Genomic DNA, 56,384 nt, shown 5'->3' with positions numbered 1-56,384 from the left:
TCCAGTCATATTCCGTGGGTTCGGGCTTCGCCTCTTTCCTGGCGAGCTCGGCAACCAAAAGCTCGAAGCGACGGTCGCTTTCCTCAGCCGTGAACCGTTGCGAACCGATGAGCTTGGCAAGCCGCGCGGCTGTCATTCCGTTCCAGTCCTGGGCAAGCGCCATCCATTTACGACGCCCGATACCGGGTGCGGCTCCGACCGACCTGACGATGTCGGCCGGGATCGCTTTGGCGACGGAGATCAGCTTCGACAGCTCGGTCTTGTCGGTCGACAGTGCCTTCATGATGACGGGACGCTCGAACCCCTTGAGTTCGAGATTGAGGGCAAAGACAGCCCGCTCGATATAGGAAAGGTTCCGGCGCGCTGAATTCTCGATGCCTTGGGCGATGACGACATCGGTATCGTCGAGCTTACGGACGATCGCCTGCACCTTGCGCCCCAGCAGCTTGACGGCCTGCAGGCGGCGGTGACCGTAAGCGATCTGATAGCGCTCGTCGTCATCGGGATGGCGGCGCACAAGAACCGGCACTTCCTGACCGTTCTCGGCAATCGACTGCACCAGCTCGTCCTCGATATCGAGTGGATGATCGGCGAGGCGATCGCGGACGAAGGAGGAATCGATCAGATCTGGATCGAGCTCGACGATGCGTTCGCCGGAGAGCAAAGCCTCCTGCATCGCCCTGCTCTCTTCCTCCATGCGTCCAAGCGTCAAGGCCATCGTCCGAACCGGCCCGGCCGATCCGCGCAAAGACGTCTCTTCGTAGTTGGCCGCGGCCAACTCCTGCGCCGTATCGTCGAAAAGACCTTTCAGGCGATCGCGTCTGCTCATGTGCGGCCCCAGGCTTTGTGAATACCGGCGAGAACTTCGCCGTTGGCGGCATTGACCGATTCCAGCGCCCGATCATAGGTCGAGCGGCGCACCTGCCCCTTCTCGATCTCGAAGAGCGTCTGCTTGGTCAGGCCGGCATCGGCGATCGCCGTCGATTTGAGAATTGTCGCCGTCAACACGTCATCGCTGAACAGGCTGCGCAGCAGCGCGACGATCTGCGACTGCGGGGCATCGAAGGGTTCGTGACGGGTCACGACATATTTGATGAAATCGTGTTGCAGATCGCCGCCCGCCTTGCGCACCACGGAGAGCAGATCCGAGGTCATCAGCAGGAATTGCGACATGGAGGCGACGTCAACCATCTGCGGATGGATGGTGATAAGCAGCGACGTGGCGGCACAGACGGCGCCGAGCGTCAGGTAACCGAGCTGCGGCGGGCAGTCGATCACCACGACATCGTAATCGGCCTCGACCTCGGCAATCGCTATGCCGACGCGGCGGAAGAACAGTTCGCCCGGCCGCTGGCGATCACTGAGCGCCCGCGGCGTCTCATGCTCGAATTCCATCAATTCAAGATTGCCCGGCACCAGATCGAGACCATCGAAATACGTCTTGCGGACAATGTCCTTCAGCGGCTTGCGATCGGCATCGTAGCGAATTGCGCCATAAAGCGTATCACCATCGGAAAGATCGAATTCGGGCTGGACGCCGAGCATCGAAGAGAGTGAGGCCTGCGGATCAAGATCGATGGCCAGCACCCGATAACCCGCCAGCGCCAGATACTGGGCCAGATAAAGCGTGGTCGTGGTCTTGGCCGAGCCGCCCTTGAAATTGGTGACGGCAACCGTCTGCAGCTTCTCGCCGGGGCGCCGCCAGGGAAGGTAGGACAGCGCATCCTTCGGCTTCAGCTTTGCCATATAATGGCGCAATTCATTGATCTGGCCAAGCGTATAGGAACGCCGGCCATTCTGGGAAAGTTCCGGCTGCGGCCCCTTGCCATCCAGCGAAAGCTGGCGAAGATAGCCGTCGGAGACGCCGATCATCTGAGCGGCCTCGCCGGAAGAAAATGTGCGCAGCGTCTTTTGCGACAGCGGCGGAAACAGCTTTTCGCGCAACAGCTTCAGTTGCCGCGAAAGCTGGTTCGCATGCCGCTCGATCCGCACATCTGTCGTCGATACGCTAATGTTGTCCAAAACACTCAATCCTTTTCGATGCGCTTTTTCGTCAACATAGCGTCAAAAAGCGTATTGAAGGTGACACGATTCGCAATTTGCGGCAACAATAGGGGCGGAGAAGCCGTTTCGGCCCGGTTGGCCGCGGCCAACTCTCTGCCATCGCCCTTGCGGAGCACCGGCTTTTTCGGCAAGACCGCCGGGACTCATGGGGACTATCGGCTTGAAGCACATCCATATCATCGGCATCGGCACAGGCAATCCGGAGCACGTCACCATACAGGCGATCAACGCGATGAACGCCGCCGATGTGGTCTTCTTGCCGGTCAAAGGGACTGGCAAGGAAGAGCTTGCCGAGATCCGCCGCGAGATCTGCGAACGATATATCACGCGGCCAGACACCAGGATTTGCGAATTCGCGGTGCCGCAGAGGCAGACGGCAGACAGAACCTATCCGCAAAGCGTCGATGCCTGGCACGGTGAGATCGCCCGCATCTATAGGGAGCTGATCTCCGGCCTGCCGGAAGACGGCGGCGGCGCTTTTCTCGTCTGGGGTGATCCCAGCCTCTACGACAGCACGATCCGCATCATCGAACGCGTGCGGCAGGAAACCGGTCTGGATTTCGATTACGGCGTTATTCCCGGCATCACCAGCATTCAGGCCTTGGCGGCCAGCCACAAAATTCCGGTCAACCTTGTCGGCAAGCCGATCGAGATCACCACTGGGCGCAGGCTGGCGCATGACGGGCTTTTGACCGACAGCACGATCGTCATGCTCGACGGCGAACAGGCTTTTGCAAAGATCGACGAAGCCGACGCCGAAATCTTCTGGGGCGCCTATCTCGGCACCAAGGACGAGATCGTCAGATCGGGACGGCTTGGGGATATCGCCACGGAGATTCTGGCGCTCCGCGCCGAGGCCAGGCAAAGGCACGGCTGGATCATGGATATCTATCTGCTGCGCAAAGGACGGGATTTCGAGGAATAGCTGGCCGGACCTTTTCCACATGTTTTGCCGGGCCGGCTGCGATCATGTAAGAAATGGTCAGAGGATCAGGAATGAGCATTGAGGCCGAAACGGCGATCGACAGAACAGGTAAAGCGGATCTGCACGGCCGCCCGGCGGTGGCGATGCGCAGGCGCGGCGCCTGCCCCGCCCTGGCAGCGCCTATGCCGACCGGCGACGGCCTGCTGGTGCGGCTGCGGCCGGCCGGCGGCGCGCTGACGTTGGCGCAATTCGCCGGACTTGCTCGCTCGGCCGCGGCACATGGAAACGGCATCCTCGAGATCACCGCGCGCGGCAATCTGCAGATCCGCGGACTGCTGGCCGAGACCGTCGGACAGCTTGCTGCCGATATCGATGCCGCCGGGATCACCGTGCCGGACGGGCCGGCGATCGAGATCTCGCCGCTGCATGGTATCGACCCGGAAGAGAAAAACGACCCGGCAGCAATGGAAATGGCCTTGCGCAGCACGCTCCACGATCTCATCACCTCGCCGCGGCTCGCGCCGAAGCTGTCGATCGTCGTCGACGGCGGCGGAGCCTTCGGGCTGTCGGCACTTTCCGCCGATATCCGCATCGTCGCGCAATCCGACGCAGATTGGCTTGTCGCGATCAATGGCGATGGTGAGACAGCAATGCCGGTGGCAATCGGTCCAGCCGAGACGGCGGTATCAGCCGTCGGCGAGGTTCTGAGCGTGCTGGCAGCCCTCGGGCAGGGCAGGCGGGCAAGGGATATCGACCCGGCGCTTCTGCGGGCGCGTTTTCCGGCTATGGATAACATCCGCTTCATTCCGTCGCGGGCGGCAAGCATACCGTTTCCGGGCCCGCATCGGCTTGCGGACGGCAAAATCGTGCTCGGCGTCCGGCCGGAATTCGGACAGATGCGAGCGTCGGATCTGATCGCTCTGCTCGATCTCGCCGACGCCCATGGTGCAACGGCCATCCGGCTGACGCCCGGTCGCGGTTTCTTTTTCATCGGCCTGCCGGCAGATACAGTGCCGGCTATGCAGATCGCCGCAGCCGGCCGTGGTTTCAGCGCGCAGCCCGGCGACAACAGCGAGCACATCGCCGCCTGCGCCGGGGCCGGCGCCTGCGGCTCCGCCTTCTACGAGACCAGAAGTCTGGCGCGCCGCATCCTTGCCGCAGCACCGGGCCTTTTCGACGGTTCGCTGATGCTGCATCTGTCCGGCTGTGCCAAGGGTTGCGCTCATGCGCGGCCGGCGCTGACCCTGACGGGTTCGGCGGCAGGTTACGACCTGATCCTCAACGGGTTGGCGGCGGATCGGCCGGACGAACGGATCGCTGGCGGTCGGATCGATTTCGCTATAGAGAGGCTCGCCCGGTCCATCGAAGACAACAGAGGCGCTGGCGAATCGGCTGCTGCCTGCCTTACACGGCTTGGCGCAACCGGTGTTTCGAAGGCGCTGCGACAGGAATAGGAATGCCAGACTACGATTATATCCGCAGCGGCGACGCGATCTACGAGCGTTCCTTTGCGATCATCCGCGCCGAAGCCGATCTTTCGCGCTTCACCGAAGATCAGGCCGAAATTGCCGTGCGCATGATCCATGCCTGCGGGCTGGTCGAGGCGGCCGAACATTTCCTGTTCTCCGCCGATCTCGTCAGTGCCGCGCGCGACGCGCTGAAGGGCGGGGCGCCGATCTTCTGCGACGCGGAAATGGTATCCCAGGGCGTGACCCGGGCGCGGTTGCCGGCGCTGAACGAGGTGATCTGCACGCTGCGCGATCCCGCCACCCCGGAACTTGCGCGCGAGACCGGCAATACGCGATCGGCCGCCGCCATGCATCTCTGGCTCGATCGGCTCGGCGGAAGCGTCGTGGCGATCGGCAATGCCCCGACCGCGCTGTTTCATCTGCTCGAACTCCTGCGCGACGGCGCTCCGAAACCCGCAGCAATTCTCGGCATGCCTGTCGGCTTTGTCGGCGCGGCGGAATCGAAGGATGCGCTGGCGGAGAATTCCTACGGCGTACCCTTTGCCATCGTGCGCGGCCGGCTCGGTGGCAGCGCCATGACGGCAGCCGCCATCAATGCATTGGCGAGGCCGGGCCTATGACCACAAGCGGCCGTCTTATCGGCGTCGGCACGGGTCCCGGCGACCCCGAGCTTCTGACCCTCAAGGCCGTACGCGCCATCGAAAGCGCTGACGTGATTGCCTATTTCGCCAAGCAGGGCAGGGGGGGCAACGGCAAGGCGATCGTCGAACCACTGCTGAAATCCGGCGTGACGCTGCTACCGCTTTACTATCCCGTCACCACCGAGATCGACAAGAACGACGAACGCTACCAGAGCCTGATCACCGAATTCTACGACCGGTCCGCCGAAGCCGTCGCCGGCCATCTCGATGCCGGGCTGACCGTCGCCGTGCTCAGCGAGGGCGATCCGCTGTTTTACGGCTCCTATATGCATCTGCATATCCGGCTTTCCCAGCGCTACCCGACCGAGGTCATCCCCGGCATCAGCGCCATGTCGGGTTGCTGGTCCCTGGCGGGCATGCCCATCGTCCAAGGTGACGATGTGCTTTCCGTACTGCCCGGTACGATGGCGGAGACCGAGCTGACGCGCCGTCTCGCCGATACGCAAGCCGCCGTCATCATGAAGGTCGGCCGCAATCTGCCGAAGATCCGCCGGGCCTTGGCGGCGGCCGGCCGGCTTGCCGAAGCCGTCTATGTCGAGCGCGGCACCATGGCGAATGCGGCGATGGAAAAGCTTGCCGACCGGACCGACGGCGACGCGCCGTATTTTTCGCTGGTGCTGGTGCCGGGCTGGGAGAACAGCCGATGAGCGGCAGGCTTTTCGTGATCGGCACCGGCCCCGGCAATCCCGAGCAGATGACGCCGGAAGCGCTGGCCGCCGTCGACGCGGCGACGGATTTCTTCGGTTACGGACCCTATCTCGACAGGCTGCAGCTCCGCGACGATCAGCTGCGGCATGCCTCGGACAATCGCGAGGAGCTGGGCAGGGCAGGGGCCGCACTTTCGATGGCGGCAGACGGCGCCATGGTCTGCGTCGTCTCCGGCGGCGACCCCGGCGTCTTTGCCATGGCTGCTGCCGTCTGCGAGGCGATCGAGAACGGCCCGGGAGCATGGCGGGCGGTCGATCTCACCATCCTACCCGGCATCACGGCGATGCTGGCCGTGGCGGCAAGAGCCGGGGCGCCGCTTGGCCACGACTTCTGCGCCATATCGCTGTCTGACAATCTAAAGCCTTGGAATATAATAGAAAACCGCCTTGAATTGGCAGCCAAGGCCGGTTTCGTCATCGCCCTCTATAATCCGATCAGCCGGGCGCGGCCTTGGCAGCTCGCAGAAGCCTTCAAGCTGTTGCGCGACCATCTGCCCGCAACGACGCCGGTTATTTTCGGGCGGGCGGCCGGGCGGCCGGACGAGCACATTGCCGTACAGCAGCTGTCGCAGGCCGATGCGTCGATGGCCGATATGGCGACCTGCATCATCATCGGCTCCGCCGAGACGCGGATCGTCTCGCGGCCCGGCAGGCTGGACCTTGTCTATACGCCGCGTTTCATGGCGGGGGGAACGAGGTGATCGATCGTCGCCAGCGCCGCCTCGACAGTGTCGACCGTCTTGACTGTGGACGCCGAGGCGCGTGCCACCATCATTACCTCGATGCCGAGCAGGCGGGCTGCCTCGATCTTCGCATAGGTCGCGGCCCCGCCGCTGTTCTTGGCAATGATGGCGTCGATGTGGTGCTGCTTCAGCAAAGCGCTTTCGCCTTCCAGCGTGAACGGGCCACGATCGAGGAGATAGTCGACATTCGCGAGCGCCAGCGGCCGTTCGACAGGATCAACGCTGCGGATGAGATAGAAATGCTGCGCCGCCGCCTCCGCGTGATGCGCAGCCTGCCGGCCGGTCGCCAGAAAGACATGGCGGGGGGAGGGGCCGAGCGCTTCGATGGCAGCCGGGATGCTCTGCACCTCGCGCCAGCGATCGCCCGGCAGGCGCTGCCATTCGGGACGGCGCAGCGCGATTGCGGTTATGCCAGTGGTCCCGGCGGCAAAGGCGGCATTGGCGGAAATGCGCTCGGCGAAAGGATGTGTGGCGTCGATCAGCAGATCATATCCGCCGGCCTTCAGAAAATCCGCCAGCGCCGCAGCCCCGCCGAAACCGCCAATGCGAACCGGAACCGGCTGCGCGGCCGGTTTTTCGGTGCGGCCGGCGAGCGACAGAAGAACATCGCAATTTCCCCGTGCCGCCAGGCTTCCGGCGAGCAGACGCGCCTCGCTGGTGCCGCCGAGGATCAGAATGCGAGGTCTTCCCATGTCTGATGTCTCTCCTCGTTGCGGCCCGCGCTGGCTGACTATTATCGGCATCGGCGAAGATGGTCCAGCAGGGCTCGGCGAAGAGGCGAGAAGCCTGATCGCGACCGCCCCTGCCGTCTTCGGTGGCGCGCGCCACCTTGCGCTTGCTGCATCGCTGATATCGAGCGAAAAGTTTTCCTGGCAGAGCCCGTTCGAGCGCTCAATCGATGCCGTCCTTCAAAGGCGTGGAACGCCGGTCGTCGTGCTTGCCTCCGGCGACCCGTTTCTCTACGGCGTCGGCGCAACGCTCTCCCGCCATGTCGCGACGGAAGAGATGCGCACCATCCCGGCGCCGTCGGCCTTCAGCCTAGCCGCGTCGCGTCTCGGCTGGCCGCTGCAGGACGTCGTGACGATTTCGCTGCATGGTAGGCCGATCGACCTGATCCGGTCGCATCTGCACCCCGGGCGGCGCATCATCGCGCTGACCTCGGACGAGGACGGGCCGGGCGATCTGGCTGCCCTGCTTGCCGCCGTGGGTTTCGGTCAGTCGCAGCTTACCGTGCTCGAGGCGCTTGGCGGTGATCGGGAACGGCAGAGAAGCACCATGGCAGCCGATTTCGATCTCACCGACGTCGACCCACTGAACGTCTGCGCACTCGAAATCGCGGCAGGAGAGGGGGCGCGCATTCTGCCTTGTGCCGCAGGAATCGAGGACGCGCTGTTCGAGCATGACGGGCAGATCACCAAACGCGAAATCCGGGCGGTGACGCTGTCGGCGCTGGCGCCGCGTCACGGCGAACTGCTCTGGGATATCGGCGCCGGCTCGGGATCGATCGGCATCGAGTGGATGCTGGCCGATCCGTCGCTGAAGGCAATCGCCATCGAACAATCGCCGGAGCGGGCCGCACGGATTGCCCGCAACGCCTCCACCTTCGGCGTACCGCATCTCGCCGTCGTCGAAGGCACGGCGCCCGATGTACTGACGGGCCTGCCGGAACCGGATGTAATCTTCCTCGGCGGCGGCGGCAGCGAGCCGGGTGTTGTCGATGCCGCGATTGCCGTGCTGAAGCCGGGAGGCCGGCTCGTTGCCAATGCGGTGACGCTGGAGATGGAAGCCGTGCTGCTTACCGAATATGCCAACCGCGGCGGCTCGCTCACACGGATCGAAATATCGCGCGCCGAGGCCATCGGCAGCATGAGCGGCTGGCGGCCGGCGATGCCGGTGACGCAGTGGCGCTGGACGAAAGGATAACGGGATGACGGTGCATTTCATCGGCGCAGGGCCGGGTGCTGCGGATCTGATCACGGTGCGTGGCCGCGACCTCATCGCTCGATGCCCGGTCTGTCTCTATGCCGGTTCGATCGTCTCGCCGGAACTGCTGCAATATTGCCCGCCGGATGCGCGTATCGTCGATACCGCGCCGATGTCGCTCGACGAGATCGAGGCGGAATATCTGCGCGCCGCTGCGGCCGGCCAGGACGTCGCCCGGCTGCATTCCGGTGATCTCTCGGTTTGGAGTGCGGTGGCCGAGCAGGTACGCCGGCTGCAAAAACACGGCATCGCCTATACGATGACGCCTGGTGTTCCGGCCTTTGCGGCGGCCGCCTCGGCGCTCGGGCGCGAGCTGACAATCCCATCAGTGGCTCAAAGCCTGGTGCTCACCCGCGTTTCCGGTCGCGCCTCGCCGATGCCGAACAACGAAACACTGGCGAAATTCGGCGCAACCGGAGCGACGCTGGCGATCCATCTGGCAATCCACGCGCTGAAGCAGGTGGTGGAGGAATTGACGCCGCTTTACGGTGTCGACTGCCCGGTGGCGATCGTCGTCAAAGCCTCCTGGCCGGACGAGCGCGTCCTGCGCGGCAGGCTTTCCGATATCGAGGCAAAGGTTGCGGCCGAACCGATCGAGCGCACGGCGATCATCTTCGTCGGCCCTTCGCTCGCCGCGGAGGATTTTCGCGAGAGTTCGCTCTACGATCCGGCCTATCAGCGCCGGTTCAGAGGCCGGGAATAGCGACAATCTTCAGCGCACGGTCCTGACGCCGTTGGCGGCATCAGGACGCTTTGCTCCGGTCTCAAACCCGCGCGGTCAGGTGATCCATGCTGGCGCGAAGCGCGCCGGCCGGGTCCTTGACCGCATGCACTTCGGCTGCGAAGGGCTCGAAGGAGAACGGACCCTCATAACCCGCCTGCAGCAGCGCCTTGATCTGCCCGGCATTGTCGAGCCGGTCGTCGCCGTCGACGAGCACGCGATGGGAATCGCGCATATCGGCAACGGAAACGGCAGGGTCACTAACGCCGGAGATGTGCACGAGGCCGGAAAGCTCCGGGAAGGTCGCTGCTTCGCCGGCAAGGTGATGGTGGAAGGTGTCGTGGACGAGCTTGAAGGTCGATTGCGCGCCGAGTTCCTTGATCGCCTCGGCCGCCTCGCTCTTCGAGCGCAGCGAGCAGATCTCAAAGCCGAGCGGCTCAACGAGACCGATAATGCCGGCCTTCTCAAGCATCGGCTTCAGCGCCGACAGAGACTGGCGCAGATTGGCCTGCCGTTCACCGTCGGCACAGCCGGTGCCGTCGTTCTTCGGAACCAGCACGAGCGCCTTGGCGCCGCAGGCGCTGGCATAATCGATCAGTTCCTGCGCTTCCCCAGCGCGGGTTGCATTCCACTCGTTGAAACGCTGCAGGGCGTTGATCGAGATGATCGTCAGCCCATGGCGGGCGGCCGCTTGCCTGATCGCTTCGGGCCTGGTGCCGTCAAGGATGGCATTGCCGGAAAGGTCGTTGCGGATTTCGACCGAGTCGATGCCGAGCGATTTGGCCAGCGCGAAAAATTCGTCGATCGCAAGCGACGGCGCGGCCATATGGTTGAGCGCAAAGCGGATCGAAGTCATGACGGATATATCCTCCTCGTCTCCGCAGCATGAGCGGAGCAGTCCTGTGATTGGGTCGGCGAATCTCTATCGGAATTCGCGTGGCAATCCATCGGTCTTCGCCGCCGTCGGCTTTCATTTCTGAAAGAATTTCAGCCGAGATGATAGAATTCCATCATTTCTCAAATGTTCTCTGAGATATGAATATCGAAGGGCAGGAAGAACTGTCCGGGAACAGCCGTTTCGCTGTTTTCGATCGCGCTCGTCATCAGCACCATCAGCTCTTTGCAAAGCGCGGGCAGGGGCGTGCCGATCGCCATGGCGACGATATCGTCGGCAAGCCCCGCTTTGCTGTCTGGCGTCAGCTCATTGACGACGAGGACGATCTTGCCGCCGAGACTTTCTTCACGGATCGCCGAGATCGCGCCCTCCATGCCGCCGCCACAGACATAAAGGCCGACGAGATTGGGATGTTTCTGCAGCAGCGTCAGCGTCGCCTCATGCGTGATCTCGGGCGTGTCGAGGTTGATCAGCGTATCGATGACGTCGAATTCCGGTGCGTTTTCACGAAAATAGGAGCGAAAACCGATTTCCCGCAGCTCATGGCCGTGAAAGCGGTGGCTGCCGACGAAACAAGCGACCTTGCCGGGCGCTCCGGCTGTTTTGGCAATCACCCAGGCAGCGGTGCGGCCGACCTTGCGGTTGTTGACCCCGACATAGGCATTGCGCACGCCTGAGGCGAGGTCGGAGAGCAGCGAGAAGACCGGGACGCCTTTGTCCTTCAACTCCTCGATGGCGGTCGTCACCGCCGGGTAGTCGGGCGCGACGAGCGCAACGGCCTGGTTGCGGGCGCCGAGTGCCTTCAGCTTCTCGACGATCGCCGCCGGTGTCGCAGCCGAGGGAAAGTCGATCTGCGTTTGGATGCGGGCGCTGGTCACCATACGCGCTGCGGTTTCGATCTCGCGCACGAAGCTCTGGTAGAAGGACTGCGTTGGTTTCTGCAGCAGGAAAGCGAGCTTGTATTGCGGCAGATCTTCGAAGACGCGCTGCCGGATCAGGCCGACGGCGTGATAGCCGATCGACTGCGCCGCGTCATAGACCCGCCGCGCCGTTTCCTCCCGCACGCGGTGACGGGCGTTGAGAACCCGGTCGACGGTGGCGACGCTGACGCCGGAGGCGCGGGCAAGATCGGATATTGTCGGGCGGCGCATCGGCGGTCCTGATGGATTCAATCATTTATGCAAGCCACTCTTGATGGCTTTTGATAGATTGCATCAAGCCTGCATTGAGTGCCTCCCAAAGTCAACCTATCCTCGCCGGCAACAGCATAACGGGAGGCGGATGATGGCGACCCAGACAAGGAAACGTGACTACGACCTGCTCGGCGAAAGCGGCCGCACCGCCGTCGAGACCGGGCTGGCAGCAGCGCAATGGTACCACACCGACGTTGCGCGCAAGGAGATGAAGGCGCTGATGCAGCGCTCCGATGCGCCGGCGATCCGTGACACGGTCATCTGGCTCGGCAGCATGGCGGTTCTTGCCGGGCTCGGCGTCTATTTCTGGGGGTCATGGGTCGCGCTGCCCTTCTTCCTCGCCTATGGCGTGCTCTACGGCTCGGCTTCCGACAGCCGCTGGCACGAATGCGGTCACGGCACCGCCTTCAAGACGCGCTGGATGAACGATGCGGTCTACCAGATCGCCTGCTTCATGATCATGCGCAATCCGGTGACCTGGCGCTGGAGCCATGCGCGCCATCACACCGATACGGTCATCGTCGGCCGCGATCCCGAAATCGCCGTCATGCGGCCGCCCGATCTCTTCCGCGTCACCCTCAACTACTTCGGCATCCTCGACGTCTGGCATGCGCTGGTCGACATGCTGCGCAACGCCTGCGGCGTCGTCAGCGCCGCGGAAAAGACCTTCATTCCCGAGATGGAACAGCCGAAGGCGATCCGCATCGCCCGCATCTGGCTGGCGATCTATCTCGCCACGATCGCGGCTGCCATCGCCATGGGTTCGATCCTGCCGTTGATATTGGTCGGCTTGCCGCGCCTTTACGGCGCCTGGCACCATGTGCTGACCGGCCTGCTGCAGCATGGCGGCCTTGCGGACAACGTCATCGACCATCGGCTGAACAGCCGCACGGTCTATATGAACCCGATAAGCCGCTTCATCTACTGGAACATGAACTACCATGTCGAACATCACATGTTTCCGATGGTGCCCTATCACGCGCTGCCCCAACTGCACGCGATGATCAAGCATGACCTGCCGGCGCCGAACCCGTCGATCTGGTCCGGCTACCGCGAGATGATCCCGGCCTTCCTGCGCCAGCTGCGCAACGAGGATTATTTCCTGAAGCGCGAACTGCCGACGACCGCACGGCCCTATCGCGAGGAATTCCACAACGAGCTGGCCCCGGCCGCGCAATAATCACGATTAAGGGAGGACATAATGAGCGGAAATTGGATCGAGGTCTGCGGCAAGGACGAGATCGACGAAGAGGATGTCATCCGATTCGATCATGGCGGGCGCACCTTTGCGGTCTATCGCAGCCCGGACGACGAATTCTTCGCGACCGACGGGCTTTGCACGCATGAACATATTCACCTCGCCGACGGCTTGGTGATGGACGAGATCATCGAATGTCCGAAACATAATGGCCGCTTCAACTACAAGACGGGCGAAGCCAAGGGCGCACCGGTCTGCGTCAATCTCAAGACCTATCCGGTCAAGATCGAAGACGGTGCCGTCTTCATCTCGCTCTGAGGGAGGCCGGCGTGGCTCATTTCGTCATCCTGGGAGCCGGCGAATGCGGTGCGCGCGCTGCCTTTGCCTTGCGGGAAAAAGATTTTGACGGCGAGATAACGCTGGTCGGCGCCGAACCCCTCCATCCCTATGAACGGCCGCCGCTTTCGAAGGCGGGTTCTGCCGATGCCACCGATCCGAAATTCATCGCCGCGGTGGAAAAATACTCGGAGAACGGCATCGGGCTGCTAACCGGCCTGGAGGCGAGGGATCTCGACACGGCATCCAAGAGCGTGACGCTTTCGGACGGGATGACGCTCTCCTACGACAAGCTTCTGCTGGCGACCGGCGCAGCCGCGCGTTCGTTCCCCGGCGCGCCGGAGGGTAGCCCGCATATTCGCTCGCTGCGAACCCATCATGATGCGGCGGCGCTGCGTGATGTCATGAAGCCTGGACGGCATATCGCCATCATCGGCGGCGGCTTCATCGGGCTGGAACTTGCGGCGACGGCGCGGCTGCTCGGTGCCGACGTCACCGTCATCGAGGGGCTGGAACGTGTGCTGAAGCGCGGCGTGCCGGAGGAGATCGCCCATCTCATCACCGAGCGCCACCGCGCCAAGGGCGTCGATATCCGCTGCGGCGTCTCGATCGCGGCGCTGACCGACGAAGGCGGAAAAGCCGTGATCAGATTGTCGAGCGGCGACGTGATCGAAGCCGACCTCGCCCTTGTCGGCATCGGCGCGCGGCCGAATGTGGAGATCGCCGAAAAGGCAGGGCTCACGATCGAAAACGGCATTGCCGTCGACACCTACCTCCAGACATCGGCCCCTGACGTCTTTGCGGCCGGTGACTGCTGCTCCTTTCCGCTGTCGATCTATGGCGGCCGGCGGGTGCGGCTTGAATCCTGGCGCAATGCCCAGGAGCAGGGCACATTGGCAGCGGCCAACATGCTCGGGCTCAATGAAGCCGTTTCATCGGTGCCGTGGTTCTGGTCGGACCAATATGACATGACGCTGCAGATATCAGGCCTTGCCGAAGGCGCTGCCACGCAGCAGCGCCGCGAGCTCGGGGCAGGCGCCTTCATTCTCTTCCATCTCGACGCCGACGGACGATTGATCGCCGCAAGCGGCATCGGGCCCGGCAATGCGGTGGCCCGCGACATCCGCCTCGCCGAAATGCTGATCGCGGCGCGCGCTCATCCGGACCCGGCGGCACTTGCAGCCAGCGACATCAAACTGAAATCCCTCTTGGCCGCCTGAGCCTCCCAATATTTTCAAAGGAATTGACAATGAAGAAACATAAGCGCGCGACGGTCGCCGATCTGCTTGCCGAAAAGGGCAAGCGCCAGCTCACCATGCTGCGCGTGACGTCGCTGGAGGAGGCGGAAGCTGCCGAAAAGGCGGGGATCGACATCGTCTCCGTACCGCCTTCGCTGCTCGGCCCGGTCTTTCGCGAAATCGCTCCCACCCCCTTTGCCATTCCGGGGCTCGAATATGGCGATCTTGTCTCGGCTGAAGATTATCTGCGCGCCGCCTTTACGGCGCTGAAGGCCGGCGGCGATGCGGTCTATTGCGCTGCAAGTCTGCAGACGATCCGGCGCATGCGCGACGAGGGCATTCCCGTCTGCGGCCATCTCGGGCTGATCCCGTCGAAGGCGACCTGGACCGGCGGTTTCCGCGCCGTCGGCAAGACGGCGGCAAGTGCGGCCGAGATCTGGCGGCAGACCAAGGCGCTGGAAGAGGCCGGCGCCTTCGCCGCCGAAATCGAAGTGGTGCCCGGCGATGTCGCTGCCACCATCAGCAGCAACACCTCGATGCTGATGATCTCCATGGGCGCCGGCGGCGGCTGCGACGCGCAATATCTCTTCGCCGACGACGTGCTCGGCGCCAATCGCGACCACTATCCGCGCCATGCCAAGATCTATCGCGACTTCGCCGCCGAACACGACCGGCTGCAGCGCGAACGCATCGCCGCCTTCACGGAATTCGCCGGGGATGTTCGGACCGGCGCCTATCCGGAGAAACGCCATCTCGTCGGTATCGATGAAGCGGAACTGAAGATTTTCCTGGATGGGCTGGCCGTCGAGACGGGAAATAGCTGAGGGCAATGCCGGTCTGATCGTTGCCTTCGCTTCCGCTCCATTGGCTTCCGTCCCGGCCTGTGTCAGGAATGACCCATTCGGAACGGAGTATTCGGTCCCCTGTGACGATCGGCTTTGCGCATGCGGAATTGATTGCGGTGCTCGTCGCGGTGACGGGGGACGAGCCGCGCGTGATGACCATCCGCTCCGGCAATGCGCTGCCATCAGGCCCTTTCGAAATGGGCCATCGCACCTTGCAATCGGGCCTGCGCGAATGGGTGCAGGAGCAGACCGAGCATCCCGTCGGCTATCTCGAACAGCTCTATACCTTCGCCGACCGCGACCGCAACAACGACATCCCGGGCGGGCGGACGATCTCGATCAGCTATCTCGGCCTCGTCAACGAACAGTCGGGTGCCGGCCGGCCGGGATGGCATGGCTGGTACGAATACTTCCCCTGGGAAGACCATCGGCAGGGCCGCCCAGTCGTGCTTGACGAGATCATGGCGCGTCTAAAGATCTGGGCCGATGCCGATCCGGCCCGGCGCGACCATCGCCATCGCCGGGCCGATTTCACCTTCGGCCTCGACGGCGGCGGCTGGAATGAGGATCTCGCCTTGCAGCGCTACGAATTGCTCTATGAAGCCGGGCTCGTTTCCGAAGCCGGATGTGCTGGCGAAGCCAATCTCGGCCGGGCGATGTTTGCCGATCACCGCCGCATTCTAGCGACCGGGATCGCCAGGCTGCGCGCCAAGATCAAATACCGCCCCGTTGTCTTCGAACTGATGCCGGACAGCTTTACCCTCTTGCAGCTGCAGCGCACCATCGAGGCCTTGGCGGGTCTGACGCTGCACAAGCAGAATTTCCGCCGCCTGATCGAACAGCAGGAACTGGTCGAGGAAACCGGCGGCACGGAAAGCGAAACCGGCGGCCGGCCGGCCAAGCTCTTCCGCTTCCACCACACGGTGCTCGAAGAACGCGCGCTGGCCGGAACGAAATTACCGCTCTCCCGCAATTGACATATGCTCATCGTGAGAATATCTATTTGCCTATGATATGCTCAGCTAGAGCATAATTAGGAGCCGGTCATGAACCACCCTGTTTCCGCATCCTCGCTCTACCAGCGCGTCAGCCGCGTCATTCCCAAAGCCGAATGGATGACCTTCGAAAACGACGTCGACGCCATCCTCGAGCTGAAGCGCCGCCGCAACGCCGTCATTCTGGCGCACAATTATCAGACCCCGGAGATCTTCCACGGTGTGGCGGATATCGTCGGCGACAGCCTGGCGCTCGCCCGCAAGGCGATCGAGGTCGATGCCGACGTGATCGTGCTGGCCGGCGTGCATTTCATGGCCGAGACCGCCAAGCTGCTGAACCCCGAGAAAACCGTGCTGATCCCGGATCTCGGCGCCGGCTGCTCGCTGGCGGATTCGATCACGCCAGAGGATATCGCCCTCTTGCGCCAGGCCCATCCCGGCGTGCCCATCATCACCTATGTCAACACCTCGGCCGCGGTGAAGGCCGCCTCCGACATCTGCTGCACCTCGGGCAATGCCAAACAGGTGGTGGAATCGCTCGGCGTGCCGAAGGTGCTGATGATCCCGGACGAATATCTGGCGCGCAACGTCGCCCGCGAGACTGACGTCGAGATCATCGCCTGGCACGGCCATTGCGAGGTGCATGAACTCTTCACTGCAGAAGACGTGCGCCAGCTGCGCGAAAACCATCCCGGCGTGACGGTGCTCGCCCATCCCGAATGCCCGCCCGAGGTCGTGGCCGAAGCGGATTTCGCCGGCTCGACCGCGGTGATGTCGGACTATGTCGGCAGCCGAAAGCCGGCCCGCGTCGTGCTGCTCACCGAATGCTCGATGAGCGACAATGTCGCCGTGCATCATCCCGACGTCGAGTTCATTCGCCCCTGCAATCTCTGCCCGCATATGAAGCGGATCACGCTTGGCAATATCCGCGCCGCCCTTGAGGAAAACCGCCACGAGGTGACGGTCGATCCGGCGATTGCGGTGGCCGCGCGCCGCGCCGTCGAGAGGATGCTGGCGATATGACCGAGGTTTTCGACCATCTTGCCGGACGCACGGTGATCGTCGGCAGTGGCCTTGCCGGGCTGATGACCGCATTGACGCTGGCGCCTGAACCTTCCGTCATCGTCACCCGTGCCGCCCTTGGCGCGGAAACGTCGAGCGCCTGGGCACAGGGCGGCATCGCCGCCAGCATGGGCGCCGACGACAGCGCGGCGCTGCACCTTGCCGACACGCTTGTCGCCGGCGACGGGCTCTGCGATCCGGCCGTGGCCGCCGGCATTATTGTCGAGGCGCCGGCAGCGATCGCCGCGCTGGAACAAGCCGGGGTGCGTTTCGACAGGAATGCCGCCGGCGAACTCTCGCTAGGGCTGGAGGCCGCCCATAGCCGCCGCCGCATCGTCCATGTCGAAGGCGACGGCTCGGGTGCGGCGATCGTCGCCGCGCTGGTGCGGGCGGTGATGCAGACGCCTGCCATCACCGTGCTCGAAGGCTTCGAGGCGCGGCGGATATTGATGGACGGCGAGCAGGTGGCCGGCCTGCTCTGCGCGACCGCGAGGGGGGCGGTCATCCTGCCGACGTCGAAGGTGGTGCTCGCCACTGGTGGCATCGGTGGGCTTTACGACGCGACCACCAATCCGATGGGCAATTTCGGCCAGGGCATCGCGCTGGCGGCCAGGGCAGGTGCTGAACTCGCCGATATGGAATTCGTCCAGTTCCATCCGACGGCGCTCAATTCCAGCCGCAGGCCCTTGGCGCTCGTCAGCGAGGCGGTGCGCGGCGAGGGGGCCGTGCTCGTCAACGAACGCGGAGATCGGTTCATGGTCCGCATATCAGGCGCCGAGCTTGCGCCGCGCGACGTGGTGGCGCGCGCCATCAGCGCCGAAATCGCCCGCGGCGGCAAAGTCTTCCTCGACGCCCGCGATGCGCTCGGCAGCCGGTTTGCCGCACGCTTTCCCGTCATCTCGACCCTTTGCGGCGAGGCCGGCATCGATCCGGCGAAAGACCTCATTCCGGTGCGCCCGGCCGTTCACTATCACATGGGCGGCGTTGCCACCGACGCCAATGGCCGCAGTTCGGTGTCCGGTCTCTGGGTCGCCGGAGAGGCGGCCTCGACCGGCCTGCACGGCGCCAACCGGCTCGCCAGCAATTCGCTGCTGGAGGCGGCGGTGATGGGCATGCGGGCAGCGCGCGACATATCGGGATTGCCGGCACGGGGGACCAGCACCGTCCTCGCCGAGGAGCTGCCGGTGCCGGCCGATGCATCGCTCGTCCGGCCGATCGTCTCGCGCCATCTCGGCGTGCTGCGCAATGCCGGCGCCGTTGAGGGCGCGATCGCCGCCTTGCTGCCGCTTGCCGAAGGCGACGGCCCTGCCGCCGATCCTGGAATCGTCGCGCTGCTGATCGCCGTCTTTGCCAGCCTGCGGATGGAATCGCGCGGCGCCCATGCCCGCACCGATTTTCCGCTGAAGCTCGGCGCTGCCGACCGGTGCCGCATGCGCCTTTCCCAAGCGCTGGGGATCGCCCGTGCGACCCCGCCCTATGCCCTTGCCAGGAGTGCCTGAGATGAGCCTCGTTCCGCTTCAGCGCCTGATCGTCGAACCCTTGGTCCGGGCGGCCCTGCTCGAAGATCTCGGTCTTGCCGGCGACATCACCTCGGCGTCGGTCATCCCCCACGATCATCGCTCGACGGTGGTGATGGCCGCCCGCCAGCCGGGCGTAATCGCCGGTCTCGATGCGGCCGAACTCGCTTTCACTCTCGTCGATCCGGAGATCGTCATGCGCCGCCAGCTCCAGGACGGCGATGCGGTCAAGCGGGGCGACGTGATCGCCACCATCGAAGGTCCCTCACGCGGCCTGCTGACGGCTGAGCGCACTGCGCTGAATTTCCTCGGCCATCTCTCCGGCATTGCGACGGTGACGGCAGAGATTGCCGGCGCCATCCGCGACACCAAAGCCTCCGTCGCCTGCACGCGCAAGACGACGCCGGGGCTCCGGGCGCTGGAGAAATATGCGGTGCGGGCCGGCGGCGGCATGAACCACCGTTTCGCGCTCTATGACGCGGTGCTGATCAAGGACAATCACGTCGCAATCGCCGGCGGCGTCACCGAGGCGATCCGCCGGGCACGGGCCGGCGTCGGCCATCTGGTGAAGATCGAGGTCGAAGTGGACACTCTCGACCAGCTGCGCGAAGCGATGGAGACTGGCGTCGACGCCGTTCTGCTCGACAATATGACGCCCGCTCAACTGCGCGACGCCGTCGCCATCGTCGCCGGCCGGGCGATCACCGAGGCCTCCGGCCGGGTCACGCCGGCAACGGCTGCCGCAATCGCGGCTTCCGGCGTCGACCTCATTTCCGTCGGCTGGCTGACGCACAGCGCCCCGGTGCTGGACATCGGGCTCGATTTCGTCGGGGCGGCGGTGAACTGACGATCATGACACCATAAATAGCAGTTGCGCGAAATCGGATGCCGATATAGAACAAACAAAGAACGTTTCGCAAATCGGAGGTTTACGTGATCGATCACACCGGAATCACCGTGAGCGATTTCGCGCGCTCCCAAGTATTTTACACCGCCGCTCTTATGCCGCTCGGCTACAGGTTGCTCAAAGATCTGGGTGTTGCTGCCGGCTTCGGTGTAGCAGAAGGTTTTGGCCGCAGCTTGGATCCGGGCGGTGATTTCTGGATTTCCCGAGGCGAACTGCATCATCCCCGCGTCCATATCGCCTTCGCTGCAGAAAGTCGTGCTGTGGTGGACGCTTTTTACAATGCCTCTCTGTCCGCCGGGGGGACGGACAACGGTCCGCCCGGACTGCGCCCGCATTATCATGCAGATTACTATGCTGCCTTCGTCCTCGACCCTGACGGCTACAACATCGAGGCGGTTTGCCACCTTCGATAAAGCAGAGACGATCGGCGGCTTTGTCCAGCTGCAGCCGCAGTCCCACTTTCGGTTGAAGGTGTAAACTATCGAGTGCCTTGATCCGTGTCAGGTCTTTCGGGCGCCATCTACCTCGCGGTTGCAAGAGCATGGCCGCATCGGGGCGGACGCGGGCAGCACTCTCGACAACGCGATCGTCAGCGCCGATGTCCTTCGTCGACGCACATTAAGCTGACAGGAGTTCGCTCACGGCAAGGACCTTACCGTAGCCAGCAGCAAGCGCGCCCATATATGCGGCATGAACCTGCGCGGCCGAGATGAGCTGGCCATCAAAACTGAGATCACGGGTGGCGCAGGCGTCATGGACGATGATGGTGTCATAGCCGTAATCAACAGACGCACGGCTGGTGGCATCGATGCACATATGGCTCATCGCGCCGACCAGCACGACCTCCTGGATACCTTCTGCGTCCAGCTGCTGCTTCAGGTCCGTTTCCCGGAATGAGTTCGGATAGTGCTTTGTGATGACGGTTTCACCGCTCTTTGGTTCAACGGCTGGTATGAAATCGACACCCGTTGTGCCCCTCGCAAAAAACGGAGCATCGGCTCTGCCTTCGTGGCGTATATGGATCACCCTGTCCCCGGATGCGCGTGCGGCGTCTAACACTTTGACTGCATTGGCAGTTGCCTGATCAATTCCGACAAGAGCGTGTCTTCCCGATGACAGATAATCCTTCTGAAGGTCGATGGCGATGATTGCACGCTTGCTCATGTGATTGTTCCTTTTCAATTCGTCAGGTGCCCTGGATATCCGCTTCTCCCTTGTGATAGGAGTGGCGATATCGACAAAGTTCGGGGTGATATTGCCATGAGACAGTTTCCGACAGAAATCGGTATCCTGGTCTATCCAGGCTCGCAGGCGGCGGCAGTCCTGGGCATGACCGACCTCCTGACTTACGCTGAGAGACAAACCAGACTGCAAACCGATGGCAAAATGCCTTCGCTAAGGATCACGCATTGGCAAAAAGAGCCGAACGACAGCATTCCAACGTGCATTTTCGACACCTCGCCCGGGAAAGAGAACGCCCCGAGCGTCCTCGTTATCCCACCCGGTTTAGGAGAGCTTGCTTCGAAAGAGACTGCGAGTGAATATTCCAAATGGCTGCATGCGCTTCACGCGCAAGGCACCTGCCTTGCCTCAGTGTGCAAAGGGGCCTTCCTACTTGCAGAGACCGGATTGCTGACCGGTCGAACCGCAACCACGCATTGGGCTTATGAAGAGGAATTCCGATTGCGGTTCCCGAAAGTTGTCGTCGATACTGATCGGCTCATCATCGATGACGGTGATTTGATAACGGCAGGCGGCGCCATGTCATGGATCGACCTGACCCTCAGACTTGTCGACCGTTTTCTCGGCCCATCCATCATGATCAGCACAGCGCGCGCATTTGTGATTGACCCCCCGGGGCGCGAGCAAAGGAACTACAGCGCCTTTTCACCCAGGCTCGATCACGGAGACCTGGCTATTTTGAAGGTTCAACATTGGCTTCAGGCGCATGATGGCAAGGAGATGAGTCTTGCCGCTTTGTCCGCTCAAGCAGGACTTGAGCGGCGGACGTTCATTCGTCGCTTCCAAAAAGCGACGGGACTCACAACGGGGGATTACATCCAGCGGCTTCGCGTCGGCAAGGCACGCGAGCTTCTGCAGTTCGGCAAGCTGCCTGTCGAAAAGATCGCGTGGGAGGTCGGTTACAACGATCCGAGCGCTTTTCGTAAAGTTTTCGGCAAAATTACAGGTCTTTCTCCCGGTGACTATCGACAGCGCTTCGGTGTCAAAGGGGCCGAACAAGCGCCTTACAAAATCAGTGGCAGGCCGACTCCATATTGAAATATATTTGGTGACAGTGCCGCATCGGCACGCGAATCGTCTCTCATGGAAAATATCGGCAAAGCATCTTCTCGGCGAGCGACACGTGAAAATGCAAATATTCGCTGAAACTTCTTCTTTTGCCGCTATGCGCGGCGCTCTTATAGTTCTAACATCATTTCTGCGGCGGCTGCGTTTGCGCGCCTTGGCTTTCAGGGGTGAGAACCGGGATGCAACGGACATCCGGACAGATGTCGACGAACAGGCTGTGCCTGCTCGGAAGACCGAGGCTGCTGGCAGCGGGGAGGGAACTCCCCTTGCCGGAGAAGTCTTATTTTCTCCTCGCCATGCTCGCCGCCGAAGCCAATCTCGAACTGGACCGCGAAACCGTCAGGCGACAGCTCTGGCAATCGGAACTGCCGGAAAAGCGTGCCGGCAGCCTGCGCCAGCTGCTGTCGCGTATCGAACAGAGCATTCCCGCCGACCTTCCGCCGCTGCTTGCCGCAACCCGAACCCATATCGGGCTTGCGGACGGCTGGGAGGTCGACGTTCATCTCCTGAAGCAGAAAGCGCCGCTCGCCCCCGAAGACAGCGATATGCTGAACGGCGAATTGCTGGAAGGCGCCAAATCGCCGACGCAGGGCGCCGAGGACTGGCTGACCTTTGAGCGCCAGCGTATCGACGAATTGCGCTCCGCCCATCTCACCCGGCTGATCGAGACGTCAGAAGACAGGTCGGACGAGGAGCAGGTCGCACTTGCCAAGCGCCTGCTGGAACTCGATCCTGCCAGTGAGACGGCCTATCGCGCCTTGATGCGCACCCATGTCAGGATGAACGATCCGGCTGCGGCCCGCCAGGCCTATCTGAAGTGCAAGAGCCAGCTGAAGGACGACTTCGACACCGAGCCGGAGGAAAGCACCACAGCGCTCGCCCGCGAACTCGGCCTGATCCCGGCAGCACAAGCGGCAGTGCCGGAGCGCCCATCGGCGCCGGGAATGTTTGCCGATCTGCTTGGCCAGCCGCGCATCATCATCCTGCCGCCGGAAAGCATCTTCACCGATCCGCTGATGGAGCGCGTCGGCAGGGCGCTTCTCGAAGACGTCACCATCGGCCTCAGCCAGCAGCGCGGCTTCAAGGTGATTGCGGCGCATACGAGCCTGGAGATCCTCAGCCGCTCGATCGATCCCGCGCGTGCCGTGCCCGGCCCGCTCGACCTCAGCTTCGACTATGCGGTCTACGTCACCATTCAGGGCCGCGACGAGGATGTCTTTGCGACTTGCCGGCTGACCCGGACGACGACGTCGGAGGTGATCTGGGCCATCGAACTGCCGCTGGTCATGCAGAAGATCAGCGAGTCCTTCACCCATCTGACGCGGCGGATCGTCTCCTCGCTCGCCGACACGATCGAGCGCCACGAATTGGCGATGCCAATTGGCGAGGCGCCGGCCTCTGCCTATCGTCTCTATCTCGAAGGCAAGCGGCTGATCGCCCATACCGACCTGCAGCATCTGCGCCAGGCGCGCAAATGGTTCAAATCCTCGCTCAATCGTTATGAGCATTTCTCGGCCGCCCATGCCGGCGTGTCACGCGCACTCGGCATGGAATGGCTGATCCGCGGCATGCGCGACAAGGAACTGCTCGATGAGGCCAACGGTGCCGCCCGCCTTGCGCAGCAGTCCGACCCGAACAGCGGCCGGGCCTACCGCGAGCTTGGCTTTGTGGCGCTTTATCGCCGCCGCTTCGACGAAAGTCTGGAATATTTCCAGCAGGCCCAGGATCTCAATCCCAACGATGCCGACATCCTCGCCGATTTTGCCGACGCGCTTTCCCATGACGGCGATTTCGACCGGGCGCTGGAGCTCAGCCGCGCGGCCTTCAAGCTCAATCCACTGCCGCCGGACTATTATTACTGGAACCTCGGCGGCATCCACTTCATGCGCGAAGAGTATGAAAAGGCGATCGAGGCGCTGGAACCGGTGAAGACCAAACAGGCGACGGCGAGACTGCTTGCCGCCTCGCATGCGATGGCGGGCGACAAGGGCAAGGCCGAGAACTATGCCCGGACGGTGCTGGAAAACTTCCCCGATTTTCGCAGCGAGGACATCCGTCATTTCGTCCCCGATCGCGATCCCGCCTTCACCGAACCGCTGATAAAAGGCCTGCAACTCGCCGGTCTTCCCTGATTGCATCGCCTTTTAACGAAGCCTGTAACGCTTAAATGACGCGGGCAATGTTTCTCTCCAATGGTTAACGGCAGCGAGCTGCCCGACCAATTGGAGATGGAACATGAAGACGAATGCTGAAACCACCGCAGTTCAGACACAGTCCCTGCGCTTCTCTGCAGCTGCCAGAGCAGCGATGAAACAAGATGAACTCAACGTTTCCGCCAATGCGCTCGAGAGCCTGACGCATGCGCTGAGGTTCCGTTAAGGACGAGACCGGTATGTCCGCTTTCGCCGATCTAGAGCAATTCCAGCAAAAGTGTGAAGCGGTTTTGCGTCCGGAATTGCGTGAAAACAAAAAGATAGAACATTTTCTTGATTCGAAGAAAAACGGAAATGCTCTCGAAACGCTTGCCGGTGACCTCAAACGATCATCGGCCGGCGTCAGCGATTATCATGACCGCGCCGTCACGCCTGCTCAGACACTTGCAGCCATCAGGCCGCATCTGCGCGAATTCGGCATCACGCGCGTCGGCCTGCTGACCGCTCTGGACGTCTTGAACATCCCGGTCGCCTTCGCGACGCGGCCGAACAGCCATACGCTCTCGGTCTTCCAGGGCAAGGGTATCGACAACGATGCCGCCATGACCTCGGCCGCCATGGAAGCGATCGAGACGCGGATCGCCGAAATCCCACCCGCCGATGTGACGCTGGCGACGACCGCAAGCATGCGGGCGGAACATGCCGCCATGATCGATCTCGACAATGTCGCCCGTTGCGCGCCAGACGAGATCGGCAACGGTCTCATTCCCTGGTGCTCCGGGCTCGACATCCTTTCCGGCAGCACTGTCTACGTGCCCTGGTGGCTCGTCGGCCTCGACCATTGCGGCGAAAGGCCGCCGGGCTTCGAGCAGTCGAGCGATGGACTTGCCTCCGGCAACACACCGTCCGAAGCGGTCCTGCATGGACTTTGCGAGCTGGTGGAACGTGACGCCTGGGCCTTAACCCAGCTGAAATCGCCGCAGCAACTGAAGGAAAGCCGCATCGATCCCGCCTCCTTCGGCGATGCGGTCATCGACATCATGACCGATCGGATCACCCGCGCCGGCATGCGGCTGCTGCTGCTCGACATGACCACGGATATCGGCATTCCCGCTTTTCTGGCCGTCATCATGCCAGGCAATCTTTCCGACCGTGTCGACGCGCGCTGGGCGCATGTCTGCGGCGGCTGCGGCTGCCACCCCGACCCCGTGCGCGCGGCGCTGCGCGCCATCACCGAAGCGGCGCAGAGCCGGTTGACCGCGATTGCCGGCAGCCGTGACGATTTCTCGCCGCGCATCTATCAGCGGCTCGACCAGAGTGCGGCGATGCAGCAGGTGGTCGAGCTCTGCGAGGGCGACGGCCGGATGCGCGCGTTCCAGGCCCGTCATTGCCGCGCTGCGACGATCCAGGAAACCATCGGCGAGATTGTCGAGCGGCTGGCGGCAAGCGGCATCGAACAGATCATCGTCGTGCCGTTTGCGCATCGGACCCTGCCGGTCTCGGTCCTCAGGGTGATCGTGCCCGGCCTGGAGGTCGATATCTCGGGCCAGTACATCCAGCTCGGCATGCGGGCAGTCAACACCATGAGAGGAGCCCAGCCATGAAGGTGCTGTTCGTAGGCCCCAGCCTTGGCAGCGATCTTGCCGCGGCGAGAGCCATGTCTCCTCGCATCGATTTCCGGCCGCCGGCCGCCTGCGGCGATATCCTCAAGGCCGTTCACGACGGCGCCACCGCGATCGGCCTCGTCGACGGTTATTTCGGCGATCTGCCCTCGGTCTGGCACAAGGAAATTCTGTTCGCGCTCGAACATGATGTCGCCGTTGCCGGCGGCGCCAGCATGGGCGCGTTGCGGGCGGCCGAATGCGCGCCCTTCGGCATGGTCGGGCTTGGCTCGATCTTCGAAGATTACGAGGCCGGGCGGCTGCTCGACGACGAAGCCGTCGCGCTGGTGCATGCACCGCAGGCGCTGGGTTGGCTGCCGCTCTCGGTGCCCTGGGTCGATTTCGAGCCGACGATCGATGCGCTTCTTGCCAATGGCGAGATCTCGTCGGGCGAGCGCAAGAAACTGCTGCTTGCCGGCCGTTTCCTACATTTTTCCGAACGCACCTATGCCAAGGTCGTCGACGAGTGCCATTTCCGCAAGCCGCGCCGCGACCAGATCCTCGCCGCTGTCCGCCAGAATCGCGTCGAGCGCAAGCGCAGCGACGCCCGGCTGGTGCTGGATTGGCTGCGCCGGGACGAATTCCTGCCCGTTAACCGTGACTGGCGCTTTGCCGCGACCTCGCATTGGGAGCTGCTGCACGCCGAAGTCACGCGCAATGCGGTTCCTGTAACGCTTGAATAACGGTAACGGCAGAAAGATGCAGTGGTGATGGAATCGTAGGGTTTCACGGCCAAAGGGGCGGGAACGATGTTTGAACAACGCAACGAAGCTACAGGCAGCGAATACGCAAGGATCTTCCGGCTGCTGTCGGCAGCCAAGGAGGAGGCTGAAAAGCTTCAGCTGCGGAATCTGATGCACCTGACGAACATGGCGCTGCTGCAGGTCGTCATCGATTGGGACGGCATAGATCCCGACAGGGAGCTAGACGTCAATCTCGAAAAGCTGCTCGGCAGCAAAGCCAAGATCGCAATGAAGGACGCCAGCGAGAATCTGATCCTGATCGATCGCCACTGACCCTTATGCGGATCGGCTTAAGGACAACGGCCTATTCGGCCGCTTCGCTATCCAGCTGTTCGGTGTTGGCAATCGCCTGAACGAGCTTCAGGATCTTCTTGCGAAGAGCTTCGTTCTTGATCGAAAAGAACGCCGCATTGAGAAGCACGCCTTCGCGCGAAATAATGAATTCTTCGCTCGGAGCCGGGTTGTCGTTGGCCGTATCGGGGGCCGACAGGTCGTCGAAAAACGTCCTGACATCGACCTTCAGCGCGCCGGCGATTTCAACCAGCATGCTGGCGGAAACGCGGTTGGAACCCTTTTCGTATTTCTGGATCTGCTGGAACGTTACACCAACCCGATCGCCCAGTTCCGTCTGAGAAACTTTCCTTAGCAGACGCTGGATACGGATGGTCTTTCCGACGTGAACATCGACGGAATGCGGTTCTTCTTTCATTTTTTCCCTCCTGAGGACATCGGATTAGAAGTATTCGCCAAATCCGTGTCTGACAACTTTTACCTGAGATGGCTAAAGCTAGCAATTGCTTGGTGGTAAGTCGTCCCAAACCGAAACACTGCGTCGCTTCGTCCTTACACAAGCAAAAGACATGCCAAAGTAGCACTTTTATAAGGCACAGCACATCACGTGATTTCGTGACGTCAAAGCGACCAGAGACGCTGTGCATTGGCGGAAAGCAGCTTGGACCGCTCCGTCTCGCTGCTGCCGGAAAGCACGGCGTGGGTCGCCGCGACCCAGGTAGAGAGGCCGCCGCCGAGCGTGCAGACCGGCCAGTCGCTGCCCCAGACGACACGATCCCAGCCGAAACTTGCAATCACATGTTCGATATAAGGCCGCAGAGTTTGCGCCGTCCATGTCTCGGCATCGGCATAGGCAACGACGCCGGACACCTTGCAGACGACGTTTGGCCGCCGGGCAATCTCCGATAGGCCGACTTTCCATGGCTCGAAGGCATCGGAGCGGATATCCGGCACGCCGCAATGGTCGAGCACGAACTGCACATCCGGCGCGAGATCGACGAGGGCGCTCACGCGGCCTGCCTGGTGCGGCAATGTGCAGAGGTCGAAGGTCTGGCCGCTGCCGCCAAGGCGGCGGATATTTTCGCGAAACAGGGCGCCTTCCGACACGTCGTCGGGCACGACATGCAGCACGCGGCGGAACCCCTTGACGAAGGAATCGGCCTTTTGCCGCTCGAGATAGGCGGCAAAGCCTTCCTCTTCCGGCCGGCAGGAGACGATGGCGCCGGCAATCAGGCTGCCTTCCTTTCTGGCGATACCGGCGATGTGGTCTGTCTCGCCCTGCATCGCGGCGGGATCAACGTCGACCTCCATGTGCAGCGCCGTGGTGATGCCGCAGCGCCGCGCCTCGGCCGCATAGGTCTCATAGAGAAAATCATGATCGAGATCGGGCACCTGGGAAAGCCAGGGATAGGGCAGTGCTGAGCGATCGATGATGTGCAGATGGGTGTCGATGAGCACGCTTTTCTCCTCCAAGGCAGGCTGTACCGCAAGCTATCCCCGGTGAATGGATTGTTCAAATAAAAATTATCGCCCGTCAGGCGGGGCTTGCGACGTCGGCGCCGGCAAGCAGCGAAAGCTGGTTGGCGGTCTTTTGCACCTGCATGATCGCCTGGGTGATATCGGGAGCCGTGGGTGCATTGACAAGCGCAATGAAGGGGCAGGTGAGGGCGGCGATGCAGCGCCCATCCGGCCCGAGAACGGGCGCGGAGAGATTGTAGACGCCGGATGTCTGGGCGCTCGCCATCATCTCGTAGCCGCGCTCGCGGATCTGGTCGAGACGATCGTAGAAATCGGCGCCGAGCTCGATGTCGGCGCGACTGCGCACATGTTCCGAGATCATCATCTCCCGCTCCTCCTCACTGCGGAAGGCGAGCAGCACATGCCCCGAACCGGTGTCGAACAGGCTGATATGGGCGCCGATGCGGATCGAGAATCCCCAGTAATCCGGCGCCTCCTGCTGGGCAATGACGACAGCCGCGCCGCGATCGAAGACGGCAAGGTGATTGGCCTGGCGCGTGCGATGGGCGAGATCGCGCATCAGCGGTGTGGCGTAGGAAGCAAGCCGGCGCACCGGCGTGTGCAGTTGCGCAAGACCGAAAAGCTTCAGCGTCAGCGAATAACGGTCGCCATCCAGCCGGGTGACGTAACCGCGGCGCACCAAGCGGTCGAGCATGCGATAAAATTCGTTGGGACTGCGGTCGAGCCGCTTGGCAATTTCCGCCTGGGTGAGACCGCTGTCGACGCTGGCGAGCAATTCCAGGATATCGAGGCCCTTATCGAGCGCAGGAGCGCGGTAGCGGTCTGACTCGTCGGTCTCCATTCCTTCCTCCTGTGAATATCAATCTGCATATACGCAGAACCACGGTCGGAAAAGGAAAAGTTTACGCTTGACCCTTGGCTGATCGTCTGTTTGTCTATAAACAGACAAATCATCACTGAAGACGCAGCTCGGTATCACGCGAGATATCGCACGCTTCCGGAAACCAAACCAGGTGGCAGGCTGCCAGCACTATCTTGCCGGAGGGCGGTCAGAGCGCGCAAAGTGGGAAAAGGCGTATGCCTTAATGCATGTCGCCCGGAAGTGTGCAGCGGTTCCGGGGTAACGACATGCATAAAAACAAAGGACTAAAGCGCGTCGCATGAACCAAGTTTGATGCGACGCGCTTTAGTCCTCGTCAACACAAATTGCATTCCATCGTCCAGCGTAGACACTTCCAGAAAAGGCCCGTGACATGACAAACAGACTTTCCGGCAAGACCGTGCTCATCACCGCCGCCGGCCAGGGCATCGGCCGGGCGACGGCGGCAGCCTTTGCCGCGATGGGCGCCAAGGTCCAGGCGACCGACATCAATACCGAGGCGCTGGCGACGTTAGCTGCGGAAACCGGGGTTTCCACCCATCAGTTGAACGTGCTCGATGAGGATGCGGTCAAGGCTGTCGTTGCCGAGATCGGCGCGGTCGACGTGCTGTTCAACTGCGCCGGCTTCGTTCACGCCGGCTCGATCCTCGAGATGAAGGATTCCGATTTCGAATTTGCGCTCGACCTCAACGTCAAGGCAATGATCCGCACCATCCGCGCCGTGCTGCCCGGCATGCGCGAACGCAAGGACGGGTCGATCATCAACATGGCCTCCGTCGCCTCGAGCATCAAGGGCGTCCCGAACCGCTTCGCTTATGGCGTCACCAAGGCGGCGGTCATCGGGCTGACCAAATCCGTTGCCGCCGATTATGTCGCCGAGGGCATCCGCTGTAACGCCATCTGCCCCGGCACGGTGGAAAGCCCGTCGCTGCAGGACCGCATGCGCGCCCAGGGCGATTATGACGCAGCCCGCGCCGCCTTCATCGCCCGCCAGCCGATGGGCCGGCTCGGCTCGCCGGAGGAGATCGCCGATCTCGCCGTCTATCTCGCCGGCGCCACCTACACGTCAGGCCAGGCAATCGCCATCGACGGCGGCTGGACGATCTGACCTCAGCTGATGTTGCGGCCGGCAGTCGTGCCGGCCGATCGGGCTATTGCAATTGGGAGAACAACCATGACCCGCATCACCGACCTTCGTGTCTTCGATCTCCGCTTTCCCACCTCGCAAAGCCTGGATGGGTCGGATGCGATGAACCCCGATCCGGATTATTCGGCCGCCTATGTCATTCTCGACACCGATGCGTCTGATCTTGCCGGCCATGGCCTGACCTTCACCATCGGCCGCGGCAACGATATTTGCTGCATGGCGATCGAAGCGATGCGCCATCTCGTGGTCGGCGCCGACCTCGGCGACGTGCTCGCCCATCCCGGAAAATTCTGGCGACATCTGACCAGCGATAGCCAGTTGCGCTGGATCGGCCCGGAAAAGGGCGCCATTCATCTGGCAACCGGCGCCGTCGTCAACGCCGTCTGGGATCTGCTTGCCAAACAGGCGGGAAAGCCCGTCTGGCGGCTCGTCGCCGAGATGTCGCCTGAGGAGATCGCCGATATCGTCGATTACCGCTATCTCACCGACGTGCTGACGCGTGAGGAGGCCGTCGAGATCCTCAAGCGCGCCGAGGCAGGCAAGGCCGAACGTATCGCCATCCTCGAAAAAGAGGGCTACGCCTGCTATACGACCTCGGCGGGCTGGTTGGGTTATGAGGACGAAAAGCTGCGGCGCCTCTGCAAGGAGGCGATCGACGCCGGCTTCAACCATATCAAGATGAAGGTCGGCCGCGACCTGGACGACGATATCCGCCGCTTGAGGATCGCCCGCGAGGTGATCGGTCCCGATCGTTACTTGATGATCGACGCCAACCAGGTGTGGGATGTCGGCCAGGCGATCGACTGGGTCAAGGCGCTTGCCCCGGCCAAGCCCTTCTTCATCGAGGAACCGACAAGCCCCGATGACATTGCCGGCCACCGCAAGATCCGCCAGGCGATCGCGCCGGTGAAGGTCGCGACCGGCGAGATGTGCCAGAACCGCATCATGTTCAAGCAGTTCATCGCCGAAGGCGCAATCGACATCGTCCAGATCGATTCCTGCCGCATGGGCGGGCTGAACGAGGTTCTCTCCGTGCTGCTGATCGCCGCCAAGTTCGGCCTGCCGGTCTGGCCGCATGCCGGCGGCGTCGGCCTCTGCGAATATGTGCAGCATCTGTCGATGATCGACTACATCGCGGTATCCGGCACCAAGGAAGGCCGCGTCATCGAATATGTCGATCACCTGCACGAACACTTCCTCGACCCCTGCCGGATCGAGAGCGCGGCCTACATGCCGCCGACCTTGGCGGGCTTCTCCATCGAGATGAAACCAGCCTCGATCAGCAACTATACGTTTCGGAGCTAAGGAAACTTCGCCGGCGCTGACGTATCCACTGCCGGTGGCAGGATAAAATTCCTGATTCGACAGTCTTTCCTGCCGATAATGGGCTTCCAATCTGAGGGGACTGCTCCAATTCACTTGGAGGCGGGCGAAGCTTGCTTTTTTTAGCAGTGAGGAATATTTTCAAACGATGAATGCGGAGGGGGCCTAGCACCAGCAGGCCAGCAAATTTTATTGAACTTAAACAATAGAATGTTTGCGATCGAGCCATGCCCAAGTTCCACAATGCCTGGAGACTATGCGCTTATCTGCTGACCGTGGCGGCAATACTGCTGTCGATCGGCGTCGCGCATGCCGCCATCACGCAAGAGAGCGGCCGCCGCGTCGCCCTCGTCATCGGCAATTCGGTCTATAAGACGCTGCCTTCGCTTCCCAACCCCGCCAATGATGTCGAAGAGGTCGCAGCCACGTTGCGGGCGGCCGGTTTCGACGTGACGATCGGCATCAATGTCGATCGCATCGGGCTCGAGGATACGGTGCGCCGCTTCCTGCGTTCGACCAGCAATGCCGAGGCAGGGCTGATCTATTATTCGGGCCACGGCATCCAGGTGGGCGGGCAGAATTTCATCGTGCCGGTCGATGCGACCTTGGAAACGCCCTATGACGTCGAGACGCAGACCATGCCGCTCGACCTCATCCTGAACCATCTCAAGCAGAATTCGCGGGTGCAGTTGATCTTCCTCGATGCCTGTCGCAACAATCCGTTCAACGCTCAGAAATTCTGGATGGCGGAAAAACTGGAACCGGTCGGCGCCACCCGCGGGCTTGCGCGCATCGACAGCGATCTCGGCAGTCTGATCGCCTTTTCCACGGAACCCGGCCAGGTGGCGCTCGATGGCACCGGGGCGCTGAGCCCCTATTCCGAATCCTTCATCAAACGCGCCAGCGAACCCAATAAGGAAATCCGCCAGGTGCTGACCGATGTGCGCCGCGACGTCATCGCCATGACCGGCGGCAAGCAGGTCCCCTGGGAAAACTCCTCGCTGATGGACAGCTTCTATTTCATTCCGGCGCCGCCGCCGCCAAGCGTCGAGTCGATGCAGCAGGTGAGCGTGCCGGAAGGTGCTGCCGCCACCAAGCTGCCGATCGCCCCGCCGCATGACGAAACCGGCTCGACGCTGCTCGTCACCCTGACCCAACTTCCCCAGACCGGCAAACTCACCTTCGACGGCAAGCCGGTCGAGCAGGGCGCCAAGATGCCCGCCGCGGCGCTGACGGCGCTGACCTATGATTCCTCAGGTGTTACCGCCGGAACCGTCGGCCTGATCGGTTACACCGTGAGTGATCCCTATGGCCAGGCGACGCAGGGCGTCGTCGCGATCACCGTCTCGGCGGATGCCGGCGCCAAACTCGCCCAGCTCGAACAGCAAAAACAGGTGCGGCTTGCCGATGCCGACGCCTATCTGAAGACCCTGTCGCGCGACGTCGGCACGACGATCGGCGTCGGCCCCGTCGCGGCCAGCCTGCCGGTCGTGCCGGCATCGGCGGCGGAAATGACCTTCAAGGTCGCAGCCCTTCCCGACAAGGGCACGCTGCGCGCCGGAGACCGGGTAATCGGGCTCGGCCATGTGCTTGAGGCAGCCGATATTCCGGGCCTTTCCTACGAGCCGCAGATCGGCACGGAGAATCAGCCTTTCGCCCTGACGCTGCAGGCCGCCAACGACGATCTGCCGCCCGCCACCGTCACCTTCAAGCCGGTGCTCGACGCCTGCGACACCGCAGCCGCCGCACCCCTCGACCTGCAGGGCGTGACCGCAGGCAAGCTGCCGAACGAAATCGACCCCGATAATGCCCTGCCGGCCTGCACCGAGGCGATAAAGGCCTATCCCGAGGTGGCCCGCTTCGTCTACCAGCTCGGCCGCGCCCAGCTTGCCAACCGCGACACCAAGACGGCTTTCGCAACGATCAAGCAGGCGATGGATGCCGGGCATGTCCGGGCAATCTACGAATTGTCGAGCCTTTACGAGTCCGGCGCCTCCGTTCCGCGCGATGCAACCAAGGCAAGCGAGATCGCCAAGGCTGGTGCGGCCAAGGGCGATCCCTTTGCCCTGCACAGCTACGGCAAGGCCCTCTACTACGGCCGCGGCACCAAGGCCGATCAGCAGCTGGGATTACGCTTGATGCTGCAGGCCGCCGATCTCGGCCATACCTACGCGATGAACGAGCTCGGCTATATCTTCCTGAACGGCGTCAACGTTCCGGCTGATCCGGAGCGCGGCATCCGCTTCTACGAAGCCGGCGTCCAGCGCAACGACATCTATTCGCTGAACAATCTTGCGCTCGTCTACCGTTTCGGAAAAGGCGCCCCGGAGGATCTCCCGAAAGCGCTCGACCTTTTCACGCGGGCTTCAGAGGGCGGTCAACCCTATGCCCCGACTAATCTCGGGCGCATGTACCGCGACGGCATCGGCGTTGCCGCGGACAAGGCGGAAGCTGCGAAGTGGCTGGAGATGGGCGCCGAACGTGGCGACTATTGGGGTGCACTCGACCGCGCGATACTGGCGAAGGAAGACGCTGCGGACGCTGACAACCTGGTAACGGCGGCCCGTTATTTCGCGCTGGCGACCGCCGTCAACATGCCAGGCAGTGGCGATCCGAAGAACCAGGCAAAGGCGGCGCTCAAGGCCTTGCCGAATGCCGCCAAGAAGAAAGTGGAGGAGACCTTTGCCGCCGAGCTGACCGCTCAGGAACAAAAGGCGCTTCCAAAAACCAAATCGCTCGATGACAGGCTCGTTCAGCTCGCCAAGGCGACATGGGTAAAGCGAAATCCGAGGTACGATCTCTTCTAAACGGCGATCCGGGGGCGCCCTACATGACAAGAAAGCTCATCATCCGTGTTCTGCTTTGCTCGACCTTCCTTGCAGGTTCAGGCGCAATCTTGCAGAGTTGCATCTTCGACCCTGGCGCCAAGACGCTATTCGCCAGTGAGGAGCCCGCCAGGAACGTTACGCCTGGCAGGAAAACCACGCCCGCCGTTAGAAAAGTGGCCGTAAATAGCAATCAACCGGCTTTCGCCCGCTCCGAGAACAGTTCCAGTGGGAATTCCAGCTCTGGCGGCGGCATGGGCGGCGGCTCTGGTTCCAGCAGCTCTTCCAGTTCAAGCAGTTCATCGAGCTCCTCGGGTACCTCGTGGTCTGATCGCCGCCTGAAGACCGATATCCGCCGCCTTGGCACTTCGGCTGAAGGTATTCCAATCTATGCTTTCCGTTACATCTGGGGCGGGCCGATGTTCATCGGCACGATGGCGCAGGACCTGTTGACGATCAGACCCGATGCGGTCATCGCTACCGGATCGGGCTATTACATGGTCGATTATGACAAGCTCGACCTTGCGATGATCTCAGTGCCGGAAGAGCGGTCACCGTTCACAGTTGAAGCAGCGTTGGCGCAGGCGGTGAAGGCGGCGCGGAAACGCTCCGTCCAGCCGGCAATGTGATCGAGAAAGCCGAGCGCGTGCCGATATCGGAGGACAGGGATACCCTCACCAGGAGTCCCCTGGTCACTCAAGCTGCGACCCTTGCCGGCGTTCTCGTCGGCATTGCGCTCGCGACCTATCTGCAGCTCGAGCCCGGCAAGGCGATGGCGCTTGCCGTCCTTTGTCTTCTCCTGGCGTGGATCGTCGTCGACGGCACACCGGCTGCGCGCCGGGCCTGGGCATTGCGAGAGAGGCGGCATGAGGCTCCCGCCGCTTCCTGGCGGCGCATCGGAACCAAGCTTGTCGGCCTCGCCGCGCTTTTGGGTGCGGTCGTCATCGCCTGTTCCGTCTTTCCGTTTTTCACGCAGTCGTCGGCGGTCCGATGGTTCATCGAGGCCGGTCATACCACCATCCCCATCTCCATCGCTCTTGTCGGCGCCACCATTCTCTACGTCGCGGTCACCGATCTCGTCGCCGCGGAGCCCGACGATTATCTCAACCAGGTCGGCCGTGCGGTACTGATGCAGGATTTTCGCGAAGAAGACGTGCTGTTCGCCTTGCGGCTGCTGGCGATCAAATGCTTCTTCCTCGTGCTGATGTTTTCAAGCGGCATAGCCGCACTTTCCGATCTTGCCGAAAAGCCGGCCTGGCTGTTTCCCTCACTTTCGGCCGCCTGGTTCGAAGGCTTGCTGCGGCTCGTCTTGCTTCTCGACGTCATCCTGGCGGCCGGCGGCTACATCGCCACCTTCAAGCTTTTCGGATGGCATGTCAGGGCAACGGAGACGACGGCGCTCGGCTGGCTCGTCTGCCTGATCTGCTATGAGCCGTTCTTCCCGGTGATTTCGCATGCCTTCGTACCCTATGGCGACGGGCCGGGTTGGGAGAGCATTATCCGGGAGGGATCGGTGGTCTTCATCCTCTGGAGCGTCGCGACGCTGTTCTGCACGGTCATCTACGTCTGGGCGACCGTCGCCTTCGGACCGCGATTTTCCAACCTGACCCATCGCGGCATCATCACATCAGGCCCCTACCGCTTCATCAAACATCCGGCCTATGTCTCGAAGAACATCGCCTGGTGGCTGTTTGCGTTTCCGAGCTTCATCGCCAGTGGCCTGGCCGAAGGACTTGCGCGGGCCGGCATGCTGGCGATCATCAGTCTTATCTATTTGCTGCGCGCCCGCGCCGAAGAGCGCATGCTGAGCCGAGATCCCGCCTATCGGGACTATGCCGAGAACGTCGCGGCGCATGGGCTTTTGGCAATGGCCAAGCGGCGGCTGGCGCCTGCAGCGCCGCGTGTCTGAAAGACGCGCAAAGGACGTAGGCCAGGGGGAGATCGGCGAGCTCTGCCCCTTGCATGTTCAATTCGCACTAATTGTTAGATGATTGGTCCGGCCGTCCTCGCGTTTTCCTGAACAGATGATGGGGAGGCAGTCCCGCATGCAAGGCAAGGTTCCGTTCTGCCTGTTCCTGGAAGAGGGCCGGGCTGCGATTGACAACAACGCGGCTGAACGGGCACTGCGCCCAATAGGCGTTGGAAGACGCAATTGGCTCTTCGCGGGAGCCGACAAAGGCTCATTGCTTTTCTCAGCCGATAACCCGCCGTAGATAGCAGTAAACCTGACTCTAGACCCCCACCCTTCATAACACATAGACATATTAAACTTGAAAAGAATTATTAAAGCACGGGTCGTTCGCTGTTAGCCTTCTCGAAGTGGGAGGAGACAGAATGGCGACATTGCAAGAAATGTTCGACGTTCGTGGCAAGTCGGTGATTGTCACCGGCGGTGCCAGCGGCATCGGCCGTGCATACGCGGAGGTCATGGCGGACAATGGCGCGCGCGTCTGCATCTTCGACCTGAACGCGGCAACGCTGGAAACGGTGGTTGCCGAAATCAAGGCCAATGGCGGTGACGTCTGGGGGCAGGTCGTCGACGTTTCCGACAGACCCGGAATGAGCGACGCTTTCGACGCTGTGGCGAAACGGCATGGGCGGATTGACGTGGTCTTCGCCAATGCCGGCATCGACCCCGGCCCGGGCTTCCTGTCGACCGAAGGCGGACGCATTCCGGAAGGCGCGATCGACGCGCTGGACGACGCGCAATGGGATCGTGGCATCGAGGTCAACCTCACATCGGTCTACACGACAGTCAAGAATTCTGCCCGGCACATGAAGAAATCGGGCGGTGGCAGGATCATCGTCACGTCCTCGATCGCGGCACAGATCAACGAGGCGATCGTCGGCACGTCCTATATGCCCGCCAAGGCGGGCGTCGACCATTTCGTCCGTCAGATGGCAATGGAACTGGGCATGTTCGGCATCCTCGTCAACTGCATATCGCCTGGGCCCTTCATGACCAACATCGCCGGCGGTCGGCTAAAGATTCCCGCGGACCGCAAGGCTTTCGAGGAGCAATCGCTGATCGGGAGGATCGGCGACACTGAGGACATCAAGGGCCTTGCACTCTATCTGGCATCGCCATGCTCGTCTTACGTCACCGGCAGCCAGATCGTCATCGATGGCGGCGCGATGAACCGCATTAAGTGATGTGATCGCCAGCCAGGGAGGAACGGCCGGCTGTCACCAATACGCATGCAGACGACAAATCACCAAAGGGAGGAGCCGAAGGTGGACCTGAATACGAAAATCATAAGACCATCACGCCGGACCGTGCTGAAGGGCATCGGTGCCGGCTTGGCCGCATCGGCGCTCGGAGCACCCATGATTGCCCGCGCGCAATCGGCCGGCACGATCAAACTCGGCTTCGTAACGCCGGCGACCGGTCCGCTTGCGCTGTTCGGCGAAACCGACGGCTGGGCGGCGGACAAAGTCAAGGCCTTGCTCAAGGATGGCCTGGAGACAGCAGCCGGCAAGTTCGATGTCGAAATCCTGATCCGTGACAGCCAGTCCGATCCGAACCGCGCGGCCGAAGTCGCTGGCGACCTCATCCTGAACGATGGCGTGCATCTGCTGCTGCCCGCATCGACCACCGACACCGTCAGCCCCTCGGCCGACCAGGCGGAACTCAACGAGTGCCCGTGCCTTTCGACCGGCGCGCCGTGGCAGGCGGTGATCTTCCCGCGCGGCGGCCAGAAGGCGCCGTTCAACTGGACCTATCATTTCTTCTGGGGCCTCGATGAGGCGCTCAACACCTTCGTTGGCCTGTGGAATACGCTAGACACCAACCGCAAGGTAGGCTTGCTGTTTCCGCAGAATGCGGACGGCGAGACCTGGGGTAACAACGATTACGGTCTGCCAGTGCCGACCAAGAAGGCCGGCTTCGAGATCACCGTCCCGGGCTTTTTCCAGCCGCGCACCAACGACTATTCCGCACAAATCGCCGCCTTCAAGGCTGCCGGATGCGAGATCGTCGGCGGCATCACCTATCCTGACGACCTCAAGACCTTCATCAACCAGTGCGCCCAGCAAGGATACAAGCCCAAGGCCGTCACCGTCGCGGCGGCACTCCTTTTCCCGGGCGGCGTGCAGGCACTCGGCCCGCTCGGCGACGGCATGTCGTCGGAAGTGTGGTGGACGCCTGCCTTCCCCTTCAAATCGACGTTGACCGGACAAGTGAGCCGCGACATCGCCGACCAATGGGAGAGCGAAACCAAGAAGCAGTGGACGCAGCCGCTCGGCTACAGCCATGCGATCTGGGAAGTCGCGATCGATATTCTCAAACGCTCGTCCAACCCCCTCGACCGCACCGCCAACCGTGATGCCATGGTGGCAACGAAACTCGACACGCTGATCGGCAAGGTCGATTTCTCCAGCGGCCCGCACAAGAACGTCTCGACGACGCCGATCTTCGGCGGCCAGTGGGTCAAGGGTGAGAAATGGCCCTATGACCTGAAGATCGTCGACAACACCGTCAACAAACTGTTCGAACCCGAACAGAAAATAAAGGTGATCCCCTGGGCGAGCTAAGCCTGGACACGTCGGGCGGGCCACATTGACCAACGAGGTCGCCCGGCGACCTGCAAGACCAGGCCGAATGCATGAAAACCGGAGGGGCGGGCGTGTTTCTACGCCTGCTCCAACCGGGAGCGGAGGATGCTATTGGACGGCGTATTGCTAGAAGCGAGAGGATTGAGCAAATCCTTCGGCGCCTTGCGCGTCCTGCAGGACATCAGCTTCGATGTCCGGCGTGGCGAGGTGCTGGGCATCCTCGGCCCCAACGGGGCGGGAAAGACCACGCTTTTCAATCTGATCAGCGGTGACCTTAGGAACGATGCCGGCGAGCTCGTGTTCGCCGGACAGCGCCTCGTCGGCCAGCCGCCTCATGTGCGCTGCAAGATCGGCATCGGCCGCACATATCAGATCCCACGCCCCTATGTCGGCATGTCGACATTCGAAAATCTGCTCGTCGCGGCGACATTTGGCGGCGGCCGCAGCGAGGCCCAGAGCTATGCACTCTGTGCCCGGATTCTCGGCGACTGCGAGCTTTCCGACAAGGCCAACCGCTCGGCGGGCTCGCTGACGCTGCTCGACCGCAAGCGGCTGGAGCTGGCCCGCGCGCTGGCGTCGAGTCCGAGTTTGCTGCTGCTCGACGAAATCGCCGGCGGGTTGACCGACGAGGAGGGCAAGGCGCTGGTGCAACTGATCCGACGCATCCGCGACCGTGGCGTGACGATCGTCTGGATCGAGCATGTGCTGCATGCGCTACTCGCGGTGGCCGACCGGATCATGGTGCTGAATTTCGGCGAGAAGATCGCTGAGGGCCTGCCAGACGAGGCCATCAAGAATCCCGAAGTTCGACGTGTCTACATGGGGATCGAGGCATGACCAACACGCTTCTGTCCACGCACCAGCTCAAGGCCCGCTATGGTGATTTCCAGGCGCTCTACGGCGTGGATCTCGAAATCGCCGAGGGAGAGATCGTGGCCCTGATCGGCGCAAACGGCGCCGGCAAATCCACCCTGCTGAAATCGATCATGGGCCTCATCAAAGTGGCACCCGACATGGTGTGTCTCGACGGCCGCCCGGTTGGTGGCAGCAAACCGCATATCATGGTGGCCGATGGCGTGGCGATCGTGCCCGAGGGTCGCCGGCTCTTCGCCGGGATGTCCGTCCTCGACAATCTGCGCGTGGCGATCGACCATGCCGCCCCGGGACATGGCGAGGTCTGGACGATCGAGCGCGTCTACGCGCTGTTTCCGATCCTCAAGGAAAAGCAGGCAGTGCCTGTGCAATCCCTGTCCGGCGGTCAGCAGCAGATGGTCGCCATCGGGCGTGCGCTGCTCAACCAACCTCGCTTGCTGCTTTGCGACGAGATCAGTCTTGGCCTGGCGCCGAAGGTCGTCAAGGAAATCTATCAATCCATCCCCGCGATCTCGAGGAATGGCACCGCCGTCGTGCTGGTCGAGCAGGACGTCGGTCTCGCCAAATCGGCCTCCGACCGGCTCTACTGCATGCTGGAAGGCCGCGTGACCCTGACCGGCCGGTCGGCGGACATGTCCCGCGAGGAGATCGGCGAAGCCTATTTCGGAGCATCCCATGCAGTGGCTTGACGGACTGGTCCAGGGCATTCTGCTCGGCGGCCTCTATGCGCAATATGCGCTCGGCATGGCGCTGATGTTCGGCGTTATGCGCGTGGTGAACATCACGCATGGCGATCTGATGATCCTGCTGGCATTGATCGGGATCAGCCTCGCCTCGACCTTCGGGCTCGGCCCGTGGGCGGTGCTGGTGGTGCTGGTGGCGCTCGGCGGCATCATCGGCATAATCCTGCAGCGGCTCATTCTCGATCGAGTGGTCGGCGCAGACCCGCTGCCGTCGCTAATCGCGACCTTCGGCCTGTCGACCGCGCTGCAGAATGCGATGTTGCAGGTGTGGTCGGCGGACACCCGCTCGCTGCCGAGCGGCGGCATTGCCCAGGCTTCCTTCCAACTCGGGCCGCTCTTCGTCGGCGTGCTGCCCGTTATCGTGCTGATCACCGCGACCGTACTGACGGCGGGGTTGGCAACGACGATGCAATATACCCGCTTCGGCCGTTCGTTGCGCGCAGCGTCGGCCGATGTCGAGGCAGCGGCAATGACCGGCGTCAACCCAAAAAACGTTTATGCCGGCGCCACCGCGCTGGCGGTCGCCATACTTGGCTTTGCCGCCGTGTTTCAGTCGATGCGCTCAACGGTGTCGCCCGCCGATGGCGCCTTCCAACTGATCTACGCCTTCGAAGCGGTGATCATCGGCGGCATGGGCTCGATCTGGGGTGCCTTCATCGGTGCCATGGTGCTCGGCATCAGCCAGTCGTTCGGCTTCCGCATCGATCCCGGCTTCGGCATCCTGGCCGGCCATCTCGTTTTCCTGCTCATTCTCGCGTTGCGGCCGCAGGGCCTTCTCGGAAAGGATTGAGACCGTGACCCAAGCGATCGCAACCGCTCCCGCTCCAGGCCCGACCGATGCCATGGATCTTCCGCCGGTCCGGGTCCAGCGCCAGACCATGTCGGGCATCATCGCAATGGGCCTCGGCATCGTATTGCTCTTTGCTGTTGCCTCGATGCCGCTTTGGGCCAGCCAGGGCCTGATCCGAGACGTGGTGGAACTGTGCTGCTACATTGCCGTGGCGCAGATGTGGAACTTGCTGGGAGGGTATGCCGGCCTGGTGTCGGTCGGCCAACAAGTCTTCGTCGGCGTCGCCGCCTACATGATGTTCGTGATGGCCCAGCTCTGGGGCATCAATCCCTTTGTTGCCGTTGTGCTGGCGATGATCGCGCCGGCCTTGCTCGCCATCCCCACCTATGGCCTGCTGCACCGGCTCGACGGACCCTATTTCGCGATCGGCACGTGGGTCGTGGCCGAGGTGGTGCGGCTGGCGACCTCCGTATTCGGCTACGTCAATGCCGGCGCTGGCATGAGCCTGCGCGTCATGACCACCTATTCCCCGACCGAACGCGCCGTGGGTGTATCCCTGCTCTGCGCGCTGATGCTGCTGATGACGGTCGGCGGCAGCTACCTACTGCTGCGCTCGCGTTACGGCTTGGCCTTGATCGCCATGCGCGACAATCCTGTCGCCGCAGCAAGCCAGGGCGTCAATGTCAGCCGGTTGCGCTTCCTGATCTGGGTGGCTGCAGCCGTCGGTACGGGCCTTGCGGGCGCCATCTATTTCATGGCCCAGCTGCGCATAACACCACCCTCAGCCTATGATCCTAACTGGGCCAATATCGCAATTTTCATCGTCATGGTCGGCGGGCTGGGATCGCTGGAAGGCGTGCTGATCGGCGCGCTGATCTACTTCTTCGCCGAGCGTTGGTTCGGCGAATATGGCGCGACCTATCTCGTGGTCCTCGGCCTTATGACCCTGTTCATGGCGCTCTTCGCCCGCGGCGGCATCTGGGGCCTGATCTGCAAGGTCGTCGACGCCCCCTGGTTCCCAACACGACGGCGCCTGATGGAGGACCGGACATGAAGGCTGTGCTTTTCGATAGTGTCGGACTGCCTTTAACAGTCGGCGAACGCCCGGTGCCGGAGCCGGCTGATGATGAGGTCCTGCTCAAGATCGCCGCCTGCGGCATCTGCGGCTCCGATCTCCACATGACCGAGGACCCCAAAACCTTCGGCCTCAAGCAATATGACGTACTCGGCCATGAATTTGCCGGCGAGGTCGTAAGCTGCGGCAGCGCCGTCGCCACGCTCAGGCCGGGCGACCGGGTGGCCGTGACGCCGATGCGTGGTTGCGGCCATTGCGACAGCTGCAAGCGTGGCGAGCCGGCCTGGTGCGCCGAGATGCGGCTGATCGGCGGCGGCTATGCCGAATTCACCACCGTGGCGGCGCGCCAGTGCCGCATACTTCCCGACGACCTGCCGATATCGGAGGGCGCGCTGGCCGAGCCGGTCGCCGTGGCGCTTCATTGCGTCATGCGCTCTGGCCTGAAACCCGGCGACCGCGTGCTGATCCTTGGCGCGGGGCCGATCGGCCTGCTCGTCGCCTTCTGGGCGCGCCGGCATGGTGCGCGCGAGGTCATCGTCGCCGATATCAACCGACATCAGGAAGAGCGCGCGGCGGCCATCGGCGCGACTGGTTTTGCCCTGTCTGGTCCCGGTCTCGCGGAGGAGTTCCGGAGCAAGAGCAGCGGCGAGCCCGACATTGTCTTCGAATGCGTGGGCAAACGCGGCCTGATCGATTTCGCCTGCAAACTGGTCCGGGTCCACGGAACCGTGGTCGGCGTCGGCCTCTGCGTCGGCGGTGACGACTGGGATCCGTTCGCGGCGCTGTCGAAGGAAATCCAGCTCATCTTCGCGGTGTTCTTCAACATGACCGAGTTCGAGACCGCGCTCGCGGCACTCGAGCCGGGCCGCTATCGCCCGCAAGCGTTGATCACCGACCGGATCGGTTTCGGCGAAGTGCCCGAGACCTTCGAGGCACTCAAGCGCCGGACGACGCAGTGCAAGGTGCTGATCGCCGCCGACGCGGCCTGACAGATTGTATGAGGAGGATATTCAATGGAATTTGAAACTCTGACCCAGGATATAGACGGCGTCCGAACGGTGGTGAAGGCGATCGGTCGCGGCCCCGCGGTGCTAGCGCTGCATGGCGCGGCCACGCTCGAGGGCCATGAATGGGCGCGCGGGCTGGCGGATCGGTTCCGCGTTTACCTTCCCTTCCATCCCGGATTCGGCGAGAGCGGCGAGGCGCCGCATATTGCCGGCATGCAGGACATGGTGGTCCATAACCTCCATCTCGTCAAAGCGCTCGGCCTCGACCGGCCGCATCTGGTCGGACATTCCATGGGTGGCTGGATGGCGGCCGAAATCGCCGCCGTCTCTGGCGAGCAGTTTGGCAAGCTGGTGCTGAACGCCCCGGCCGGCCTCAATCACACGGACCATCCCGGCACCGATCTTGGCGCGGTCCCGCCGCAGGAATTGCCTGGATATCTGGCCCACAATGTCGAAGTCGCGGCGCGCTATTTCCCCGGCGGTTCGGAATGCCCCTCGGTCGAGGATTTCGTCGCGGCACGCGAAAAGGAAGGCCCGGCGCTCGGCAACATTCTCAAGGGGCATGGTTTCGGTCACCCCAACCTCGGCCGTTGGTTGAGCCGGATTCCGAATGAGACACTTATCGTCTGGGGCGACAAGGACCGCATGCTGCCGGCCTCGCAGGCGCCGATCTGGGAAAAGAGCATTCCCAATGCGCTGACGCTGATCATCAAGGAGGTCGGCCATTTCGCTATGCAGGAAGATCCGCGCACCGTCACTGCCATCGGCGACTTCCTCGCCGGGTGAAACCAAAGGAGCGGCGCCGTCAGGCGGGCTTTATGATCAGGTCTATCAAGGAGGAATTGTCATGAATGCACTAATCAAGCACGCATCAGGCTACTGGGGCACGAAGACGGACTTCGCGTCCCTCCTGGCTCATGTCGACAAGGTCGGCCCGATCCTCGACAAGAATTCCGAGGAAAATGAAAAGCTCGGCCGCCTCAACGAGGAGACCTTCGAGGCGCTCAAGCCGCTGAGGATGAGCCATGTCTTCGCCGGCGAGGATATCGGTGGTGCGCAGCTGTCGCCGACCCAGGGACTTCAGCTCATTGAAGCCATCACCTATCACAGCGGCGCGGCCGGCTGGATCTCGATGGTGCACACCTGCATCGGCGCGATGTCGGCGGCCTTCCTGCCCGATACGGCGATCGGCCGCCTGTTCGACGGCAAGACCGATAACCGGTTTTCCGGCCAGGGCACGCCGACGGGCATGCTGAAGAAGGTTGATGGCGGTTATCGGCTGAACGGCAAATGGGCCTATGCCAGCGGCATCTACCACGCTACCTATACCCATACGGCAGCGCTGCTCGACGATGGAAACGGTCACCCGGCGAAGGACGAGAAGGGCAACGTGATCGTGCTCTGCGCCCATGCGCCAGTCGGAGAGCACGAGTTGCTCGGGAACTGGAATTCACTCGGCCTACAGGCGACGGGCAGCATCGACTATGCCGCCAACGATGTCTTCATTCCTGACGACATGGTGTTCCCGATCCTGACCGCCGAGCCGCAGCGTATGAAGGAATTCTTCAGCCTCGGCGTCGTCGGCCTCGCTGCCATAGGCCATTCCGGGTGGGCGATCGGTGCGGCACGTCGCATGCTTGATGAAGCCGCCAAATATGCCAAGACCAAGACTGGCCGTGCCGGCATGCTCGGCGAGAGCGATAAGTTCTGGTTCGATTTCGGCCGCGCGGAAGCCCGAGTCCGCGCCGCCCGCGCCCTCCTGTTCGAGGTCTGGCGCGACGTGGAGGCCTCGATCGAAGCCGGCAACCGCATGACGACCCGCCAGATAAGCCTTGTGCATCTCGCCAAGTCCGAAGTGCATGAGGGCGGCGTCGATGCCTGCCATTTCGTCTACCGCGCGCTCGGCGGCGCTTCGTTGCGTTACGGCGTGATGCAGCGGATCTATCGCGAGATGCTGACGGCGGCGAACCATTTCACGATCAATCCCAACATCGTCGCCGCCGCCGGCCGCGACATTGCCGGCGTGTGGAGCGATCGCGTCTGGCAGTTCTACGACCTGATCGAGAAGAAATGAGCGCGGCCGCGAGAGGCATGCCGGGCAAGGTGGCGGCCGCCGAAACGGGTGCCGCTGGCGGTGGCCAAGGCATCACCGAAGCCTTCATGGCAGCGTTCCGGCATCACCCGTCGGGCGTGGCGATCATCACGGCCGATGCGGGCGAAGGTCCGGTGGCGCTGACGGTGAGCTCACTGATCTCGATCAGCGCGGTGCCGCCCATGGTCGCCTTTTCGCTCTCGGCATCCTCGTCGAGTGCGAAAGTGGTGGAGCGGGCGGCATCGGTGGTCGTCCACTTCGTTCGCCGCGCCGACATGCAGCTCGCCCGGCTCTGCGCGACATCGGGCAGCGATCGCTTCGGGCCAGATGTTCAATGGGCTCGGCTCGAAGGCGGCGAGCCCTATTATCCTCAGGTCGAGCTCTGGTTCCGGGCCGAACTTCGAGGCCGGCTGGAGACGCCGGGGGCATGTCTGGTCACGGCTGAGCTGACATCGGTCTCGCCCGGTGCACATGCCACGCGGCAGGCGGAGGCCCTGGTCTACGCCAACCGTGCCTGGCACGGCCTCGGTCCGGTGGTCGACACCGTCGCGGCACCGGTCATGCTGTGGCCGGACGATTCGGCGACATTCTGACATTCGGCGTGGCGGCACCCGCCGCCAGCCACGAATTCACATCCCCCAGATCACGGACTGTTCGTGGCGCTTGATCAGATGCCTCAGATTCTCAAAACTTTTGCGAATATGCGTCGAGAACGCCTCGATAGCCGGTGCGCCCACGTCTCCTGTGCGCCTGAGCAAGCCGAGCGCGCGTTCCGGATGCGGGATGTTGACCGGCAGGGCGGTGATCGCCTTGTCGTTGCGATAGGCGAAAACCACGCTGTGCGGCAGGATGGTGAGCGCGTCACTCTCCTTCATGTAGTTGATCGCGCTGGTCAGCGACCCGCCAGCATAGCGGATCTTGGTCTCCGTTGCGCCGAGCGAGAGAACGAGGCTGCGCAGGTCGGCAAGCAGCGGACTGCCGGGCGGCGGCGCTATCCAGGGATACTCAAGCAAATCGGGCCCGGTCAGCTTGCGCTTGAGCAAAAGCGGATGGGTAAGTCGGCAGGCCACGACGTTCCGGCCCGGCAGCAATTCCTGGAAACGCATCCCCGATCCCTCGTCGAGCATATCGATCGGGCAGATGGCGAGGTCGATGCGGTCGGCGACGATCGCCGCGCGCAACTCGGGAAGATAGTCATAACTCTGTTCGATACGGACTTCGGGAAAATCGTTCTGGAAACCGGCGATCATGCCTGCGATGAGCGCGTCCATGAAGAACGGCGTGCCGCCAACGCGCACGAGCCCTGTCCGGCCGTGCCGGAAGCCTTCGACCAACGCGGACGCCTTGCGCGACGCCATGAGCATGGCCTGGCCGTGGTCTGCCAGGGCCCGGCCGAGCGGCGTCGGCTGCAGTGGCCTTCGGCCTTTGATGAACAGTGGCTCGCCGAGCCGCTTTTCCAGCATAGCAAGCGTGCGCGACACTCCCGGCTGGCTAAGCCCCAGCAGCGTCGCACCTTCGGTCACGCCTCCTGCCTGGACGACCGCCGCAAGTTGCACCAGATGTCGCTCGTCGATCTTCATAACAAATACGCATACAAATCACGAAAAAAATTATCAAGCATTCAGTTCCGGGCTGCTAAGTTATCGTCATGGGAGGAGTCATGCCAGATATAACGTTCAGCGAGCGCAATTCTGCGCAGCTTGTGGCCGAGCGGCTCGACAAGCATGCGGAGGGGCCTCTGCAAGCTTTCATGGTATCCTTCATAGAACACCTGCACGAGCTCATCCGCGAGACGCGTCCGACCCATGCCGACTGGCGACGGACGGTGGAATTCCTCACCGAGGTTGGTCACGCCAGTGATGGACGGCGGCAGGAATGGGTGCTGCTTTCGGACCTTTTGGGGGTCACCGCGCTCATCGAGGAGATCAATACCCGCCGGCCGAAGAGCGCAACGCCCAATACGGTGCGCGGGCCATTCTATCGTGCCGACGCACCCCGATTAGCGCTCGACTCCAATATCTCACTCGACGGCGTCGGCCCCGTTCTGGCGGTGGCCGGCCATGTACAGGATCTCGATGGGCAGCCCGTCGCGGGTGCCACGATCGAGACCTGGCAAGCCAACAATGAAGGCTACTACGAGAACCAGCAACCGGACCAACAACCCGAATTCAATCTTCGCGGCGTGTTCACAGCCGACACCAAAGGCGATTTCCGCTACAAGACAGTCCGGCCGGGCGGCTATGCCGTGCCCTGCGACGGGCCGGTTGGCCAGATGCTTGGCGGCCTTGGCTTTCCACTCCGGCGCCCCGCACATCTGCACTTCCTGATCAAGGCGGATGGCTTCGAGACGATCAGCACGCATGTCTATGACGGCGGCGATGCAAACCTCGCCCGTGATGCCCTGTTTGGCGTCAAGGAAGAGCTGATCGGCGAGTTCAAGCCATCAGGCAAAGGCGAGAGTTCAACACTCGACTTTACCTTCGTCATGGTGAGGGCGAAGAAAGGACGTGGCGCGACATGACGCTGTCGTTCAGCTACCAGGGAAGTCCTGCACGTATCGTCTTCGGCAACGGAGCGAGCGCGGATGTGGGCAAATGGGTCGAGGCGTTAAACTGCCGGCGCGCGCTGGTGCTCTCGACGTCGCATCAGGCGGCGGATGCGCAGGCCCTGTCGACGCGGCTGGGTTCGCTTTCGGTCGGCACGTTCACCGATGCGGCCATGCATACGCCGGTCGAGGTTACCGAGCGCGCCGTCGCGCGCGCGGCCGAGGTCGCCGCGGATTGCGTCGTATCGCTCGGCGGCGGTTCGACCACCGGGCTCGGCAAGGCGATGGCCTATCGCACCGATATCCAGCAAATCGTCGTGCCGACGACGTATGCCGGTTCCGAAGTGACCCCGATCCTTGGCCAGACGGAGAACGGCGCCAAGACCACCGTGCGCAGCCCGAAAATCACACCCGAGGTCGTCATCTACGACCCGGAGCTAACACTCGGCTTGCCCGTCGGCATGAGCATCACCAGCGGCCTGAACGCCATCGCGCACGCCGCCGAAGGGCTCTATGCGCCGGACCGCAACCCGATCACGTCAATGATGGCCATCGACGGGATGCGGGCGCTCAAGGAAGCGCTGCCTGCTATTATCGAAAGCCCGCGTGACAGTTCAGCCCGCGAGAAAGCACTTTACGGCGCGTGGCTTTGCGGCACTGTGCTCGGCCAGACCTCGATGTCGCTACATCACAAGATCTGTCACACATTGGGCGGCAGTTTCGACACGCCGCATGCGGAGACGCATGCGATCATGCTGCCGCACACGATCGGCTTCAATGCATCAGCCGTGCCGGAACTGATGAAGCCGATCTCGGACATTTTCGGTGGCGGCACGCCCGGGCAGGCGCTTTACGACTTCGCGAAATCAATCGGCTCGCCGAAGGCGCTCAGGGATTTCGGCCTCAGCGAGGCTGATCTGGACCGCGCGGCCGAGATCGCCACCAGAAGTCCCTACTCGAACCCGCGGCCGATCGATCATGGATCGATCCGCGCGCTCTTGCAGGACGCATGGAGCGGACACCGTCCGCCATATTGAATTCTTTTGGGAGGAGGAAGGCATATGTTTACGAGACGTGATCTGCTGAAGTCTGCCGCCGCAACTGGAGCAGTGGCGGCGACCTCAGGGCTGACCATGCCGGCCATCGCACAGGGTGCCCCCATCAAGCTTGGCTATGTCAGCCCGCAGAGCGGCCCGCTGGCCGCCTTCGCCGAAGCCGACAAGTTCATCATTGACGGCTTCATGGCGGCGACCAAGGCCGCCGGACTGAATTACGAAGTCGTGGTAAAGGACAGCCAGTCCAACCCGAACCGCGCCGCCGAAGTCGCTAAGGAACTGATCGTCACCGACGAGGTGCATGCGGTGCTGGTCGCGTCGACGCCCGAGACGACCAACCCGGTGGCGACGACCTGCGAGGCCGAGGAAGTGCCCTGCATCTCGACCATGGCGCCGTGGCAGCCCTGGTTCATCGGCCAGCAGGCCAATCCGGGTGACCCGTCGTCGTGGAAGCCGTTCAACAGCGCCTTCCACTTCTTCTGGGGCCTTGAAGACGTCATCGCCGTCTATACCAACATGTGGGGCCAGGTGACGACCAACAAGAAGGTCGGTGGCCTATTCCCCAATGACGGCGACGGCAATGCCTGGGGTGACAAGCAGGTTGGCTTCCCGCCGGTCCTGGACAAGCTCGGCTATACGCTCAACGACCCCGGCCGCTACCAGAACCTGACTGACGATTTTTCCGCGCAGATCAATGCCTTCAAGTCGGATGGCGACGAGATCATCACCGGCGTGATGATCCCGCCGGACTTCACCACTTTCTGGAACCAGGCGCAGCAGCAGGGCTTCAAGCCGAAGGTCGCCTCCATCGGCAAGGCTATCCTGTTCCCTCAGGCGGTCGAGGCGCTCGGCAAGAACGGCCACAACCTCTCGAGCGAAGTCTGGTGGTCGGCAAGTCATCCGTTCAAGTCATCGCTGACCGGCCAGAGCTCCAAGGATCTTGCGGACGGCTTCACAGCGGCGACAAGTCGTCCCTGGACCCAGCCAATCGGCTTCATCCATGCGCTGTTCGAAGTGGCGGCTGACGTGATGAAGCGGGCCGATCCGAACGACAGCGCGGCCGTGATTTCGGCCATCGCCGCCACGAACCTCGAGACGATCGTCGGCAGGGTCGCCTGGGACGGCGCAAACGTACCGCCTTTCGCGACCAAGAACATCGCCAAGACTCCGCTTGTCGGCGGCCAGTGGCGCCTAAAGGACGGCGGCGGCTACGACCTCATCATCGTCGACAACCAGACGGCGCCGAATATCCCGATGGGCGGCAAGATGGAAGCCATCGCCTGAGCCAACGCCCAGGCGGTGGACCTACCGCGCGATCGGCTCGGCGCTCAACCCCGGCCGCCAGTGCAACGGATGCCTGAAACCCGAGACCCTGATGCCCTTACTCGTGCTCGACCAGCTATCGAAAAGCTTCGGCGCCCTGAAAGTCGCCGACCGGGTTTCGTTTGCGCTGGAAAGTGGCGAGGCGCTCGGAGTGATCGGGCCGAACGGAGCCGGCAAATCTACCCTCTTCAACCTGATAACAGGCAACATTCGTGTCGACGCAGGCAGCATCCAGCTTGATGGCGTCGACGTGACGCGGCAGCCGCCGATGGCGCGATGTCTTGCCGGCATCGGCCGGACATTCCAGATCCCGCAGCCGTTCGAAAAGCTGACGGTCTTCGAGAACCTGCTGGTCGCAGCGGCCTTCGGCTCACGCAAGACCGAGCGCGAAGTCAGCGATCGATGCGTCGACATTCTCGTCAAGATCGGGCTTTACCCGAAGGCGAACCAGCCGGCGGGGACGCTTGGGCTGCTGCAGCGCAAGCGACTCGAACTCGCCCGGGCGCTAGCCACCGACCCCAAGATCCTGCTGCTCGACGAGATCGCCGGCGGCCTGACGGAAGGAGAATGTCAGGAGCTCGTCGAGACGATTCGGGAGATCCACGGCCGTGGCGTGTCGATCATCTGGGTCGAACATGTGCTGCATGCTCTGACTTCCGTGGTCAGCCGGCTCGTCGTGCTGCATTTCGGTCGGGTGATCGGCATCGGCGATCCCGACACCATCATGGCTTCGAAAGAGGTACGCGAAATCTATCTCGGGATCGAGGTCTAATGGCGGTGCTCGAGACACACGGCCTGACGGCCTTCTATGGCGACTTCCAGGCGCTGTTCGGTGTCGACATGATGCTGAACGAAGGCGAGACGGTGGCCGTGATCGGCGCCAATGGCGCCGGCAAGTCGACGCTACTGCGCTCGATCTCCGGGCTGATCCGCAATGCGCCAAACCATATCCGCTTTGCCGGCGCCGAGATCGGCGCGCTGTCCGCGCCCGACGTCGTGCGGCTCGGCATAGCCATGGTGCCGGAAGGCAGGCGCCTCTTTCCCTCGCTGTCGGTCGAGGAGAATTTGCTGATCGGCAAATACGGCCGCAGCGGCGACGGCACTTGGACACTGGATGCAATCTACGAGCTCTTTCCCGTGCTGAAGGAGCGGCGGCACAAGCCCGGCATGGCGCTTTCGGGCGGCCAGCAGCAAATGGTGGCGATCGGCCGGGGACTGATGTCCAATCCGCGGGTCCTGCTCTGTGACGAGGTGAGCCTTGGCCTCGCGCCCGTCGTGGTCAAGGACATCTATGCGGCCTTTCCCAAGATCCGCGCGACCGGCGCGGCAATCGTCATTGTCGAGCAGGATATCGGCCAGGCTCTGAAGGTGGCCGACCGGGTCTATTGCATGATGGAGGGACGGGTGACGCTGACGGGCACGCCGGCAACACTCAGCCGCGAGGATATCCACGCGGCCTATTTCGGAGCGCATGCGCGATGAGCTGGCTCGACACGATCATCCAGGGCATTCTGCTCGGCGGCCTGTACGCGCTCTTCGCGGCGGGACTGAGCCTCGTCTTCGGCATCATGCGGCTGGTAAATCTCGCGCATGGTGATCTGATCGTGCTGGCCGCTTTCCTGGTGCTGTTGCTGGTCTCTGCGCTTGGGCTCAATCCATTCCTTGCCGCCTTGGTGGCGCTGCCCGTGATGTTCGCACTCGGCTGGGCGCTGCAATTCCTCGTACTCAACCGCACACTTGGCGACGATATTCTGCCGCCGCTGCTGGTGACTTTCGGCTTTTCGATCGTCATCCAGAACGGGCTTCTCCAAGGCTTTTCGGCCGACAGCCGTCGCATCTCGGCGGGCGCGCTGGAAACGGCCTCGTTGCAGGTCGGGCCGATCAGCATCGGCACGATGCCGCTGCTCACCTTCCTTTCCGCCGTTGGCGTCATCGTGGCGCTCAACCTGCTGTTCTATCGCACCTCGCTCGGCCGCGCCTTCCGCGCCACGTCCGACGACAGCGCCACTGCTGGTCTGATGGGCATCCGGGCCGAACGGATTTTCGCGACCGCAACCGGCATCGCGATGATGGTCGTGACAATCGCCGCGCTCTATCTTGGCACTCGTGCGAATTTCGATCCGACCATGGGGCCGGCGCGGTTGATCTATGCCTTCGAGGCCGTGATCATCGGCGGGCTGGGGTCGTTCTGGGGTACGCTGGCCGGTGGCATCATCATCGGCGTGGCGCAGACGGTGGGTGCGGCGGTCAATCCGGAATGGCAGATTCTCGCCGGGCATGTCGCCTTCCTGCTGGTGTTGATCGTCCGGCCCCGCGGCCTCTTCCCTCGGGCGGTGGACTGAGATGGCAGGCAACGTTTCCACATCCTGGTCCGTCTCGACGCGCACGCGCGGTTCCCTGGTTTCCATCCTGCTGATCCTCGCGGTGGTGGCTCTCGCCTCCGCAACGCCGCTCTTCGCGCCGCGTGCCGTGATCCAGGGCCTGTTCTCCATCCTGACCATGCTGGTGCTGGCGCAGTGCTGGAACCTGCTCGCGGGGTATGCCGGCCTCGTCTCCGTCGGCCAGCAAGCTTTCGTCGGCTTCGGCGCTTATGCGATGTTCGGCGGCGTCAGCCTGCTTGGAATGGATCCGATGGCGGCCATCGTGCTCGGAGGGCTTGCGGCGCTCGCGCTCTCCGTACCGACCGCCTTCTTCGTGTTCCGCCTGCACGGAGCCTATTTCGCGATCGGCACCTGGGTGATCGCCGAGATCGTGCGGCTCTCGCTCGCACAGTGGAAGGCACTGGGCGGCGGCACCGGCACCTCGCTGCCCTCGGGTGCTGCGCGTGATATGTTCGGCGTCCGCTTCGTCGCCGATCTGCTGGGCATGCGTGGGCCGCAGGCGACCGACATCGTCTGCTACTGGCTGGCGCTGCTCCTGGCGGTGGTTACCATCGGCTCGATCTACAAGCTGCTGCGATCCAAGCGGGGACTTGGCCTCGCTGCCGTACGCGACAACCGCGAGGCGGCGCGCTCCGTCGGCGTCGACCCGCTCTGGACCAAATCCTTCGTCTATCTGGTCGCAGCGCTGGCGACCGGCCTCACCGGTGCGCTGATCTACGTGCAGAAGGCGCGCATCTCGCCGGACGCCGCCTTCTCGGTACCGGACTGGACGGCTTACGTGATCTTCATCGTCGTGATCGGCGGCATCGGCACGATCGAAGGGCCGATCGTCGGGGTGATCGTCTTCTACATCCTGCAGAACCTGCTTGCCGACTACGGCTCCTGGTATCTGCTGATCCTCGGCCTGATCGGCATTCTGATCATGCTGTTTGCGCCGCGCGGCCTGTGGGGCCTATTCACCGACCGCACCGGAATCCAGCTCTTTCCCGTCCGCCGCATCCTGGCGGACCAGCCCAAAAACAAAGACGAACGAGGGAGTGCCTGATGGCTGACATCGAAACCGACGTATTGATCATTGGAACCGGCCCGGCGGGCTCGGCCACTGCGGCGCTGCTCGCCACCTATGGCGTCGAGAACATGGCGATCAACCGCTATCGCTGGCTCGCCAACACGCCGCGTGCCCACATCACCAACCAACGGGCCATGGAGGTGTTGCGCGACCTCGGCCGCGAGGTCGAGGCCGAGGCCTATCTCCATTGCAGCCCGCAGGAGATTATGGGCGAGAACGTGTTCTGCACGTCCATTGCCGGCGAGGAGCTGGGCCGGCTTAAGACCTGGGGTAACCATCCGAAGTCCAAGGCGGAGCATCTGCTGTCTTCGCCGACAGAGATGAACGACTTGCCGCAGACCTTCATGGAGCCGCTTTTGTTCAAGACCGCCTGCTCGCGTGGCACGCAGGCCAGGATGTCGACGGAATATGTCAGCCACGTGCAGGATGCCGATGGCGTGACGGCGACCTGCCGCGACCGGCTGACCGGCAAGGACTTCACCATCCGCTCGAAATATCTTGTTGGAGCCGATGGCGGCAACTCGCTGGTGGCGCAGCATATCGGCCTGCCGTTCGAGGGCAAGATGGGCGTCGCCGGCTCGATGAACATCGTGTTTAAGGCCGATCTTACGCGCTATGTGGCCCACCGTCCCTCGGTGCTCTATTGGGTGCTGCAGCCGGGCTCGAATGTCGGCGGCATCGGCATGGGTCTCGTCCGCATGATCCGGCCGTGGAACGAGTGGCTGATCAACTGGGGTTACGATATCACCCAGGGCGTGCCCGATGTCGACAATGCCTTTGCCGAGGGCGTGGCCCGCGACCTGATCGGCGATCCCGATATCGACATCGAAGTCACCTCGGTCTCGACCTGGACGGTCAACAATTGTTATGCCGCGCGCGCCCACAAGGGCCGGGTCTTCTGCATAGGTGACGCGATCCACCGCCATCCGCCGTCGAACGGGCTCGGCTCCAACACCTCGATCCAGGACGGCTTCAACCTCGCCTGGAAGCTCGCCATGGTCGTCAGGGGCCAGGCCGGCCCCGGCCTGCTCGAGACCTATACCGAGGAGCGCGCGCCTGTCGCCAAGCAGATCGTCACCCGTGCCAACCAGTCGATCGAAGAATTCGGCCCGATCTTCGGCGCGCTCGGCCTGCTCGATTCCATCGATCCGGTGAAGATGCAGGAGAATATGGACCGTCGCTGCGACGACACGCCCGCGGCCGAGACCCAGCGGGCTGCTCTGCGCGAGGCGATCGCCTTCAAGGTCTACGAATTCGACGCCCACGGCGTCGAGATGAATCATCGTTACAAGTCAGCGGCAGTCGCAGTTGAGGACCAGCCCGAGCCCGCCTTCACGCAGGACAACGAACTGCATTTCGAGCAGACGACCTGGCCCGGCGCGCGTCTGCCGCATGCCTGGCTGTTCGGCGACGGCAACAAGAAAGCCTCGACGCTCGATCTCTGTGGCCATGGCAGGTTCACCATCCTGACCGGCATCGGCGGCCGCGGCTGGGTTGATGCGGCTGAGGCCTTGTCCGCCGAACTCAATCTGCCGATCGCCACCCATATCATCGGGCCTCGGCAACAATGGCAGGATCACTATGGCGATTGGGCCCGCGCCCGCGAAGTCGGCGATGCCGGCGTCATCCTGGTGCGGCCCGACCACCACGTCGCCTGGCGTTCGGAAGGCCTGGCGGCCGATCCCGCCGGCGAACTGCGCCGCGTGTTGAAAACAATCCTGGACCGGTGAGGCGAACATGGAAGCGCATGAGAAGGGCTATTTCACCGAGGAGAACTCGGTCGAGGTCGTGACCGGCCGCAATGCCGGCGCCAAGGACGAGCGGCTGAAGCAAGTGATGGAAGTCATCACCCGCAAGCTGCACGAGACGGTGAAGGAACTGGAGCCGACGCAGGACGAATGGATGCAGGCCATCCTGTTCCTCACCCGCACCGGCCAGATGTGCAACGAATGGCGGCAGGAGTTCATCCTGCTGTCCGACGTGCTTGGTGTTTCGATGCTGGTCGACGCGATCAACAACAGAAAACCCTCGGGCGCCTCCGAGAGCACGGTGCTCGGCCCCTTCCACGTGGCCGATGCGCCGGAATTGCCGATGGGTGCCAATATCTGCCTCGACAGCAAGGGCGAGGACATGGTGATCGAGGGCCGCATCCTCGACACGGAAGGCAGGCCGATCGCCAATGCCGTGATCGATGTCTGGCAGGCCAATGACGAGGGTTTCTACGACGTGCAGCAGAAGGGTATCCAGCCCGAGTTTAACCTGCGCGGCATTTTCCGAACTGGGCCGGACGGACATTACTGGTTCCGTGCCGTGAAGCCGAAATACTACCCGATCCCGGACGATGGCCCTGTCGGCCAGTTGCTCGGCAATCTCGGCCGCCACCCCTATCGTCCGGCGCATCTTCATTACATCGTCAGCGCCGGTGGCTTCGAGACGCTGACGACGCATATCTTCGACCCCGACGATCCCTATATCCATTCGGACGCGGTCTTCGGGGTCAAGGAAAGCCTGCTCGCCAAGTTTGATAAGGTGCATGATCCCGGGCGTGCCAGGACCTATGAATTCG

At 62.7% G+C, this 56,384-nt stretch carries 56 protein-coding genes and 1 pseudogene (2 of these 57 only partly in view); 47 read left to right on the top strand and 10 right to left on the bottom strand.

Features of this window, described 5'->3' with window-relative positions:
• Window positions 1–829 carry the 5' portion of a plasmid partitioning protein RepB gene (repB, locus tag HJB89_RS01360; RefSeq protein WP_207585420.1) on the bottom strand. It extends 167 nt beyond the left edge of the window, so 829 of the gene's 996 nt are visible here — the first part of the coding sequence; it begins with the start codon at window positions 827–829; its stop codon lies beyond the left edge, outside the window.
• Entirely contained in the window at window positions 826–2,022 is a 1,197-nt protein-coding gene (gene repA, locus HJB89_RS01355) for a plasmid partitioning protein RepA (protein WP_221148731.1), read from the bottom strand. Before repA ends, repB begins: the two co-directional genes overlap by 4 nt.
• 202 nt (window positions 2,023–2,224) lie before the next feature.
• On the opposite strand from repA, the gene cobF reads away from it, so the two are divergent.
• The 5 genes from cobF (at window position 2,225) to HJB89_RS01330 (ending at window position 6,567) form a co-directional block, all read left to right on the top strand.
• On the top strand, window positions 2,225–2,989 hold the full coding sequence (cobF, locus tag HJB89_RS01350) for a precorrin-6A synthase (deacetylating) (RefSeq protein WP_207585419.1): 765 nt from the start codon (window positions 2,225–2,227) through the stop codon (window positions 2,987–2,989).
• Window positions 2,990–3,060: 71 nt separating this feature from the next.
• Entirely contained in the window at window positions 3,061–4,443 is a 1,383-nt protein-coding gene (gene cobG / locus HJB89_RS01345) for a precorrin-3B synthase (protein ID WP_207585418.1), read from the top strand.
• A 2-nt stretch (window positions 4,444–4,445) separates the two neighbouring features.
• Entirely contained in the window at window positions 4,446–5,078 is a 633-nt protein-coding gene (locus HJB89_RS01340) for a precorrin-8X methylmutase (protein WP_221132937.1), read from the top strand.
• Window positions 5,075–5,806 carry a precorrin-2 C(20)-methyltransferase gene (locus HJB89_RS01335; protein WP_221148730.1) on the top strand — a complete coding sequence of 244 codons (732 nt, stop codon included), beginning with the start codon at window positions 5,075–5,077 and terminating at the stop codon, window positions 5,804–5,806. Before HJB89_RS01340 ends, HJB89_RS01335 begins: the two co-directional genes overlap by 4 nt.
• Window positions 5,803–6,567 carry a precorrin-3B C(17)-methyltransferase gene (locus HJB89_RS01330; protein ID WP_221148729.1) on the top strand — a complete coding sequence of 255 codons (765 nt, stop codon included), beginning with the start codon at window positions 5,803–5,805 and terminating at the stop codon, window positions 6,565–6,567. The genes HJB89_RS01335 and HJB89_RS01330 overlap by 4 nt, the downstream gene beginning before the upstream one ends.
• Here the strand turns inward: HJB89_RS01330 and HJB89_RS01325 are convergent.
• A complete protein-coding gene (locus tag HJB89_RS01325; protein WP_221148728.1) occupies window positions 6,531–7,301 on the bottom strand; it encodes a cobalt-precorrin-6A reductase in 771 nt (256 codons plus the stop codon). The two genes, HJB89_RS01330 and HJB89_RS01325, sit on opposite strands and share 37 nt — an antisense overlap.
• On the opposite strand from HJB89_RS01325, the gene cbiE reads away from it, so the two are divergent.
• Together cbiE and cobM are read left to right on the top strand one after the other, a co-directional pair.
• On the top strand, window positions 7,300–8,532 hold the full coding sequence (cbiE, locus tag HJB89_RS01320; RefSeq protein ID WP_221148725.1) for a precorrin-6y C5,15-methyltransferase (decarboxylating) subunit CbiE: 1,233 nt from the start codon (window positions 7,300–7,302) through the stop codon (window positions 8,530–8,532). The genes HJB89_RS01325 and cbiE overlap by 2 nt on opposite strands.
• 4 nt (window positions 8,533–8,536) lie before the next feature.
• Window positions 8,537–9,295, top strand: coding sequence for a precorrin-4 C(11)-methyltransferase (gene cobM, locus HJB89_RS01315; protein WP_221148724.1), 759 nt, complete (start codon window positions 8,537–8,539; stop codon window positions 9,293–9,295).
• 61 nt (window positions 9,296–9,356) lie between these two features.
• Here cobM and HJB89_RS01310 read toward each other — a convergent pair whose 3' ends face one another.
• Window positions 9,357–10,169, bottom strand: a complete 813-nt coding sequence (locus HJB89_RS01310) for a TIM barrel protein (protein ID WP_221148723.1) — start codon at window positions 10,167–10,169, stop codon at window positions 9,357–9,359.
• Window positions 10,170–10,330: 161 nt separating this feature from the next.
• The gene (locus tag HJB89_RS01305) at window positions 10,331–11,359 is read right to left on the bottom strand and encodes a LacI family DNA-binding transcriptional regulator (protein WP_221132934.1); all 1,029 of its coding nucleotides are present in this window, start codon (window positions 11,357–11,359) and stop codon (window positions 10,331–10,333) included.
• Window positions 11,360–11,492: 133 nt separating this feature from the next.
• Here HJB89_RS01305 and HJB89_RS01300 point away from each other — a divergent pair, with 133 nt between their 5' ends.
• The 9 genes from HJB89_RS01300 (at window position 11,493) to HJB89_RS01260 (ending at window position 19,912) form a co-directional block, all read left to right on the top strand.
• A complete protein-coding gene (locus tag HJB89_RS01300; protein WP_221148722.1) occupies window positions 11,493–12,581 on the top strand; it encodes a fatty acid desaturase family protein in 1,089 nt (362 codons plus the stop codon).
• 21 nt (window positions 12,582–12,602) lie between these two features.
• Complete coding sequence (locus HJB89_RS01295; RefSeq protein ID WP_207585408.1) at window positions 12,603–12,917, top strand: MocE family 2Fe-2S type ferredoxin; 315 nt, start codon at window positions 12,603–12,605, stop codon at window positions 12,915–12,917.
• Window positions 12,918–12,928: 11 nt separating this feature from the next.
• Entirely contained in the window at window positions 12,929–14,155 is a 1,227-nt protein-coding gene (locus HJB89_RS01290; protein WP_221148721.1) for an FAD-dependent oxidoreductase, read from the top strand.
• Between the two features lie 29 nt (window positions 14,156–14,184).
• Window positions 14,185–14,997, top strand: coding sequence for a 3-methyl-2-oxobutanoate hydroxymethyltransferase (locus tag HJB89_RS01285; RefSeq protein WP_221148720.1), 813 nt, complete (start codon window positions 14,185–14,187; stop codon window positions 14,995–14,997).
• A gap of 68 nt (window positions 14,998–15,065) precedes the next feature.
• Window positions 15,066–15,995: an NrtR DNA-binding winged helix domain-containing protein gene (locus HJB89_RS01280; RefSeq protein WP_221142041.1), complete on the top strand. Its 930-nt coding sequence runs from the start codon at window positions 15,066–15,068 to the stop codon at window positions 15,993–15,995.
• Between the two features lie 69 nt (window positions 15,996–16,064).
• Window positions 16,065–17,036, top strand: coding sequence for a quinolinate synthase NadA (gene nadA / locus HJB89_RS01275; RefSeq protein WP_221115583.1), 972 nt, complete (start codon window positions 16,065–16,067; stop codon window positions 17,034–17,036).
• Window positions 17,033–18,574 carry an L-aspartate oxidase gene (locus HJB89_RS01270; RefSeq protein ID WP_221148717.1) on the top strand — a complete coding sequence of 514 codons (1,542 nt, stop codon included), beginning with the start codon at window positions 17,033–17,035 and terminating at the stop codon, window positions 18,572–18,574. Before nadA ends, HJB89_RS01270 begins: the two co-directional genes overlap by 4 nt.
• Entirely contained in the window at window positions 18,552–19,439 is an 888-nt protein-coding gene (gene nadC, locus HJB89_RS01265; RefSeq protein WP_221148715.1) for a carboxylating nicotinate-nucleotide diphosphorylase, read from the top strand. The genes HJB89_RS01270 and nadC overlap by 23 nt, the downstream gene beginning before the upstream one ends.
• A gap of 86 nt (window positions 19,440–19,525) precedes the next feature.
• On the top strand, window positions 19,526–19,912 hold the full coding sequence (locus tag HJB89_RS01260; protein ID WP_221148713.1) for a VOC family protein: 387 nt from the start codon (window positions 19,526–19,528) through the stop codon (window positions 19,910–19,912).
• Between the two features lie 205 nt (window positions 19,913–20,117).
• Here HJB89_RS01260 and HJB89_RS01255 read toward each other — a convergent pair whose 3' ends face one another.
• Window positions 20,118–20,663: a cysteine hydrolase family protein gene (locus tag HJB89_RS01255; protein WP_221132929.1), complete on the bottom strand. Its 546-nt coding sequence runs from the start codon at window positions 20,661–20,663 to the stop codon at window positions 20,118–20,120.
• Between the two features lie 96 nt (window positions 20,664–20,759).
• On the opposite strand from HJB89_RS01255, the gene HJB89_RS01250 reads away from it, so the two are divergent.
• From HJB89_RS01250 to HJB89_RS01225, 6 genes are all read left to right on the top strand, one after another.
• Window positions 20,760–21,779, top strand: coding sequence for a GlxA family transcriptional regulator (locus HJB89_RS01250; RefSeq protein WP_221115579.1), 1,020 nt, complete (start codon window positions 20,760–20,762; stop codon window positions 21,777–21,779).
• 209 nt (window positions 21,780–21,988) lie between these two features.
• On the top strand, window positions 21,989–23,941 hold the full coding sequence (locus tag HJB89_RS01245; protein ID WP_221168293.1) for a tetratricopeptide repeat protein: 1,953 nt from the start codon (window positions 21,989–21,991) through the stop codon (window positions 23,939–23,941).
• 103 nt (window positions 23,942–24,044) lie between these two features.
• Window positions 24,045–24,188, top strand: coding sequence for a hypothetical protein (locus HJB89_RS01240; RefSeq protein ID WP_165504814.1), 144 nt, complete (start codon window positions 24,045–24,047; stop codon window positions 24,186–24,188).
• Between the two features lie 13 nt (window positions 24,189–24,201).
• On the top strand, window positions 24,202–25,566 hold the full coding sequence (locus HJB89_RS01235; RefSeq protein WP_259671958.1) for a YcaO-like family protein: 1,365 nt from the start codon (window positions 24,202–24,204) through the stop codon (window positions 25,564–25,566).
• Complete coding sequence (locus HJB89_RS01230; RefSeq protein ID WP_207585397.1) at window positions 25,563–26,306, top strand: TfuA-like protein; 744 nt, start codon at window positions 25,563–25,565, stop codon at window positions 26,304–26,306. Before HJB89_RS01235 ends, HJB89_RS01230 begins: the two co-directional genes overlap by 4 nt.
• Window positions 26,307–26,372: 66 nt before the next feature.
• Window positions 26,373–26,639 (top strand): hypothetical protein, encoded by a 267-nt coding sequence (locus HJB89_RS01225; protein ID WP_207585396.1) that lies wholly within the window; start codon window positions 26,373–26,375, stop codon window positions 26,637–26,639.
• 31 nt (window positions 26,640–26,670) lie between these two features.
• Here HJB89_RS01225 and HJB89_RS01220 read toward each other — a convergent pair whose 3' ends face one another.
• The 3 genes from HJB89_RS01220 to HJB89_RS01210 form a co-directional block, all read right to left on the bottom strand.
• Complete coding sequence (locus HJB89_RS01220; protein WP_207585395.1) at window positions 26,671–27,075, bottom strand: helix-turn-helix domain-containing protein; 405 nt, start codon at window positions 27,073–27,075, stop codon at window positions 26,671–26,673.
• A 203-nt stretch (window positions 27,076–27,278) separates the two neighbouring features.
• On the bottom strand, window positions 27,279–28,115 hold the full coding sequence (locus HJB89_RS01215; RefSeq protein WP_221132928.1) for an amidohydrolase: 837 nt from the start codon (window positions 28,113–28,115) through the stop codon (window positions 27,279–27,281).
• Between the two features lie 76 nt (window positions 28,116–28,191).
• Complete coding sequence (locus HJB89_RS01210; RefSeq protein WP_221115577.1) at window positions 28,192–28,977, bottom strand: IclR family transcriptional regulator; 786 nt, start codon at window positions 28,975–28,977, stop codon at window positions 28,192–28,194.
• Between the two features lie 412 nt (window positions 28,978–29,389).
• On the opposite strand from HJB89_RS01210, the gene HJB89_RS01205 reads away from it, so the two are divergent.
• The 16 genes and pseudogenes from HJB89_RS01205 to HJB89_RS01130 all read left to right on the top strand — a co-directional run bounded on the left by HJB89_RS01205 (window position 29,390) and on the right by HJB89_RS01130 (window position 46,038).
• Complete coding sequence (locus HJB89_RS01205) at window positions 29,390–30,124, top strand: SDR family oxidoreductase (RefSeq protein ID WP_221148711.1); 735 nt, start codon at window positions 29,390–29,392, stop codon at window positions 30,122–30,124.
• 66 nt (window positions 30,125–30,190) lie between these two features.
• Window positions 30,191–31,468 carry an L-fuconate dehydratase gene (locus HJB89_RS01200; protein ID WP_207585391.1) on the top strand — a complete coding sequence of 426 codons (1,278 nt, stop codon included), beginning with the start codon at window positions 30,191–30,193 and terminating at the stop codon, window positions 31,466–31,468.
• A 245-nt stretch (window positions 31,469–31,713) separates the two neighbouring features.
• Window positions 31,714–34,293: a caspase family protein gene (locus HJB89_RS01195; RefSeq protein ID WP_221148708.1), complete on the top strand. Its 2,580-nt coding sequence runs from the start codon at window positions 31,714–31,716 to the stop codon at window positions 34,291–34,293.
• A gap of 23 nt (window positions 34,294–34,316) precedes the next feature.
• Window positions 34,317–34,940 (top strand): tail fiber domain-containing protein, encoded by a 624-nt coding sequence (locus HJB89_RS33055; protein ID WP_246762884.1) that lies wholly within the window; start codon window positions 34,317–34,319, stop codon window positions 34,938–34,940.
• A gap of 17 nt (window positions 34,941–34,957) precedes the next feature.
• Entirely contained in the window at window positions 34,958–36,220 is a 1,263-nt protein-coding gene (locus HJB89_RS01185; protein WP_221149008.1) for an isoprenylcysteine carboxylmethyltransferase family protein, read from the top strand.
• Between the two features lie 163 nt (window positions 36,221–36,383).
• A pseudogene (locus HJB89_RS01180) lies at window positions 36,384–36,491 on the top strand (transposase); the annotation flags it as partial.
• Window positions 36,492–36,645: 154 nt separating this feature from the next.
• On the top strand, window positions 36,646–37,464 hold the full coding sequence (locus tag HJB89_RS01175; RefSeq protein ID WP_164012396.1) for an SDR family NAD(P)-dependent oxidoreductase: 819 nt from the start codon (window positions 36,646–36,648) through the stop codon (window positions 37,462–37,464).
• Between the two features lie 81 nt (window positions 37,465–37,545).
• On the top strand, window positions 37,546–38,844 hold the full coding sequence (locus HJB89_RS01170) for an ABC transporter substrate-binding protein (RefSeq protein ID WP_311044359.1): 1,299 nt from the start codon (window positions 37,546–37,548) through the stop codon (window positions 38,842–38,844).
• Between the two features lie 126 nt (window positions 38,845–38,970).
• On the top strand, window positions 38,971–39,702 hold the full coding sequence (locus tag HJB89_RS01165; RefSeq protein ID WP_221142021.1) for an ABC transporter ATP-binding protein: 732 nt from the start codon (window positions 38,971–38,973) through the stop codon (window positions 39,700–39,702).
• Window positions 39,699–40,427: an ABC transporter ATP-binding protein gene (locus HJB89_RS01160; protein ID WP_221142019.1), complete on the top strand. Its 729-nt coding sequence runs from the start codon at window positions 39,699–39,701 to the stop codon at window positions 40,425–40,427. Before HJB89_RS01165 ends, HJB89_RS01160 begins: the two co-directional genes overlap by 4 nt.
• A complete protein-coding gene (locus tag HJB89_RS01155; protein WP_207585385.1) occupies window positions 40,414–41,271 on the top strand; it encodes a branched-chain amino acid ABC transporter permease in 858 nt (285 codons plus the stop codon). Before HJB89_RS01160 ends, HJB89_RS01155 begins: the two co-directional genes overlap by 14 nt.
• Window positions 41,272–41,275: 4 nt before the next feature.
• Entirely contained in the window at window positions 41,276–42,325 is a 1,050-nt protein-coding gene (locus tag HJB89_RS01150) for a branched-chain amino acid ABC transporter permease (RefSeq protein ID WP_311043793.1), read from the top strand.
• Complete coding sequence (locus HJB89_RS01145) at window positions 42,322–43,335, top strand: zinc-binding dehydrogenase (RefSeq protein WP_207585384.1); 1,014 nt, start codon at window positions 42,322–42,324, stop codon at window positions 43,333–43,335. The genes HJB89_RS01150 and HJB89_RS01145 overlap by 4 nt, the downstream gene beginning before the upstream one ends.
• 24 nt (window positions 43,336–43,359) lie before the next feature.
• Complete coding sequence (locus HJB89_RS01140; RefSeq protein WP_207585383.1) at window positions 43,360–44,139, top strand: alpha/beta fold hydrolase; 780 nt, start codon at window positions 43,360–43,362, stop codon at window positions 44,137–44,139.
• Window positions 44,140–44,200: 61 nt separating this feature from the next.
• Window positions 44,201–45,427, top strand: a complete 1,227-nt coding sequence (locus tag HJB89_RS01135) for an acyl-CoA dehydrogenase family protein (RefSeq protein ID WP_207585382.1) — start codon at window positions 44,201–44,203, stop codon at window positions 45,425–45,427.
• The gene (locus HJB89_RS01130) at window positions 45,424–46,038 is read left to right on the top strand and encodes a flavin reductase family protein (RefSeq protein ID WP_221148704.1); all 615 of its coding nucleotides are present in this window, start codon (window positions 45,424–45,426) and stop codon (window positions 46,036–46,038) included. The genes HJB89_RS01135 and HJB89_RS01130 overlap by 4 nt, the downstream gene beginning before the upstream one ends.
• 36 nt (window positions 46,039–46,074) lie before the next feature.
• On the opposite strand, the gene HJB89_RS01125 is transcribed toward HJB89_RS01130, so the two are convergent.
• Entirely contained in the window at window positions 46,075–47,025 is a 951-nt protein-coding gene (locus HJB89_RS01125) for a LysR family transcriptional regulator (RefSeq protein WP_164012380.1), read from the bottom strand.
• Between the two features lie 80 nt (window positions 47,026–47,105).
• Between HJB89_RS01125 and HJB89_RS01120 the strand changes: the two genes are divergently transcribed.
• The 9 genes from HJB89_RS01120 to HJB89_RS01080 all read left to right on the top strand — a co-directional run.
• Window positions 47,106–47,966: a dioxygenase gene (locus tag HJB89_RS01120; protein ID WP_164012378.1), complete on the top strand. Its 861-nt coding sequence runs from the start codon at window positions 47,106–47,108 to the stop codon at window positions 47,964–47,966.
• Complete coding sequence (locus HJB89_RS01115; RefSeq protein ID WP_221148702.1) at window positions 47,963–49,027, top strand: maleylacetate reductase; 1,065 nt, start codon at window positions 47,963–47,965, stop codon at window positions 49,025–49,027. The genes HJB89_RS01120 and HJB89_RS01115 overlap by 4 nt, the downstream gene beginning before the upstream one ends.
• 24 nt (window positions 49,028–49,051) lie before the next feature.
• Window positions 49,052–50,329 carry an ABC transporter substrate-binding protein gene (locus tag HJB89_RS01110; protein WP_207585378.1) on the top strand — a complete coding sequence of 426 codons (1,278 nt, stop codon included), beginning with the start codon at window positions 49,052–49,054 and terminating at the stop codon, window positions 50,327–50,329.
• A 91-nt stretch (window positions 50,330–50,420) separates the two neighbouring features.
• The gene (locus HJB89_RS01105; protein WP_207585377.1) at window positions 50,421–51,140 is read left to right on the top strand and encodes an ABC transporter ATP-binding protein; all 720 of its coding nucleotides are present in this window, start codon (window positions 50,421–50,423) and stop codon (window positions 51,138–51,140) included.
• On the top strand, window positions 51,140–51,850 hold the full coding sequence (locus tag HJB89_RS01100; protein WP_207585376.1) for an ABC transporter ATP-binding protein: 711 nt from the start codon (window positions 51,140–51,142) through the stop codon (window positions 51,848–51,850). The genes HJB89_RS01105 and HJB89_RS01100 overlap by 1 nt, the downstream gene beginning before the upstream one ends.
• Entirely contained in the window at window positions 51,847–52,710 is an 864-nt protein-coding gene (locus HJB89_RS01095; RefSeq protein WP_207585375.1) for a branched-chain amino acid ABC transporter permease, read from the top strand. The genes HJB89_RS01100 and HJB89_RS01095 overlap by 4 nt, the downstream gene beginning before the upstream one ends.
• 1 nt (window position 52,711) lies before the next feature.
• Window positions 52,712–53,794, top strand: a complete 1,083-nt coding sequence (locus HJB89_RS01090) for a branched-chain amino acid ABC transporter permease (protein ID WP_221132923.1) — start codon at window positions 52,712–52,714, stop codon at window positions 53,792–53,794.
• Complete coding sequence (locus tag HJB89_RS01085; RefSeq protein WP_207585373.1) at window positions 53,794–55,548, top strand: FAD-dependent monooxygenase; 1,755 nt, start codon at window positions 53,794–53,796, stop codon at window positions 55,546–55,548. The genes HJB89_RS01090 and HJB89_RS01085 overlap by 1 nt, the downstream gene beginning before the upstream one ends.
• Before the next feature lie 7 nt (window positions 55,549–55,555).
• Window positions 55,556–56,384, top strand: the 5' portion of a protein-coding gene (locus HJB89_RS01080) for an intradiol ring-cleavage dioxygenase (protein WP_207585372.1). It continues 56 nt past the right edge of the window; the window shows 829 of its 885 coding nt (coding positions 1–829); it begins with the start codon at window positions 55,556–55,558; its stop codon lies beyond the right edge, outside the window.

The organism is Rhizobium sp. NZLR8 (genome assembly GCF_019685025.1).
Taxonomy (GTDB): domain Bacteria; phylum Pseudomonadota; class Alphaproteobacteria; order Rhizobiales; family Rhizobiaceae; genus Rhizobium.
The sequence above is the reverse complement of the archived record's forward strand: the minus strand, read 5'-3'. Positions and strand labels throughout refer to the sequence as shown.

What these genes read in the sequence shown, in the direction of transcription:
- HJB89_RS01225 (WP_207585396.1), top strand. Translation starts at nt 26,373, where the DNA reads ATGTTTGAACAACGCAACGAAGCTACAGGCAGCGAATACGCAAGGATC.
- HJB89_RS01105 (WP_207585377.1), top strand. Translation starts at nt 50,421, where the DNA reads ATGCCCTTACTCGTGCTCGACCAGCTATCGAAAAGCTTCGGCGCCCTG.
- HJB89_RS01100 (WP_207585376.1), top strand. Translation starts at nt 51,140, where the DNA reads ATGGCGGTGCTCGAGACACACGGCCTGACGGCCTTCTATGGCGACTTC.
- HJB89_RS01250 (WP_221115579.1), top strand. Translation starts at nt 20,760, where the DNA reads ATGAGACAGTTTCCGACAGAAATCGGTATCCTGGTCTATCCAGGCTCG.
- cbiE (WP_221148725.1), top strand. Translation starts at nt 7,300, where the DNA reads ATGTCTGATGTCTCTCCTCGTTGCGGCCCGCGCTGGCTGACTATTATC.
- cobM (WP_221148724.1), top strand. Translation starts at nt 8,537, where the DNA reads ATGACGGTGCATTTCATCGGCGCAGGGCCGGGTGCTGCGGATCTGATC.
- HJB89_RS01210 (WP_221115577.1), bottom strand. Translation starts at nt 28,977, where the DNA reads ATGGAGACCGACGAGTCAGACCGCTACCGCGCTCCTGCGCTCGATAAG.
- HJB89_RS01340 (WP_221132937.1), top strand. Translation starts at nt 4,446, where the DNA reads ATGCCAGACTACGATTATATCCGCAGCGGCGACGCGATCTACGAGCGT.
- HJB89_RS01195 (WP_221148708.1), top strand. Translation starts at nt 31,714, where the DNA reads ATGCCCAAGTTCCACAATGCCTGGAGACTATGCGCTTATCTGCTGACC.
- HJB89_RS01175 (WP_164012396.1), top strand. Translation starts at nt 36,646, where the DNA reads ATGGCGACATTGCAAGAAATGTTCGACGTTCGTGGCAAGTCGGTGATT.
- HJB89_RS01245 (WP_221168293.1), top strand. Translation starts at nt 21,989, where the DNA reads ATGCAACGGACATCCGGACAGATGTCGACGAACAGGCTGTGCCTGCTC.
- HJB89_RS33055 (WP_246762884.1), top strand. Translation starts at nt 34,317, where the DNA reads ATGACAAGAAAGCTCATCATCCGTGTTCTGCTTTGCTCGACCTTCCTT.
- HJB89_RS01295 (WP_207585408.1), top strand. Translation starts at nt 12,603, where the DNA reads ATGAGCGGAAATTGGATCGAGGTCTGCGGCAAGGACGAGATCGACGAA.
- HJB89_RS01165 (WP_221142021.1), top strand. Translation starts at nt 38,971, where the DNA reads ATGCTATTGGACGGCGTATTGCTAGAAGCGAGAGGATTGAGCAAATCC.
- HJB89_RS01305 (WP_221132934.1), bottom strand. Translation starts at nt 11,359, where the DNA reads ATGCGCCGCCCGACAATATCCGATCTTGCCCGCGCCTCCGGCGTCAGC.
- nadC (WP_221148715.1), top strand. Translation starts at nt 18,552, where the DNA reads ATGCCCTTGCCAGGAGTGCCTGAGATGAGCCTCGTTCCGCTTCAGCGC.
- cobG (WP_207585418.1), top strand. Translation starts at nt 3,061, where the DNA reads ATGAGCATTGAGGCCGAAACGGCGATCGACAGAACAGGTAAAGCGGAT.
- nadA (WP_221115583.1), top strand. Translation starts at nt 16,065, where the DNA reads ATGAACCACCCTGTTTCCGCATCCTCGCTCTACCAGCGCGTCAGCCGC.
- HJB89_RS01200 (WP_207585391.1), top strand. Translation starts at nt 30,191, where the DNA reads ATGACCCGCATCACCGACCTTCGTGTCTTCGATCTCCGCTTTCCCACC.
- HJB89_RS01110 (WP_207585378.1), top strand. Translation starts at nt 49,052, where the DNA reads ATGTTTACGAGACGTGATCTGCTGAAGTCTGCCGCCGCAACTGGAGCA.
- HJB89_RS01280 (WP_221142041.1), top strand. Translation starts at nt 15,066, where the DNA reads ATGACCCATTCGGAACGGAGTATTCGGTCCCCTGTGACGATCGGCTTT.
- HJB89_RS01135 (WP_207585382.1), top strand. Translation starts at nt 44,201, where the DNA reads ATGAATGCACTAATCAAGCACGCATCAGGCTACTGGGGCACGAAGACG.
- HJB89_RS01325 (WP_221148728.1), bottom strand. Translation starts at nt 7,301, where the DNA reads ATGGGAAGACCTCGCATTCTGATCCTCGGCGGCACCAGCGAGGCGCGT.
- HJB89_RS01240 (WP_165504814.1), top strand. Translation starts at nt 24,045, where the DNA reads ATGAAGACGAATGCTGAAACCACCGCAGTTCAGACACAGTCCCTGCGC.
- HJB89_RS01235 (WP_259671958.1), top strand. Translation starts at nt 24,202, where the DNA reads ATGTCCGCTTTCGCCGATCTAGAGCAATTCCAGCAAAAGTGTGAAGCG.
- HJB89_RS01300 (WP_221148722.1), top strand. Translation starts at nt 11,493, where the DNA reads ATGGCGACCCAGACAAGGAAACGTGACTACGACCTGCTCGGCGAAAGC.
- HJB89_RS01160 (WP_221142019.1), top strand. Translation starts at nt 39,699, where the DNA reads ATGACCAACACGCTTCTGTCCACGCACCAGCTCAAGGCCCGCTATGGT.
- HJB89_RS01125 (WP_164012380.1), bottom strand. Translation starts at nt 47,025, where the DNA reads ATGAAGATCGACGAGCGACATCTGGTGCAACTTGCGGCGGTCGTCCAG.
- HJB89_RS01140 (WP_207585383.1), top strand. Translation starts at nt 43,360, where the DNA reads ATGGAATTTGAAACTCTGACCCAGGATATAGACGGCGTCCGAACGGTG.
- HJB89_RS01115 (WP_221148702.1), top strand. Translation starts at nt 47,963, where the DNA reads ATGACGCTGTCGTTCAGCTACCAGGGAAGTCCTGCACGTATCGTCTTC.
- HJB89_RS01220 (WP_207585395.1), bottom strand. Translation starts at nt 27,075, where the DNA reads ATGAAAGAAGAACCGCATTCCGTCGATGTTCACGTCGGAAAGACCATC.
- HJB89_RS01330 (WP_221148729.1), top strand. Translation starts at nt 5,803, where the DNA reads ATGAGCGGCAGGCTTTTCGTGATCGGCACCGGCCCCGGCAATCCCGAG.
- HJB89_RS01155 (WP_207585385.1), top strand. Translation starts at nt 40,414, where the DNA reads ATGCAGTGGCTTGACGGACTGGTCCAGGGCATTCTGCTCGGCGGCCTC.
- HJB89_RS01130 (WP_221148704.1), top strand. Translation starts at nt 45,424, where the DNA reads ATGAGCGCGGCCGCGAGAGGCATGCCGGGCAAGGTGGCGGCCGCCGAA.
- HJB89_RS01085 (WP_207585373.1), top strand. Translation starts at nt 53,794, where the DNA reads ATGGCTGACATCGAAACCGACGTATTGATCATTGGAACCGGCCCGGCG.
- HJB89_RS01335 (WP_221148730.1), top strand. Translation starts at nt 5,075, where the DNA reads ATGACCACAAGCGGCCGTCTTATCGGCGTCGGCACGGGTCCCGGCGAC.
- HJB89_RS01285 (WP_221148720.1), top strand. Translation starts at nt 14,185, where the DNA reads ATGAAGAAACATAAGCGCGCGACGGTCGCCGATCTGCTTGCCGAAAAG.
- HJB89_RS01090 (WP_221132923.1), top strand. Translation starts at nt 52,712, where the DNA reads ATGGCAGGCAACGTTTCCACATCCTGGTCCGTCTCGACGCGCACGCGC.
- HJB89_RS01230 (WP_207585397.1), top strand. Translation starts at nt 25,563, where the DNA reads ATGAAGGTGCTGTTCGTAGGCCCCAGCCTTGGCAGCGATCTTGCCGCG.
- HJB89_RS01095 (WP_207585375.1), top strand. Translation starts at nt 51,847, where the DNA reads ATGAGCTGGCTCGACACGATCATCCAGGGCATTCTGCTCGGCGGCCTG.
- HJB89_RS01120 (WP_164012378.1), top strand. Translation starts at nt 47,106, where the DNA reads ATGCCAGATATAACGTTCAGCGAGCGCAATTCTGCGCAGCTTGTGGCC.
- HJB89_RS01255 (WP_221132929.1), bottom strand. Translation starts at nt 20,663, where the DNA reads ATGAGCAAGCGTGCAATCATCGCCATCGACCTTCAGAAGGATTATCTG.
- HJB89_RS01310 (WP_221148723.1), bottom strand. Translation starts at nt 10,169, where the DNA reads ATGACTTCGATCCGCTTTGCGCTCAACCATATGGCCGCGCCGTCGCTT.
- HJB89_RS01145 (WP_207585384.1), top strand. Translation starts at nt 42,322, where the DNA reads ATGAAGGCTGTGCTTTTCGATAGTGTCGGACTGCCTTTAACAGTCGGC.
- HJB89_RS01205 (WP_221148711.1), top strand. Translation starts at nt 29,390, where the DNA reads ATGACAAACAGACTTTCCGGCAAGACCGTGCTCATCACCGCCGCCGGC.
- HJB89_RS01270 (WP_221148717.1), top strand. Translation starts at nt 17,033, where the DNA reads ATGACCGAGGTTTTCGACCATCTTGCCGGACGCACGGTGATCGTCGGC.